This is a genomic window from Pseudomonas halotolerans (genome assembly GCF_039581215.1).
In the GTDB taxonomy this organism is placed as follows: domain Bacteria; phylum Pseudomonadota; class Gammaproteobacteria; order Pseudomonadales; family Pseudomonadaceae; genus Aquipseudomonas; species Aquipseudomonas tehranensis.
In genome coordinates, this window is record NZ_JBCNTJ010000021.1 from 57,465 (window position 1) to 112,850 (window position 55,386).

Annotated in this window: 55 protein-coding genes, 2 tRNA genes and 1 pseudogene (2 of these 58 running past the window's edge); 23 read left to right on the forward strand and 35 right to left on the reverse strand. The window is 60.2% G+C overall.

What is annotated here, in order from left to right:
* The 3 genes from AAIS01_RS23315 to AAIS01_RS23325 form a co-directional block, all read right to left on the reverse strand.
* Positions 1-1,478 carry the 5' portion of an FdhF/YdeP family oxidoreductase gene (locus AAIS01_RS23315; RefSeq protein WP_343470898.1) on the reverse strand. The gene continues 871 nt to the left of window position 1, outside the view, so the window shows 1,478 of its 2,349 coding nt (coding positions 1-1,478); its start codon is at positions 1,476-1,478; its stop codon lies beyond the left edge, outside the window.
* Positions 1,475-2,314, reverse strand: a complete 840-nt coding sequence (fdhD, locus tag AAIS01_RS23320; protein WP_343470899.1) for a formate dehydrogenase accessory sulfurtransferase FdhD — start codon at positions 2,312-2,314, stop codon at positions 1,475-1,477. The genes AAIS01_RS23315 and fdhD overlap by 4 nt, the downstream gene beginning before the upstream one ends.
* 93 nt (positions 2,315-2,407) lie before the next feature.
* The gene (locus tag AAIS01_RS23325; protein WP_343470900.1) at positions 2,408-3,295 is read right to left on the reverse strand and encodes a LysR family transcriptional regulator; all 888 of its coding nucleotides are present in this window, start codon (positions 3,293-3,295) and stop codon (positions 2,408-2,410) included.
* A gap of 136 nt (positions 3,296-3,431) precedes the next feature.
* Between AAIS01_RS23325 and lysM the strand changes: the two genes are divergently transcribed.
* On the forward strand, positions 3,432-3,881 hold the full coding sequence (lysM, locus tag AAIS01_RS23330; protein ID WP_343470901.1) for a peptidoglycan-binding protein LysM: 450 nt from the start codon (positions 3,432-3,434) through the stop codon (positions 3,879-3,881).
* Between the two features lie 105 nt (positions 3,882-3,986).
* Here the strand turns inward: lysM and yrfG are convergent, their stop codons facing one another.
* Positions 3,987-4,649, reverse strand: coding sequence for a GMP/IMP nucleotidase (gene yrfG, locus AAIS01_RS23335; protein ID WP_343470902.1), 663 nt, complete (start codon positions 4,647-4,649; stop codon positions 3,987-3,989).
* 88 nt (positions 4,650-4,737) lie between these two features.
* On the opposite strand from yrfG, the gene nudE reads away from it, so the two are divergent.
* Together nudE and cysQ are read left to right on the forward strand one after the other, a co-directional pair.
* The gene (nudE, locus tag AAIS01_RS23340; RefSeq protein WP_160894030.1) at positions 4,738-5,304 is read left to right on the forward strand and encodes an ADP compounds hydrolase NudE; all 567 of its coding nucleotides are present in this window, start codon (positions 4,738-4,740) and stop codon (positions 5,302-5,304) included.
* Positions 5,301-6,128, forward strand: coding sequence for a 3'(2'),5'-bisphosphate nucleotidase CysQ (gene cysQ, locus AAIS01_RS23345; RefSeq protein ID WP_343470903.1), 828 nt, complete (start codon positions 5,301-5,303; stop codon positions 6,126-6,128). Before nudE ends, cysQ begins: the two co-directional genes overlap by 4 nt.
* A gap of 124 nt (positions 6,129-6,252) precedes the next feature.
* On the opposite strand, the gene AAIS01_RS23350 is transcribed toward cysQ, so the two are convergent.
* Genes AAIS01_RS23350 through rfbB form a run of 7 tightly spaced genes read right to left on the reverse strand, consistent with a single transcriptional unit; the run spans position 6,253 to position 13,358 of the window.
* Positions 6,253-6,708, reverse strand: coding sequence for a YiiD C-terminal domain-containing protein (locus AAIS01_RS23350; RefSeq protein WP_343470904.1), 456 nt, complete (start codon positions 6,706-6,708; stop codon positions 6,253-6,255).
* A 45-nt stretch (positions 6,709-6,753) separates the two neighbouring features.
* Entirely contained in the window at positions 6,754-8,142 is a 1,389-nt protein-coding gene (locus AAIS01_RS23355) for a sigma-54-dependent transcriptional regulator (protein WP_343470905.1), read from the reverse strand.
* Positions 8,139-9,947, reverse strand: coding sequence for a sensor histidine kinase (locus tag AAIS01_RS23360; RefSeq protein ID WP_343470906.1), 1,809 nt, complete (start codon positions 9,945-9,947; stop codon positions 8,139-8,141). The genes AAIS01_RS23355 and AAIS01_RS23360 overlap by 4 nt, the downstream gene beginning before the upstream one ends.
* A gap of 36 nt (positions 9,948-9,983) precedes the next feature.
* Positions 9,984-10,865, reverse strand: a complete 882-nt coding sequence (gene rfbD, locus AAIS01_RS23365; RefSeq protein ID WP_343470907.1) for a dTDP-4-dehydrorhamnose reductase — start codon at positions 10,863-10,865, stop codon at positions 9,984-9,986.
* Positions 10,862-11,407, reverse strand: coding sequence for a dTDP-4-dehydrorhamnose 3,5-epimerase (gene rfbC / locus AAIS01_RS23370; RefSeq protein ID WP_343470908.1), 546 nt, complete (start codon positions 11,405-11,407; stop codon positions 10,862-10,864). The genes rfbD and rfbC overlap by 4 nt, the downstream gene beginning before the upstream one ends.
* Entirely contained in the window at positions 11,404-12,279 is an 876-nt protein-coding gene (gene rfbA / locus AAIS01_RS23375) for a glucose-1-phosphate thymidylyltransferase RfbA (protein ID WP_343470909.1), read from the reverse strand. Before rfbA ends, rfbC begins: the two co-directional genes overlap by 4 nt.
* The gene (gene rfbB, locus AAIS01_RS23380; RefSeq protein ID WP_343470910.1) at positions 12,276-13,358 is read right to left on the reverse strand and encodes a dTDP-glucose 4,6-dehydratase; all 1,083 of its coding nucleotides are present in this window, start codon (positions 13,356-13,358) and stop codon (positions 12,276-12,278) included. The genes rfbA and rfbB overlap by 4 nt, the downstream gene beginning before the upstream one ends.
* A gap of 189 nt (positions 13,359-13,547) precedes the next feature.
* Between rfbB and AAIS01_RS23385 the strand changes: the two genes are divergently transcribed.
* The 9 genes from AAIS01_RS23385 to AAIS01_RS23425 all read left to right on the forward strand — a co-directional run bounded on the left by AAIS01_RS23385 (position 13,548) and on the right by AAIS01_RS23425 (position 23,219).
* The gene (locus AAIS01_RS23385; RefSeq protein ID WP_343470911.1) at positions 13,548-16,460 is read left to right on the forward strand and encodes an aminotransferase; all 2,913 of its coding nucleotides are present in this window, start codon (positions 13,548-13,550) and stop codon (positions 16,458-16,460) included.
* A gap of 248 nt (positions 16,461-16,708) precedes the next feature.
* Entirely contained in the window at positions 16,709-17,587 is an 879-nt protein-coding gene (gene aguB / locus AAIS01_RS23390; RefSeq protein WP_343470912.1) for an N-carbamoylputrescine amidase, read from the forward strand.
* Between the two features lie 3 nt (positions 17,588-17,590).
* Complete coding sequence (aguA, locus tag AAIS01_RS23395; RefSeq protein ID WP_343470913.1) at positions 17,591-18,697, forward strand: agmatine deiminase; 1,107 nt, start codon at positions 17,591-17,593, stop codon at positions 18,695-18,697.
* Between the two features lie 245 nt (positions 18,698-18,942).
* A complete protein-coding gene (locus tag AAIS01_RS23400) occupies positions 18,943-19,146 on the forward strand; it encodes a hypothetical protein (protein ID WP_343470914.1) in 204 nt (67 codons plus the stop codon).
* A gap of 349 nt (positions 19,147-19,495) precedes the next feature.
* Positions 19,496-20,782: an OprD family porin gene (locus tag AAIS01_RS23405; RefSeq protein ID WP_343470915.1), complete on the forward strand. Its 1,287-nt coding sequence runs from the start codon at positions 19,496-19,498 to the stop codon at positions 20,780-20,782.
* 233 nt (positions 20,783-21,015) lie between these two features.
* The gene (locus AAIS01_RS23410) at positions 21,016-21,762 is read left to right on the forward strand and encodes a 2OG-Fe dioxygenase family protein (protein WP_092402139.1); all 747 of its coding nucleotides are present in this window, start codon (positions 21,016-21,018) and stop codon (positions 21,760-21,762) included.
* A 13-nt stretch (positions 21,763-21,775) separates the two neighbouring features.
* Positions 21,776-22,213, forward strand: a complete 438-nt coding sequence (locus tag AAIS01_RS23415) for a GNAT family N-acetyltransferase (RefSeq protein ID WP_171061302.1) — start codon at positions 21,776-21,778, stop codon at positions 22,211-22,213.
* Positions 22,210-22,923 (forward strand): AzlC family ABC transporter permease, encoded by a 714-nt coding sequence (locus tag AAIS01_RS23420; protein WP_343470916.1) that lies wholly within the window; start codon positions 22,210-22,212, stop codon positions 22,921-22,923. Before AAIS01_RS23415 ends, AAIS01_RS23420 begins: the two co-directional genes overlap by 4 nt.
* Positions 22,902-23,219 carry an AzlD domain-containing protein gene (locus AAIS01_RS23425; RefSeq protein ID WP_047226873.1) on the forward strand — a complete coding sequence of 106 codons (318 nt, stop codon included), beginning with the start codon at positions 22,902-22,904 and terminating at the stop codon, positions 23,217-23,219. Before AAIS01_RS23420 ends, AAIS01_RS23425 begins: the two co-directional genes overlap by 22 nt.
* On the opposite strand, the gene AAIS01_RS23430 is transcribed toward AAIS01_RS23425, so the two are convergent.
* Positions 23,136-24,062 (reverse strand): LysR family transcriptional regulator, encoded by a 927-nt coding sequence (locus AAIS01_RS23430; protein WP_343470917.1) that lies wholly within the window; start codon positions 24,060-24,062, stop codon positions 23,136-23,138. The genes AAIS01_RS23425 and AAIS01_RS23430 overlap by 84 nt on opposite strands.
* A gap of 354 nt (positions 24,063-24,416) precedes the next feature.
* Here AAIS01_RS23430 and AAIS01_RS23435 point away from each other — a divergent pair, with 354 nt between their 5' ends.
* Together AAIS01_RS23435 and AAIS01_RS23440 are read left to right on the forward strand one after the other, a co-directional pair.
* Positions 24,417-24,827, forward strand: a complete 411-nt coding sequence (locus tag AAIS01_RS23435) for an MbcA/ParS/Xre antitoxin family protein (protein WP_092455900.1) — start codon at positions 24,417-24,419, stop codon at positions 24,825-24,827.
* The gene (locus AAIS01_RS23440) at positions 24,827-25,504 is read left to right on the forward strand and encodes an RES family NAD+ phosphorylase (protein ID WP_343470918.1); all 678 of its coding nucleotides are present in this window, start codon (positions 24,827-24,829) and stop codon (positions 25,502-25,504) included. Before AAIS01_RS23435 ends, AAIS01_RS23440 begins: the two co-directional genes overlap by 1 nt.
* Before the next feature lie 145 nt (positions 25,505-25,649).
* On the opposite strand, the gene AAIS01_RS23445 is transcribed toward AAIS01_RS23440, so the two are convergent.
* Entirely contained in the window at positions 25,650-27,257 is a 1,608-nt protein-coding gene (locus AAIS01_RS23445) for a methyl-accepting chemotaxis protein (RefSeq protein WP_186656279.1), read from the reverse strand.
* 338 nt (positions 27,258-27,595) lie between these two features.
* Between AAIS01_RS23445 and AAIS01_RS23450 the strand changes: the two genes are divergently transcribed.
* Together AAIS01_RS23450 and AAIS01_RS23455 are read left to right on the forward strand one after the other, a co-directional pair.
* Entirely contained in the window at positions 27,596-27,838 is a 243-nt protein-coding gene (locus AAIS01_RS23450; RefSeq protein WP_343470919.1) for a CopG family ribbon-helix-helix protein, read from the forward strand.
* Positions 27,828-28,110, forward strand: a pseudogene (locus AAIS01_RS23455) (type II toxin-antitoxin system RelE/ParE family toxin). Before AAIS01_RS23450 ends, AAIS01_RS23455 begins: the two are co-directional and overlap by 11 nt.
* A gap of 185 nt (positions 28,111-28,295) precedes the next feature.
* Here the strand turns inward: AAIS01_RS23455 and AAIS01_RS23460 are convergent.
* From AAIS01_RS23460 to panM, 18 genes are all read right to left on the reverse strand, one after another.
* Positions 28,296-28,574, reverse strand: coding sequence for a DUF3077 domain-containing protein (locus AAIS01_RS23460; protein WP_092402157.1), 279 nt, complete (start codon positions 28,572-28,574; stop codon positions 28,296-28,298).
* A gap of 489 nt (positions 28,575-29,063) precedes the next feature.
* Positions 29,064-29,139, reverse strand: a tRNA-Thr gene (locus AAIS01_RS23465).
* Between the two features lie 75 nt (positions 29,140-29,214).
* On the reverse strand, positions 29,215-30,039 hold the full coding sequence (locus tag AAIS01_RS23470) for an FkbM family methyltransferase (protein WP_343470920.1): 825 nt from the start codon (positions 30,037-30,039) through the stop codon (positions 29,215-29,217).
* 329 nt (positions 30,040-30,368) lie between these two features.
* Positions 30,369-31,601 carry a methyltransferase gene (locus AAIS01_RS23475; RefSeq protein WP_343470921.1) on the reverse strand — a complete coding sequence of 411 codons (1,233 nt, stop codon included), beginning with the start codon at positions 31,599-31,601 and terminating at the stop codon, positions 30,369-30,371.
* Positions 31,582-32,271, reverse strand: coding sequence for an ABC transporter permease (locus AAIS01_RS23480; RefSeq protein WP_343470922.1), 690 nt, complete (start codon positions 32,269-32,271; stop codon positions 31,582-31,584). Before AAIS01_RS23480 ends, AAIS01_RS23475 begins: the two co-directional genes overlap by 20 nt.
* A complete protein-coding gene (locus AAIS01_RS23485; protein ID WP_343470923.1) occupies positions 32,268-32,963 on the reverse strand; it encodes an ABC transporter permease in 696 nt (231 codons plus the stop codon). Before AAIS01_RS23485 ends, AAIS01_RS23480 begins: the two co-directional genes overlap by 4 nt.
* Positions 32,964-33,041: 78 nt before the next feature.
* Entirely contained in the window at positions 33,042-33,809 is a 768-nt protein-coding gene (locus AAIS01_RS23490; protein WP_343470924.1) for an ABC transporter substrate-binding protein, read from the reverse strand.
* A gap of 13 nt (positions 33,810-33,822) precedes the next feature.
* Entirely contained in the window at positions 33,823-34,596 is a 774-nt protein-coding gene (locus tag AAIS01_RS23495) for an ABC transporter ATP-binding protein (protein ID WP_092401369.1), read from the reverse strand.
* 349 nt (positions 34,597-34,945) lie between these two features.
* Positions 34,946-35,392, reverse strand: a complete 447-nt coding sequence (locus AAIS01_RS23500; protein WP_343470925.1) for a hypothetical protein — start codon at positions 35,390-35,392, stop codon at positions 34,946-34,948.
* Positions 35,393-35,432: 40 nt separating this feature from the next.
* Positions 35,433-37,667 (reverse strand): ATP-binding protein, encoded by a 2,235-nt coding sequence (locus tag AAIS01_RS23505; protein ID WP_343470926.1) that lies wholly within the window; start codon positions 37,665-37,667, stop codon positions 35,433-35,435.
* Positions 37,664-38,269: a biliverdin-producing heme oxygenase gene (locus tag AAIS01_RS23510; RefSeq protein WP_343470927.1), complete on the reverse strand. Its 606-nt coding sequence runs from the start codon at positions 38,267-38,269 to the stop codon at positions 37,664-37,666. Before AAIS01_RS23510 ends, AAIS01_RS23505 begins: the two co-directional genes overlap by 4 nt.
* 81 nt (positions 38,270-38,350) lie before the next feature.
* Positions 38,351-39,421 carry a PDDEXK nuclease domain-containing protein gene (locus tag AAIS01_RS23515; protein ID WP_343470928.1) on the reverse strand — a complete coding sequence of 357 codons (1,071 nt, stop codon included), beginning with the start codon at positions 39,419-39,421 and terminating at the stop codon, positions 38,351-38,353.
* Positions 39,422-39,630: 209 nt separating this feature from the next.
* A complete protein-coding gene (locus AAIS01_RS23520; protein WP_343470929.1) occupies positions 39,631-40,038 on the reverse strand; it encodes a hypothetical protein in 408 nt (135 codons plus the stop codon).
* A gap of 154 nt (positions 40,039-40,192) precedes the next feature.
* Positions 40,193-40,268: transfer RNA gene (locus AAIS01_RS23525), tRNA-Phe, on the reverse strand.
* A 102-nt stretch (positions 40,269-40,370) separates the two neighbouring features.
* A complete protein-coding gene (locus AAIS01_RS23530) occupies positions 40,371-40,643 on the reverse strand; it encodes an oxidative damage protection protein (protein ID WP_092401386.1) in 273 nt (90 codons plus the stop codon).
* Positions 40,640-41,707, reverse strand: a complete 1,068-nt coding sequence (mutY, locus tag AAIS01_RS23535; RefSeq protein WP_343470930.1) for an A/G-specific adenine glycosylase — start codon at positions 41,705-41,707, stop codon at positions 40,640-40,642. The genes AAIS01_RS23530 and mutY overlap by 4 nt, the downstream gene beginning before the upstream one ends.
* Complete coding sequence (locus AAIS01_RS23540; protein WP_343470931.1) at positions 41,704-43,941, reverse strand: AsmA family protein; 2,238 nt, start codon at positions 43,939-43,941, stop codon at positions 41,704-41,706. Before AAIS01_RS23540 ends, mutY begins: the two co-directional genes overlap by 4 nt.
* 117 nt (positions 43,942-44,058) lie before the next feature.
* Positions 44,059-44,457, reverse strand: coding sequence for an aspartate 1-decarboxylase autocleavage activator PanM (panM, locus tag AAIS01_RS23545; RefSeq protein ID WP_343470932.1), 399 nt, complete (start codon positions 44,455-44,457; stop codon positions 44,059-44,061).
* Between the two features lie 262 nt (positions 44,458-44,719).
* Here panM and AAIS01_RS23550 point away from each other — a divergent pair, with 262 nt between their 5' ends.
* The 6 genes from AAIS01_RS23550 to hisF all read left to right on the forward strand — a co-directional run bounded on the left by AAIS01_RS23550 (position 44,720) and on the right by hisF (position 49,702).
* Positions 44,720-46,381: an OFA family MFS transporter gene (locus AAIS01_RS23550; RefSeq protein ID WP_343470933.1), complete on the forward strand. Its 1,662-nt coding sequence runs from the start codon at positions 44,720-44,722 to the stop codon at positions 46,379-46,381.
* A gap of 275 nt (positions 46,382-46,656) precedes the next feature.
* On the forward strand, positions 46,657-47,250 hold the full coding sequence (hisB, locus tag AAIS01_RS23555; RefSeq protein ID WP_003186751.1) for an imidazoleglycerol-phosphate dehydratase HisB: 594 nt from the start codon (positions 46,657-46,659) through the stop codon (positions 47,248-47,250).
* Positions 47,250-47,888, forward strand: coding sequence for an imidazole glycerol phosphate synthase subunit HisH (gene hisH / locus AAIS01_RS23560; RefSeq protein ID WP_047226898.1), 639 nt, complete (start codon positions 47,250-47,252; stop codon positions 47,886-47,888). The genes hisB and hisH overlap by 1 nt, the downstream gene beginning before the upstream one ends.
* Positions 47,888-48,142 (forward strand): DUF2164 domain-containing protein, encoded by a 255-nt coding sequence (locus AAIS01_RS23565; RefSeq protein ID WP_076383347.1) that lies wholly within the window; start codon positions 47,888-47,890, stop codon positions 48,140-48,142. Before hisH ends, AAIS01_RS23565 begins: the two co-directional genes overlap by 1 nt.
* Positions 48,143-48,184: 42 nt before the next feature.
* Entirely contained in the window at positions 48,185-48,922 is a 738-nt protein-coding gene (gene hisA / locus AAIS01_RS23570; protein WP_092455869.1) for a 1-(5-phosphoribosyl)-5-[(5-phosphoribosylamino)methylideneamino]imidazole-4-carboxamide isomerase, read from the forward strand.
* Positions 48,923-48,931: 9 nt separating this feature from the next.
* A complete protein-coding gene (hisF, locus tag AAIS01_RS23575) occupies positions 48,932-49,702 on the forward strand; it encodes an imidazole glycerol phosphate synthase subunit HisF (protein ID WP_343470934.1) in 771 nt (256 codons plus the stop codon).
* 29 nt (positions 49,703-49,731) lie between these two features.
* Here the strand turns inward: hisF and AAIS01_RS23580 are convergent, their stop codons facing one another.
* Positions 49,732-51,243 (reverse strand): trypsin-like serine peptidase, encoded by a 1,512-nt coding sequence (locus tag AAIS01_RS23580; protein ID WP_343470935.1) that lies wholly within the window; start codon positions 51,241-51,243, stop codon positions 49,732-49,734.
* Positions 51,244-51,459: 216 nt separating this feature from the next.
* On the opposite strand from AAIS01_RS23580, the gene AAIS01_RS23585 reads away from it, so the two are divergent.
* Positions 51,460-52,206 (forward strand): substrate-binding periplasmic protein, encoded by a 747-nt coding sequence (locus tag AAIS01_RS23585; RefSeq protein ID WP_343470936.1) that lies wholly within the window; start codon positions 51,460-51,462, stop codon positions 52,204-52,206.
* A gap of 240 nt (positions 52,207-52,446) precedes the next feature.
* Here the strand turns inward: AAIS01_RS23585 and AAIS01_RS23590 are convergent, their stop codons facing one another.
* The 3 genes in view from AAIS01_RS23590 to AAIS01_RS23600 are tightly spaced (at most 32 nt apart) and all read right to left on the reverse strand, a layout consistent with a single transcriptional unit that may run on beyond the window.
* Positions 52,447-53,223 (reverse strand): divergent polysaccharide deacetylase family protein, encoded by a 777-nt coding sequence (locus AAIS01_RS23590; RefSeq protein ID WP_343470937.1) that lies wholly within the window; start codon positions 53,221-53,223, stop codon positions 52,447-52,449.
* Between the two features lies 1 nt (position 53,224).
* The gene (locus AAIS01_RS23595; RefSeq protein ID WP_343470938.1) at positions 53,225-54,532 is read right to left on the reverse strand and encodes a S41 family peptidase; all 1,308 of its coding nucleotides are present in this window, start codon (positions 54,530-54,532) and stop codon (positions 53,225-53,227) included.
* A 32-nt stretch (positions 54,533-54,564) separates the two neighbouring features.
* Positions 54,565-55,386, reverse strand: partial view of a murein hydrolase activator EnvC family protein gene (locus tag AAIS01_RS23600; RefSeq protein ID WP_343470939.1) — the 3' portion only. Its footprint extends 465 nt past the window's final position; the window shows 822 of its 1,287 coding nt (coding positions 466-1,287); its start codon lies beyond the right edge, outside the window; its stop codon occupies positions 54,565-54,567.

The window sequence follows — 55,386 nt, forward strand, 5'->3', positions numbered from 1 at the left end:
CAATTGCCCAAGGCCTGGAACGTGCGATCACTGTCCGGAGTGGCCTGGGCGAAGTTGCCGCCCAGAGCGATGAAGACCTTCGCCCGGCCGTCAGCCATGGCGTGGATCGCTTCGACCACGTTGTGGCCGTTCTCGCGCGGCACCTTGAACTGGAAGCGACGCTCCAGCGAGTCAAGGAACGCCGCCGGCGGACGCTCGTTGATGCCCATGGTCCGGTCGCCCTGCACGTTGCTGTGGCCGCGAACCGGGCACAGGCCGGCGCCCGGTCGGCCGATGTTGCCACGCAGCAGCATCAGGTTGGCGATTTCCTGAATGGTCGCCACCGAATGGCGATGCTGGGTGATGCCCATTGCCCAGCACATGATCACGTTCTTGCTGATGGCGTACATGCGCGCCGCTTGTTCGATCTCGACCAGGGTCAAACCCGACTGCTCAACGATCTGTTCCCACGGCGTGTCATCGACCACGGCCAGGTAATCCAGTACGTCGATGCTGTGTTCGTTCAGGAACGCGTGGTCGAATACCGCCGCAGCGCCGGTGTTTTGCGCCTCACGTTCCCATTGCAGCAGGAACTTCGCCATGCCCCGCAAGACCGCCATGTCGCCACCCAAGGCCGGACGGAAATAGGCAGAGTTGGTCGGTCTGTCCCCGTTGGTGAGCATCTCGATCGGGTTTTGTGGATGCTGGAAACGCTCCAGGCCACGCTCCTTGAGCGGGTTGATACACACCACCTGGGCACCACGTTTCACCGCTTCGCGTAGCGGTTCGAGCATGCGTGGATGGTTGGTGCCCGGGTTCTGGCCCCAGACGAAAATCGCGTCGGCATGTTCGAAATCGTCGAAAGTCACGGTGCCTTTGCCCACGCCGACACTCTGGGACAGCGCCACGCCACTGGCTTCATGGCACATGTTCGAGCAGTCGGGGAAGTTATTGGTGCCGTAGGCGCGCACGAACAACTGATAGAGGTAGGCCGCTTCGTTGCTGGCCCGGCCCGAAGTATAGAACTCAGCCTGGTTCGGGCTGGAGAGCCCTTGCAAGTGTTTGCCGATCAGGGCAAATGCCGCTTCCCAACTGATGGGTTTGTAGCGGTCGGTTTCGGCGTCGTAGCTCAGTGGCTCGGTCAGGCGCCCCTGGTATTCCAGCCAATAGTCGCTCTGCTCCAGCAGCGATGTCACACTGTGTTTTGCGAAGAATGCGCCATCGACACGGCGCTTGGTCGCTTCCCAGTTCACGGCTTTGGCGCCGTTCTCGCAGAACTTGACCATGCCGCTTTCCGGCGAATCGCCCCAGGCGCAGCCTGGGCAGTCAAAGCCGCCGTTCTGGTTGGTCTTGAGCATCATGCGCAGGTTCTTCAGCGCATTGTCGCTGGTCAGCCAGGCCTGAGCGACGCTGATCAGCGCGCCCCAACCACCGGCCGGGCCCTTGTAGGGCTTGTAGCGTGGTACGGGTTTCTGGTCGGCTTGTTGATGATTGCTCACGCTTGATTCTCCATCGCAGGGCTATAGACCCGCGGCGCACTTTTCTGCGGCAGGTGGATGAGATTGAGGTTGTGTTGTCGGGCCCATTGCACGGCAAGGCCGGTGGGTGACGACAGGCTGACCAGGGTCTGGATACCGGCGCGCAACACTTTCTGGATCAGTTCGAGGCTGCACCGACTGGTGACGATCGCCACGCCTCCGCTCACCGGGATCTGCTGTCGGATCAGCGCGCCGATCAGTTTGTCGAGCGCGTTGTGCCGGCCGATGTCTTCGCGCCCCAGCAGCAATTGACCTTGGGCGTTCAAGAACAGGGCCGCGTGTACCGCGCCGCAATGCTGGCCCAGGGGCTGGAACTGGCCGATGCGTTGACGCAGGCCTTCGAGCCACTGGGCCGGTGGCAGGGGCGTGCCGGGCAGTGCCTTGAGGTTCGGTAATGCCTGCTCCACCGCTTCCACCCCGCAAAGCCCGCAACCGCTGGTGCCGGCCAGTTGTCGGCGTTGTTGCTTGAGGCTCCAGAAGGCACGATTGGCGATGGTTACCTGGGCGTATTGCGCAGAACCGTCGCCGCTCAGTTGCACGTCATAGATGTCCGCAGGGTCTTCGATGATGCCGCTGCCCAGGCTGAAGCCGACGATGAAGTCTTCAAGGTCAGAGGGCGTGACCAGCATGACAGCCTGACTGATGCCGTTATAGGCGATCGCCAGCGCCACTTCCTCGGCCAGCGCGGTGCTGTCCGATTGGGAATGGTCCAGGTTGCAATAGCGATAGCTCTGGCTGGCGGCTGGCGCGGGTATTTTCTCCGCAGGCGCAGAACAGACCGGAGGCTTGTCGTTCATAGGCATCACTGACAGTGGGAATAGTGATAAGACTAAATGCGGCAATCTGCCACGTCTAATCGCTATTACTGATCTATCAATAGATGACGTCGATCAAGATGTCGTTGACGATTTCTGGTAGAGGGCGAAGCAAGCCTCCGCCAAAGCCGAGCGCGGAGCGCCGCGGCGCATGATCAGACCCAACGGGACCAGGGTTTGTGCGTCTTCGATGGGTTGGATGCGCAAATCCTGGGTCAGCATACCCAGGCCACTTTCCAGCGGCATCACCGCGCAACACAGGCCGCCGTGTACGGCTTGTAACAATTGATGCACCGCGTCGGTTTGCAGCAAAGGGCGGGGGGTGAGGCCCCGACTGTGGAAGTTGTGGTCGATGGACTGACGAAAATGCATGCCGCTGGTGAGCATGCCCAGGGGTAACTCGATCAGCGCTTCCCAGCTCAGTGGCTGCTCACCGAAGTAGAAGTAGCGCTGGTCATAGAGCAGGCCCATGCGCGTATGGCTGAAGGGCAAGGCGTCAAAGCGCTCGGTGTCCAGGCGCTCCAGATAGGAAATGCCCAGGTCGATGCGGTTGTTCGCCAGTTGTTCGAGGATGCGTTCGGAGCTCAGGGAGGACAACTCGAAATGCAGGTTAGGGTGCTCGCTGTGCAAGCGCTGCATCATCGACAACGGATCGAAGTCCGACAAGGGCACCACACCCAGGCGCAGGGTACCCACCAGGTTGCCACGGCAGGCCGCCGCTTCGGCCTGAAGACCGTCATAGGCCGCCATGACCGTGCGCGCCCAGGCCAACACCCGTTCCCCTGGAGCGGTGAAACCTTCGAAGCGCTGGCCTCGATTGACCAGCGGCAGACCCAGCTCCTCTTCAAGGCTGCGCAGGCGCATCGACAGAGTCGGTTGGGTGATGTGGCAGCGCGCGGCCGCCTGGCCGAAGTGGCGGGTTTCGTCGAGCGCGATGAGAAATTTCAGCTGCTTGATGTCCATCTTCGTTCCAGGGCGCGGGAAGGTTCGGATTCTAGCGCTTTGCGCGCGGCAGGGTCATTGGTCGGCTGGGAACCGGGTTCGTTTGGCTTGGTCTAGGCTTTTGCGTCTGGACACTTAAACCTATGGAGAGAACACGATGAGCCTTTTCAGCTTTTTGAAAGATGCCGGTGAGAAAATTCTTGATGCACTGACGCCCGACAAGGCACAGGCCAACAGCGAAGCGCTGACCAATCATGTAAAGGATGCGTTGACAGGCATTGATACTTCAAAAATCCAGGTGAAAGTCGAGGGCGAAAAAGTCATTGCCTCGGGTGAAGCTGCGACCCAGGAAGAGAAAGAAAAGATTTTGTTGGCGCTGGGCAACGTGCACGGTATCAGTGAAGTCGATGACCAAATCACGGTGACGGGTCCTGTGGCTACTGAGGCCAAGTTCGTTACCGTCGCAAAAGGTGACACCCTGAGCGCCATTTCCAAGCGTGTTTATGGTGATGCGAACCAGTACCACAAGATTTTCGAAGCCAACAAACCGATGTTGTCGCATCCGGACAAGATCTATCCGGGGCAGGTGCTGCGCATTCCTGAGTAGCCGGTCCCCTGTGGCGAGGGAGCTTGCTCCCGCTGGGCTGCGCAGCGGCCCCCATGCGACTGCTGCGCAGCCGAACGGGAGCAAGCTCCCTCGCCACATAGGCTTTCAGAGCCCTTCGATCAGATCCCGATAATCCCCCAACGCTTCAAACTCCCCGGTGTCTTTCGGCCCTTTGCGGCTGTCCGGTACGCTCACCGCGAGCAGATGCGCCACGCCGAAATCCCGGGCGCTGCGCAGCACCGGCAAGGTGTCATCGATAAACAGGCTGCGGGCCGGGTCGAAGTTCAGGTCGGCTTGCAGGGCATCCCAGAACTGCGGGCTTTCCTTGGGAAAACCATAATCGTGAGAGCTGATCAAACGTTCGAAGTAGGGGGCCAGTTCGATGCGTTCCAGCTTCAGGGACAACGAATCGCGATGGGCGTTGGTGATCATGACCACCCGTTTGCCAGCCTGCTGGATCGCCGCCAGGAAGGTGTCGGCGTCCGGGCGTAGGGCAATCAGGTGCGCAGTTTCCAGTTTCAGTTCGCGCACCGGCAGTTTCAGCTCGGTGCTCCAGAAGTCCAGGCAATACCACTGCAACTGACCGGCGTTGCGCTCGAACAGCGGTTGCAGCTCCAGCTCGGCCATGGCCCGGCTCACGCCATGCAGTTCGGCGTAGCGCTGGGGCAAGTGTTCCATCCAGAAATGGTTGTCGTAATGCAGGTCCAGCAAGGTGCCGTCCATGTCCAGCAGCACCGTGTCGATCTCGTGCCAGGGCAGCAAGGCCATAAAACTTCTCCAGCGGTAATCGGATATCCGACACAAACAATCAGAATAGGCCGGGTATAGTAGCTCGCTATCGCCCAGGGAGCCGTTTATGCGCCAGAAACCCACCATACTCGATCGACGGATCGTCGCCACCAGCCGCCTGTTTTGCGTGGAAGAACTGAAACTGCGGTTTTCCAACGGCGTGGAGCGCACCTATGAACGTTTAGCGGGTAAGGGCGCAGGTTACGGCGCGGTGATGATCGTGGCGATGCTCGACGCCGATCACGCCGTGCTGGTGGAAGAATACTGTGGCGGCACCGATGCCTACGAGCTGTCCCTGCCCAAGGGCTTGATCGAGCCGGGTGAAGACGTGCTGGCGGCGGCTGAGCGGGAGCTTAAGGAAGAAGCCGGTTTTGGTGCGCGTCAACTGGAGCACCTGACGGAACTGTCCCTGTCTCCCGGCTACATGAGCCAGAAGATCCAGGTGGTGCTGGCGACCGATCTCTATGAAGAGCGGCTGGAAGGCGACGAGCCCGAGCCGATGCGCGTGGACAAGGTCAATCTGCGTGAGTTGTCGGCCTTGGCGCAAAACCCTCAATTCACGGAGGGTCGGGCCTTGGCGGCGCTGTACCTGGCCCGTGACCTGCTGACCCAGCGCGGAGCGTTCCTGTCATGAATTTTCCCGATCCCCTGATGGCTCCTGTGGTCGAGCTGGCGCTCAAGGCCGGTGAGGCGATCCTGCCGTTCTGGCGAGCCAATGTGCAGGTCAACCACAAGTCCGACGCATCGCCGGTGACCGCCGCAGACATGGCCGCTCACGATGTGATCGTGGCCGGGCTGACCGCGCTGGCGCCGGATATCCCGATCCTCTCCGAAGAGGACGCCAATATTGCGCAAAGCGTGCGCGCCGGCTGGCAACGCTGGTGGTTGGTGGACCCGCTGGACGGCACCAAGGAGTTTATTTCTGGCAGTGAGGAATTCACCGTCAATATCGCACTGGTCGAGCAGGGGCGGGTGGTGTTTGGCGTAGTGTCGATGCCCACCAATGGTCGCTTTTACGTCGGTGGCGCGGGGCTCGGCGCCTGGCGTGGCGACAAGGGTGGCGAGCCTTTGCCGATCGAAGTGCGTAACGTGCCGGCACCGGGTGATGCTTTTACGGTGGTCGCCAGCCGTCGCCATACCAGCCCGGAGCAAGAGCGTCTCTTGGGCGGCTTGAGCGAGTGCCTGGGGCAGTTGCAGCTGACGAGCATCGGCAGTTCGTTGAAGTTCTGCCTGCTGGCCGAGGGCGCGGCGGATTGCTATCCGCGACTGGCGCCGACGTCCCAGTGGGACACCGCCGCCGCCCAGGGCGTGTTGGAGGGGGCGGGCGGCGAGGTGCTGGATCTACGTGGCGAGCCGTTCTGTTATCCACCGCGGGAGTCGCTGTTGAATGAATTCTTCCTGGCGTTGCCGGCAAAGGCGCCGTGGAGGGCAAAGCTATTGGAACTCGCCTGCTCTTAAGCCGCCTCCGATCCTCTGTGGCGAGGGGATTTATCCCCGCTGGGGCGCGAAGCGGCCCTGTTGTTAGGGGGCTGCTGCGCAGCCCAACGGGGATAAATCCCCTCGCCACAGAGGCTGCGTTGCTTCAGCGGTGCAACACGTACTGCCCCACAAATTGCACCGCTGGTGCTTCGCTCCCGGCATTTGTCACCTGGGTCTGCAAGGTCAGCCGCGCGCGTCCGTAACGCCGATAGGTGGCCAGGAAGCGGTTCCAGACCTTTTCTTCGGGGGCCTGGCAAATGACTGTGGCGTCCCTCGTGACCGGCAGTGGATAACTGATTTGCCCTTCCTGAATGACGATATGCCCGTCCTCAATGCCTTCTTCGCGCAAGGCCAGGTGTAGCCAGCCCCAGCCGCCCAGCACCGCGCCGCAGTACAGGCTGCCGCCGAACATGGTGCTCTTGTGGTTGACGTTGGCCTCCAGCGGTAAAAACAGACGCAGCTGCCGGGCCTGCCAGTCGAGCACTTTGAGGCCCATGTCCCGCGTCAACGGGATGTCGTGGTGCAGGATCGATTCCAGGTAACGACTGTCGCGGTTCATGCAGGGCCTCTTTTGAAAGGGAAGATGGCAATCACTCAAGCAGACTCAATCAGACTCATCGGCAGGACCATGGCTGTCGCCGAAGTTCAGCCCATGCTTGCGTAACTTGTCGTGCAAGGTCTTGCGCGGAATGCCCAGCGCTTCTGCGAGGCTGCGCACCGAGCCGTGGGGGCGGGCCAGTTCGGCGGCAATCAGAGTCTTCTCGAAATTTTCCACCTGTTCGCTCAAGCCGCCGCTGACCAGCTCGATCGGTGCACCGGGGCTGCCGTCCGGCGCGCTGTTGTCCAGGGCCAGTTCCAGGCCCAGGGCAAAACGTTCGGCGGCGTTCTGCAGTTCCCGCACGTTGCCCGGCCAGCTATGGCGTAGCAGCAATGCCCGTTGGGCCGGTTGCAACTCGTGGGGCGGCAGACCGTGACGGGCGCTGGCTTCGTCGGCGAAATGCTGGAACAGCATCAGGGCATCCTCCCCGCGTTCACGCAGCGGCGGTATGCGCAGCGGCGCGACGTTCAGGCGGTAGTACAGGTCGGCGCGAAAACGACCCTGATCAGCGGCCTGGCGCAGGTCCTCCTTGGTGGCGGCGATGACGCGGATATCCAGCGGGATCTGTTGATTGCCCCCCAGTCGTTCCACCACCCGCTCTTGCAGCAGCCGCAGCAGTTTGACCTGAACGTCCAGGCTCATGCTTTCGATTTCATCGAGAAACAGCGTGCCGCCGTTGGCGAACTCGAACTTGCCGATGCGGCGCTTCTGCGCGCCGGTGAAAGCGCCGGGCTCATGACCGAACAGCTCGCTCTCCACCACCGACTCGGCCAGGGCCCCCGCATTGATCGCGACGAAGGGGCCGTTGCGCCGGCCCGAAAGGTCGTGCAGGGCTCGGGCGACGACCTCCTTGCCGGCCCCGGTTTCACCGAGGATCAGCACATCGGCGCGGGTTGCCGCCAGTGCACCGATCTGCTCGCGCAGGCGCAGCATCGAGGGCGATTGGCCGACGAGCCGGGCGCTGAGCTCATGACGGTCGCTCAGGGCCAGGCGCAGGCTGCGGTTGTCCAGCACCAGCCGGCGCAAGGCCAGGGCCCGGCGCACGCTGTCGAGCAGGTGATCGCTGGGGAAAGGTTTTTCCAGGAAGTCATAGGCCCCGGAACGCATGGCCTGCACCGCCAGGGGCACGTCACCGTGGCCGGTGATCAGTAACACCGGCAGCTCCGGATCCTGGGCATGAAGTTCGCTCAGCAGTTCAAGGCCGTCGATGCCCGGCATGCGAATGTCACTGACCACCACACCCGGCCAGTCGCGGGACAGTTGCCCGGCCACGCCCTTGGCCTCGGCCAATGGCAGGACTTTCAGGCCGGCCAGGTCGAGGGTCTGGCTCAAGGCCTGACGCAAGTGGGGATCGTCGTCGATCAGCACCACCTCAATCCGGTTGTCGATGGTCATACACTACGGTCCTCGGACGGTTGCAGGCTCACGCCGGGCGCGCCGGCGCGCAACTTCAGGGTGATCAGGGCGCCGCCTTCCTTGTGGTTGGCGAACGACAGTTCACCGCCGAAGGCGCGCATCAGGGTGTCGCAAATCGCCAGCCCCAGGCCAAGGCCCTGGGTGCGGGTCTTGGTGGTGTAGAAAGGCTCGCCCGCGCGACCAAGGGCTTCCATGCAAAACCCTGGGCCGTTATCGCGGATGTACAGGTTGACGCCGGTTTCGGTGGCTTCGGCACTGAGCCAGAGTTTGCGCGGGGGGCCTTTTTCAGTCAGGGCGTCGAGTGCGTTGGCCAGCAGGTTGCCGAGCACTTGGCGCAAGCGCGTCTCCCCGGCCTCGACCCACAATGTGGCGGCCGGCAGGTCGCGGATCAGCTCCACTTCCATGCTGCGCCGACGTTTGGCGAGCAATGCCAGGGCATCATCCAGCGCCGGTTGCAGGGCGACGCTTTCCGGGGCGTGACGGTCGCGGCGGGCGAAGGCGCGCAAATGGGCGATGATCGAGGCCATGCGCCCGGTCAGCTCACTGATCAGCTTGAGGTTGCCTCGGGCGTCCTCGGTGCGCTGGTGATCGAGCAATATTTCGGCGTTTTCGGCATAGCTGCGAATCGCCGCCAACGGCTGGTTGAGTTCGTGGCTGATGCTGGCCGACATGGTGCCAAGCGCCGACAGCTTGCCGGCCTGCACCAGGTCATCCTGGGCGCGGACCAGTTCCTGCTGGGCCTGCTCGCGTTCCAGCACCTCTTGCTTGAGTCGCCGGTTCAGGCCTTCCAGGTCACTGGTGCGCTCGGCCACCCGACCTTCCAGCTCCTGACGGGCCTTGCCTTCGAAAGCGATACGATCCAGGTAATGCCGCCGGCGCTGCATCATCAACCCGAGCAACAGCATCAAAACCAGCAACGCCGCGCCGCCGATGACCACCACCGTGCGCACCGGACGGTCGATCAGGGTGCGCGGGGCGAGGATGCTCACGCTCCAGCCGGTCTCTTCGATGGACTCGGTCTGGGTCAGCCAGGCGTTCGGATCCAGGTTCAGCGGTTTGGGATCGCGGGTTGGGTAGGGTTGTACGGCACTGATGGATTTACTTTCTTCGTCACTTAAAGAGCGGGTTGCGCGGAATCGCCATTCCTGGCGCGAAGTGAGGATCACCACGCCGTTGTGATCGGTCACCAGCAGTTGCTCGGGGGTTTTGCCCCAGAGACTTTCGGTGTGGTCCAGGTCGACCTTGACCACCAGCACACCGATGACTTTTTCACGGTCGCGCACCGCAGCGGCGAAGAAATAACCGCGTTTGGCCGAGGTGGTGCCCAAGCCGAAGAAGCGTCCCAGCCGCCCGGCCATGGCTTCGATGTAGTACGGCCGAAAGGCGAAATTGCGGCCGACGAAACTGTCGTGTTTGTCCCAGTTCGATGCCGCCAGGGTCTTGCCGGTGGGGTCCATCAGGTACATGACTTCTGCACCGGTCTGGGCGCTGATGTTTTTCAGCAGTCGATTGGCATTGCCCTGGATGATGCCGTCGTCCGGTGTCAGTAAGGTGGCGCGCAGGGCCGGCAGTTCACCGAGAATCTGCGGCAGCACTTCATAGCGGTGCAGGGTGCCCAACAGGTTGGCGACATAGAGATCGAGGGTCTGGCGGTTCTGCCCGGCCAGTTCACTGCGGTAGTAACGCTCGGCCAGATGTTCCAGCGGCCACAGCAACGGCGCCAGGCACAGCGCAAGCAAGGCCAGGCTGCGCCAGCGGGGTCTGCGGGGAAGAGTGGAGTTCATGAGCATCAGGCGCCTGTGGGGACAGGCGCATTATGCCTAGTGTCCAGCGGCAAGGCACTGGTGTAACGCGCTTCGCCAGTCGGGCTGGCTGACCCCCCATTGCTCAAGCAGGCGCGTGCAATCCAGACGCGAGTTCAGCGGGCGTGGGGCCGGAGTCGGGTAAGCACTGGAGGGGATGGGCTCAAGCACCGCGCACGGTTTGTGCTGCTCGATCAGGTGCTCGCCGATGGCCTGGGCGAAGCCGAACCAGGACGTTTCACCCTGCGCCGTCAGGTGGTAAGTCCCCCAGGCGCCGCACTGGCCGGCCTGCCAGCGCTCGATCAAGTGGGCGGTGCTGTCGGCGATCGTCCCGGCCCAGGTCGGTGCGCCGATCTGATCGTTGACCACCCGCAAGTGCGGTTTTTCCTGCAGCAGACGTTGCATGGTCAACAGGAAGTTGCGTCCTTCCCTGGAGTACACCCAACTGGTGCGCAATATCAGGTGCTGCCCGGCGGCGTGGCGTATGGCCTCCTCACCGGCCAGCTTGCTGCGCCCGTAGACACTCAGCGGGTTGGGCGAGTCGGCCTCGGTGTAGGGCTCAGGCTTGTGGCCATCGAAGACGTAATCGGTGGAGTAGTGGATCAGCGGCACACCCAACTCGACCGCCACTTGAGCCAGGACGCCCGGCGCCGTGGCATTGATGGCGAAGGCCCGCTCCGGTTCGCTCTCGGCCTGGTCGACGGCGGTGTGGGCGGCGGCGTTGATGATCAGGTCAGGGCGCAGGGCTGTGATGGGTGAACGAAGGTGATCGGGGCGAGCCAGGTCGAGCTGATCGCTGCCGCGCACGATCAATTCACCCAGGCCCGTCAGGCGCGACTGGAGTGCTCGGGAGACCTGGCCGTTCTGGCCGATGATCAGGATGCGCAAGGAGGTATTCATGGGAACAAGTCGGCCTCGTGCAGAGCCTTGCCGGCCTGGTCCTTGGGCGACAGGATCGGCACGCTTTCCAGTTCCCAGTCGATGGCCAGGTCCGGGTCGTTCCAACGAATGCATCGCTCGGCCGAGGGCGCATAGTAGTCGGTGGTTTTGTAGAGAAAATCAGCGCTATCGCTCAACACGACGAAGCCATGGGCGAAGCCTGGTGGGACCCACAGTTGCCGATGGTTCTGCGCCGACAGGCGTACGCTCACCCATTGCCCGAAAGTGGCCGAGCTGCGACGAATGTCCACCGCCACGTCGAGCACTTCCCCGGCCGTGACCCGCACCAGTTTTCCCTGGGCTTGTTCAATTTGATAATGCAGGCCGCGCAGCACGCCCCTGGCCGAGCGCGAGTGATTATCCTGGACGAACTGCAAGGCGCAGCCGGTGGCCTCGGCAAACGCCCGGGCGTTGAAACTCTCATAGAAAAAGCCGCGATCATCACCGAAAACCTTCGGTTCGATGATCAGGACTTCAGGCAGTCGGGTGGCGATGACGTTCAACGTGTCTCTCCGGCGATCTGGAACAGGTATTGGCCGTAACCGGTCTTGCCAAAGTACTGGGCGCGCTCAAGGATGTGCTCGCGGCTGACCCAGCCCTGTTGGTAGGCAATTTCTTCCAGGCAGGCGACTTTCAAGCCCTGGCGGTGCTCGATGGTTTGCACATATTGCGAAGCCTCCAGCAGGCTGTCGTGGGTGCCGGTGTCCAGCCAGGCGAACCCGCGGCCGAAACGCTCGACGTGCAGGTCGCCGCGCTGCAGGTAGACGTTGTTAACGTCGGTGATTTCCAGTTCGCCTCGTTTGGAGGGTTTGATGGTTTTGGCGATCTGGATCACGTCATTATCGTAGAAATACAGGCCGGTTACCGCGTAGCTGGATTTGGGCGCGGTAGGTTTTTCTTCAATGGAAATGGCTCGTCCTTCGGGATCGAAATCGATCACGCCAAATCGCTCAGGGTCCTTGACCCAGTAACCGAATACCGTTGCGCCGGTCTGCCGGGTGGCGGCCGTCTGCAGTTGCTCGCCGAAATGCTGACCGTGAAAAATGTTGTCGCCCAGGATCAGGCACACCGGATCGGTACCGATAAATTGTTCGCCGATCAGGAACGCCTGGGCCAGGCCATCGGGGGATGGCTGCTCGGCGTAGCTAAATTTCACACCAAACTGACTGCCGTCGCCCAACAGATTGCGGTATTGCGGCAAGTCCTGAGGGGTGGAAATCACCAGGATGTCCTTGATGCCGGCGAGCATCAGCACCGAAATCGGGTAATAGATCATCGGTTTGTCGTAAACCGGTAGCAACTGCTTGGAAACCCCAAGGGTAATCGGGTGCAGTCGGGTGCCGGAGCCGCCGGCCAGAACGATGCCTTTCATCATGCAATTGCATCCTTGTTGTCGAGCGAGCCCAGGCGCTCGCCCTGATAGCTACCGTCCTGGACACGTCGGCACCAGAGCAGGTTTTCGAGGTACCACTGCACGGTTTTGCGCAGGCCGGTCTCGAAGGTTTCCCGGGGCGTCCAGCCCAGATCGCGCTCGATCTTGCCGGCGTCGATGGCGTAGCGCAGGTCGTGGCCGGGGCGGTCTTTGACGAAGGTGATCAGGTCGGCATAGTGCTCCACGCCGTTGGGTTTGTGGGGCGCCAGTTCTTCGAGCAGGGCACAGATGCTGCGCACCACGTCGATGTTCTTCTGTTCATTATGGCCGCCGATGTTGTAGGTCTCGCCCACGGCACCTTCGGTCACCACCTTGAGCAGCGCCCGGGCGTGGTCTTCGACGTACAGCCAGTCGCGCACTTGTTGGCCGTCGCCGTATACCGGCAACGGCTTACCGGCCAGGGCATTGAGGATCACCAGCGGAATCAGCTTCTCGGGAAAGTGAAACGGCCCATAGTTGTTGGAGCAGTTGGTCAGCAGCACGGGCAAGCCGTAGGTGCGCTGCCAGGCCCGTACCAGGTGGTCGGAAGCTGCCTTGCTCGCTGAGTACGGCGAGCTGGGGGCGTAGGCGGTGGTTTCGGTGAACAAATCATCCGCGCCATGCAAGTCGCCATACACTTCGTCGGTGGAAATGTGATGGAAGCGAAACGCGCGCTTCTGCGGCTCGGCCAGGGTCTGCCAATAGGCGCGGGTGGCTTCCAGCAGGCTGTAGGTGCCCACGATATTGGTCTGGATGAAGTCCGCCGGGCCGTCGATGGAGCGGTCCACGTGGGACTCGGCCGCCAGATGCATGATGGCCTCAGGCTGGAACCTTGCCAGTATCGCACTGACCGTCGGTTGATCGACGATATCGGCCTGGACAAACTCGTAGCGGCTGTCGTGATCGATGCTGCTCAGCGATTCGAGATTGCCGGCATAGGTCAGCTTGTCGAGGTTCAGGACCTGATGTCCAGTATCTAGGATCAAGTGCCGTATAAGCGCCGAGCCGATAAAACCGGCACCGCCAGTGATGAGAATGCGCATCCGATCAAGCCTTTTTCCGTGGAACAACAAAGCATTGGAGCATAGCTTGTCGGCATGGCGAGGGCGGTGCAAGCAGGATATTTCGGGGCACGCTCACGCGCTTGGCAATTCACCTGCGGCAAAGGGGTTGCTTATCCCCCGACTCAATGGCGAGATAGGCATCCGATAAAACCACCTCAGGGGTGTTGTATGCCGCTCGCCACGTTGGTTCACCGTGCCAGTTTGCCAAGCCCACAGATCAGTGCCGAACAGGCGCTGGTGCTGCTGCGCTCGAATTACGGACTCAGCGGTGACCTGCGACCCTTGGGTAGCCAGCAGGACCTCAACTATCGCGTCGACAGCGAGCGCGGGCGGTTTGTGCTGAAGATTTGCCATGGTGACTACGCCGCCCAGGAACTTCAGGCCCAACATGCCGCCCTCAAGCACCTGGCCGAGGACGGCGCGGTGAAAGTACCGCGGGTGATCGCGGCCAACAATGGCCAGGATCTGCTGACCCTGGAGATCGCAGGGCAAGCGGTTCATGTACGACTGCTGGAATACATCGACGGCCAGCCACTCACCCAGTTCAACCATTTGGGGCCTGAACTGATCACGGGCCTTGGGCGCTTGTGCGCGCACATCGACCTGGCGCTGGCCACGTTCGATCACCCTGGCCTGGAGCGTACCTTGCAATGGGATGCCCGCCACGCCAATGCGCTGATCGGTCATCTGCTGCCTGTTATCGAGGATGATCAAGCGCGTAACCTGATCGCCGAGGCGGCGCAACAGGCCGAACGGCGTTTGCAGCCGCTCAAGGCCAGCCTGCCGGTGCAGGCGATCCACATGGACATCACCGATGACAACGTGGTCTGGCAGCGCGATGCCCAGCGCCAATGGCAATTGCAGGGCGTCATCGATTTCGGCGACCTGATCCGTACCTGGCGCGTGACCGATCTGTCGGTGACCTGTGCAGCCTTGTTGCACCACGCCGACGGCGATCCGTTTTTCATCCTGCCGGCGATCAAGGCTTACAACGCGCTCAACCCGCTGCAACATGAGGAGTTGCTGGCGCTTTGGCCACTCATCGTCGCCCGCGCTGCCGTGCTGGTGCTCAGCGGCGAACAGCAGGTGGCTATCGATCCGGAAAATCAATACAGCCGCGACAACCTGGACCATGAGTGGGAGATTTTCCGGGTGGCTCAGTCGGTGCCGTTCGAACTGATGGAAGCGGCGATCCTCACGTGCGTGGGCCACGATCTGTCACCGGTTGCCAGCGAAGGCTTTGTGCCGCTGTTGCCGACCTTGGTGGGTCGCGAGTTCGCCCTGATCGATCTGGGTGTGCTGAGCCCGCATTTCGAAGCCGGCAACTGGGAGCAGGAGGGGATCGACCAGCGTCTGCTGAGCGAAGCCGCCGCGGTCCATGGATTGGCCGCCAGCCGCTACGGGCAGTACCGATTGTCTCGGACTCGGCCGGACAGCGCCGTTGAACCGGATACTTATCCATTACACGTAGAATTGCAGGTGCCGCGGGGCACGCCGCTGGAATCGCCGTTTGCCGGGGTGGTGCACAAGGCTGCCGACGGCATGTTGCAACTGGACAGCGTGCAACTGAGCGTTCGGCTGTGGGGCGTGACATCGCCGTTGCATTCCGGAGCCGCGCTGGTCAAGGGCCAGGTCTTGGGCGAAGTCGATGGACCGCTGCGGGTGCAGTTGTGTCGCGGCGCTCACCTGAATCCACCGTTGTTCTGCACGCCATCCAGGGCGTCGGCCTGGCAGGCGCTCTGCCCCTCGCCGGCGGTGCTGCTGGGACTGGCCTGTGATGCCGAGCCAGAGATCGACCCCCAGCAGCTGCTGGCCCGGCGCGATGCGAGCTTTGCCCGCTCGCAGAAGCACTATTACGTTGATCCGCCGCGCATTGAGCGCGGCTGGCGCAATCACCTGATCGACATGCAGGGCCGTTCTTACCTGGACATGCTCAACAACGTCGCGGTGCTGGGCCACGGGCATCCGCGCATGGCGGCGGTGGCGGCCCGGCAGTGGTCGCTGCTCAACACCAACTCACGCTTTCACTACGCCGCAATTGCCGAGTTTTCCGAGCGCTTGCTGGCGCTGGCGCCGCCCGGCATGGATCGGGTATTTCTGGTCAACAGTGGCACCGAGGCCAACGACCTGGCGATCCGCCTGGCCTGGGCCTACAGCGGCGGCCGGGACATGCTCAGTGTGCTGGAGGCCTATCATGGCTGGTCGGTAGCGGCCGATGCGGTCTCGACGTCCATTGCCGACAACCCAAAGGCCCTGAGCAGTCGCCCGGATTGGGTACATCCGGTGACCGCACCAAACACTTATCGCGGTGAATTTCGCGGCCCCAACAGCGCGCCGGACTACCTGCGCAGCGTCGAGCACAACCTGGCAAAAATCGCCGAACACAAGCGCCAGCTCGCCGGCTTCATTTGCGAACCGGTGTATGGCAATGCCGGTGGGATCGCATTGCCGCCGGGCTATCTGAAGCAGGTCTACGCGATGGTGCGTGAGCGCGGCGGTGTCTGCATCGCCGACGAGGTACAAGTCGGCTACGGGCGCATGGGCGAATTTTTCTGGGGGTTCGAAGAGCAGGATGTCGTGCCGGACATCATCACCATGGCCAAGGGCATGGGCAACGGCCAGCCGCTGGGGGCGGTCATCACCCGCCGGGAAATCGCCGAGGCGCTGGAAGCTGAAGGGTATTTCTTCTCGTCAGCCGGCGGCAGTCCGGTCAGTTGCCAGATCGGCATGGCCGTGCTGGACGTCATGGAAGAAGAACAACTGTGGGAAAACGCCCAGGTGGTGGGTGGGCATTTCAAGGCCCGCCTGCAAGCCTTGATCGACCGATATCCGTTGGTCGGTGCGGTGCATGGCTCCGGTTTTTACCTGGGTGTGGAGCTGATCCGCAACCGCGAAACCCTCGAGCCGGCCACCGAAGAAACCACGGTGCTGTGCAATCGCCTGCGGGAACTGGGCATTTTCATGCAGCCGACCGGCGACTACCTGAACATCCTCAAGATCAAACCGCCGATGGTCACCAGCCGCCAGAGCGTGGATTTCTTTGTCGATATGCTGGCGAAGGTATTGGACGAGGGGGTTTGACTAGCTGAGGCAAACGCTTTTCCTGTGGGGGCGGGGCTTGCTCGCGATAGCGGTGGGGCAGTTGTAGGCGATGTTGAATGTGCCGCCGTCTTCGCGAGCAAGCCCGCTCCCACAGGATTTAGCATGCTTGAAATCGATTTTTGTCGGCTTTAACGGCGGGGTTTACGTGGTGTCGAGAGTTTTATACTTCTAAAGCCGATTTTTATCGGTTATAAAGTCGACACCACACATGCTCTGGAGCGCCATTCATGAGTCGTATCGTCACCGTCGCCGCCACTCAGATGGCCTGTTCCTGGGATCTGGAGGCCAACATCGAGACCGCTGAAAAGCAGGTTCGCGAGGCCGCCGCCAAAGGAGCGCAGATCATCCTGCTCCAGGAGTTGTTCGAGACGCCGTACTTTTGCCAGAAGCCCAACCCGGACTACCTGCAATTGGCGACTCCGGTCGAAAATAACGTCGCAATCAGGCATTTTCAGAAAGTCGCCAGGGAGCTGCAGGTCGTTTTGCCCATCAGCTTTTTTGAACGGGCCGGTCGTGCGCGTTTCAACAGTATTGCGATCATTGATGCCGACGGCCGTAACCTGGGGGTATACCGCAAGAGTCACATCCCGGACGGTCCTGGTTACCATGAGAAGTACTACTTCAACCCTGGCGATACCGGTTTCAAGGTCTGGAATACTCGCTACGCCAGGATCGGCGTGGGCATCTGCTGGGACCAGTGGTTCCCCGAGTGCGCCCGCAGCATGGCGCTGCAAGGCGCGGAAATTCTGTTTTACCCGACTGCTATTGGCAGCGAGCCGCACGACAAGCGCATTTCGTCCCGCGATCACTGGCAGCGCGTGCAACAAGGCCATGCCGGCGCGAACGTGATGCCGCTGGTGGCCAGCAACCGCATCGGCAACGAAGAGCAGGATGGCTACGACATCACGTTCTACGGCTCCTCGTTCATCGCCAATCAGTTCGGTGAAAAGGTCCAGGCGTTGAACGAAACCGAAGAAGGCGTGTTGGTGCACAGCTTTGACCTGGACGAGCTGGAACACATTCGCAGTGCCTGGGGCACTTTTCGTGATCGTCGTGCCGACCTGTACGGCTCGATCAAAACCCTCGATGGCTCACTGGAGTCCTGATTTATGACAACGTTGCACAGCACTCCCCGCGCGGATGGTTTCCACATGCCCGCCGAGTGGGCACCCCAGACCCAGGTCTGGATGGTCTGGCCCGAGCGCCCGGATAACTGGCGCCTCGGCGGCAAGCCCGCGCAGGCTGCTCATGTGGCGGTCGCCAAAGCCATCGCCCGCTTCGAACCGGTGACCGTGGCGGTGTCGGCGAACCAATACGAAAATGCCCGGGCGCATCTCGACGTGCCGAATATCCGTGTGGTGGAAATGTCCAGCGACGATGCCTGGGTCCGGGACACCGGCCCGACGTTCGTCATCAATGACAGGGGCGAAGTGCGCGGTGTCGATTGGGATTTCAATGCCTGGGGTGGTTTTGAGGGTGGCCTGTATGCGCCGTGGAACCGGGATTCGCAAGTGGCCAGCAAGATTCTCGAGATTGAACGCAGCCCGCGTTACCGCACCGAAGGTTTCGTGCTTGAGGGCGGCTCGATCCACGTCGATGGCGAGGGTACCCTGATCACCACCGAGGAATGCCTGCTCAACCGCAATCGCAACCCGCACCTGAGTCGCGAGGACATTGAGGCGGTGCTCAGTGCGCAGTTGGCGGTGGACAAGGTCATCTGGCTGCCGGACGGCCTGTTCAACGACGAAACCGACGGCCATGTGGATAACTTCTGCTGCTACGTGCGCCCTGGCGAAGTATTGCTGGCCTGGACCGACGACCCGCAGGACCCGAACTACGCTCGCTGCCACGCCGCGATGGACGTACTGCAAAACAGCACTGACGCCAAGGGACGCCCGTTCACAGTGCACAAGATGCCGATTCCGGGGCCGTTGTATGCCACCGAAGAGGAATGCGCCGGCGTGGACGCGGTGCAAGGCTCCCAGGAGCGCAATCCGACCGTGCGGTTGGCCGGTTCCTACGTGAACTTCCTAATCGTCAACGGCGGCATCATCGCGCCGAGCTTCGACGATCCACTGGATGGCCCGGCGAAAGCGCTTCTGCAAAGGCTCTTTCCAGAGCACGAAGTGGTCATGGTGCCGGGGCGCGAACTGTTACTGGGGGGCGGAAACATCCACTGCCTTACCCAACAACAGCCTGCGCCGCAAACAAAATGAGTGGTGATGTAACAGCCAGGCAATAGCGCTGGCGGCAGCTCTGTGCGGGGCTTTTTGGATCCATTTTGCTTTGGCCCGCGGCCTGATTGGGGATGCGGGCTTTTTTATGTCCGCAGATCGGCGGTGCAGGCACATTGGCATAGCTCTTGTATCTGTATCGCGGCAGTTCTGGGGAGCGGAGCTGAGTTGTTTTGTCATAAACCTTGGATAAATTGGCCGCTCATCAACCAGGAGAGGGCGCTGGAATGAATATGATAAGCGAGCGCACATACCATCCCTTGGCCGTTGTGAATGGTGAGTCGCTTAAAGCCTTGGCGCAGTGGTTGAAGTCCAACGGATCGCGTCAGATCAGAGAACCTGACCCGCGTCGGATGATCAAGGAGCGCTATCCGGATGGCCTGTTCAGCGAGGCTGAACTGGAAGCTTTATGGGATGTGATGCAAGGCTAGAATTCAACGGATTGATAAAAGGCGCTGGCCGCAATGGCAGCGCCTTTTTTATGGGCGATGGACACGGAACCTTCACACTTGGCGCTCCACACGAAACCGTTCCGGTTCTTTAAATTTTTCCACCTGATTACAGACGATTCACGAAATTGACACATCGTTGAGGGCAGGACTAGGATTCGTCCACGCCTGTGGCTAACAGCCATGACTCTTAAATAATAAAAAGGCCCGTCACGATCGTTCGTGGGCGGGCCTTTTCATTATTTTCAGGAGCAAGAGTCCGAAAAAGAGCGCAAAAGCGCCGTTTCGGCTGCCGTCGCAGTGCGTATCAACCCGTACAAGGAAAATAATCATGTTGAACAAGCGCATTGCTCTGATCGCACTGGGGATTTTAAACACGACATACGCCATGGCCAGCGACCAGGCTGAGTCCAAGGGGTTCGTTGAGGACAGCAGCCTGAACGTGCTGTTACGCAACGCCTATATGAATCGCGACTACAAAAACGGTAACGAAGACAAAGCCGAATGGGGCCAGGCCGCCATTGGAACGTTCTCGTCCGGTTTTACCCAAGGCACTGTGGGCGTGGGTGTAGACGCCTTCGGTCTGTACGCGCTGCGTCTGGATGGCGGCAAAGGTCGCAGCGGTGCGGGCGGCATCGACTTCTTCAAGCAAGGCGACAGCGGCAACGCGGCCGATGACCTGTCCAAGTTTGGCGCAGCGGTCAAGTTCCGTGTTTCCAATACCGTGTTGGCCTACGGTGACCAGATGCCGGCCCTGCCGGTGCTGAGCTACGACAACTCGCGCCTGCTGCCGGAAAGCTACACCGGCACGCTGATCACTTCCAAAGAGATCAAGGGCCTGGAGCTGAACGCTGGACGTTTCACCGCCGAGTCGCGCAAGAGCGCCGAGGGCCGTGACAGCGGTGGCCTGAAGTCGATCAACGTATTGGGCGGCAGCTATCAGTTCACCGAGCAGTTCAAGGCTTCGCTTTACGCCTCGGATGTCGAGGACGTGTTGAAGAAGCAGTACGTGAACGCCAACTACGTATTCCCGCTGGCCAAGGATCAGTCCCTGACCCTGGACTTCAACGGCTATCGCACCAAGCTGGACAACGGCTATGTTCGCGAAAACAACGTTACCGGCGACGACAACAAAATCTGGAGCCTGGCCGCCACCTTCGCCACCGGACCGCACAGCTTCACACTGGCTCACCAGCGCAGCACTGGCGACAGCAACCTGGGCTATGCCTACGGCGGTTATCAGCGTGAGCAGAATCGTGTCGGTGACGGCGGTAACACGATCTACCTGGCCAACTCCTTCTGGTCCGACTTCAACGCTGAAGACGAACGCAGCTGGCAATTGGGTTATGGCCTGGACTTCACCACGTTCGGGATTCCCGGCCTGACGTATAACGTGGCTTATGTGCGTGGCGATAACATCACCACGTCCACCAGCGAAGGCGGGACCGAGCGCGAGATCTTCAATCAGTTCAAGTACGTGGTCCAGAACGGCCCCGCCAAAGACCTGAGCGTGCGGTTGCGCAGTTCGTTCCTGCGTGTTTCGCAGAAGTCCAGCGAGTACAACGTGAGCGGCAATGAGCTGCGGGTGTTCGTGGATTATCCGATCAGCGTCTTCTGATGCCTGATCACGTTCAAAACGCCTGATGAAAAACCCCGAGCGCAAACTCGGGGTTTTTTCTTTGGACGGCAAAAAAACCGTTGGAACAGTCTGTTTTCCCGAGAAAAAGTCGTACTAATGAAACATTGCCCACCGTTTCAAGCATGGCTTGAAATGCCTCAAATACTTTCTCATGGACGTAAATACTGTACCCACTAGATTAGGCTGCTCAATGCAGTGGAGACCTATGAAAAATGATCGTTCTGAACAGGGAAGTCGGCGAAGCGCTCAGACGTGACAAATACGTCAACGTCCGCGGTGGAGACTTTAATCTCTACGGTCATTTCGGTGACTTTGTCCGACTGACCAAGAGCTGGGAAAACATGGAGCCCGACAGCTACTACGGCCAGGCCGAGTCAGGCATGCGTTTTCGCCGCTACAGCGACTTCGAATACAACCCCAGGACCCGCGAACTCTCGCAGCTCGAGCACCGAGCCTACATTCAGTCCAAGGCCAACAACAGCTATGTCGGTGGACTGGAGCGGCACTTCCAGGATTTTTCCAACGAAGTGATCAACTCACCGGTGATGCGCAGTCTGATCGACACGGACTTTGAGGTGTACAAGAACGTCCTTCCTCAGGAACTGCACGAGGAAATCTGGCAGTGCCAGATCCATCAGATCCGTATCGAGATCAAGCCGGGCAAGCAGTTGGAAATTACCCCTGAGGGCATCCATTGCGACGGGTATCCGTTCAGCGGCGTGCACTTCTGGGGCCGTCATAATGTGGCCGGCGCAGAGAGTCGTCTGTACACCGCCCAGGAAGAACAACTGGCGGCGATTACCTACGAGGACATTCTCGACACCACGTTCTTCCTCGACCGCGACATGCGCCATTACGTCACCCCGGCCCGGAACGTCCACAGCCATGAAATGGCTTTCAGGCAGATCCTGGCGATCTCCTTCTCGCGGCCCGGGACCGCTTTTGACATTGTTCGCTGAACAGCTCGAACCCATGGACGATCTGGAGCAACAGGTTCTGTTGCGCCGGGCAATGGTCAGGGACGCCGAACGACTGGAGCAGTTTTTTCGCGGTTTCGACGAAGTGTCGTTCTGCGAGTGGCAGGATGCCCGATTCTTGCGCGGGGTATTGTTGCAGGACACCACCACCGCGTACCTGGCCGTCGATGTCAGCGGTGAAGTGGTGGGCGCGGTGATTGGCGGCATGCTTGGCACCCGTGGCACCATCAATCACCTGGCCGTCAGCCCGGGGCATCGCACCCGAGGCTTGGGCCAGCGGCTGGTGGAGGCGGCATCGGCTGACATGAAACGGGTCGGCGTACTGCGCATGTTCCTGTTCGTCGACGATGCTAATCTGGCCGGCAAACGGTTTTGGGCAGCCCAGGGCTTTTGTGAGCCTCGGGGTGAAATCACTTTCGAGAGGGATCTATGAGCAAGACTTCCAGCCAGCCGCTGGTGGTCGAACCACAAGCCTCGCGTACCTTTGCTGAAGCCAGTCCGGTGGTGGCGGGTTATTTTACGGTTTCGTTTGTGTTCGGTCTGATGGCGGTCAACGCCGGGTTGCCCTTGTGGCTGCCGGTGGCGATGTGCCTGTTCGTTTACGCGGGTGCTTCACAATTTGCGGCGCTGGCGTTGATTTCCAGCGGAGCGTCGCTGACCACCATCGTGCTCACCACGTTCCTGATCAACGCGCGACACATGCTGATGTCGGTGTACATGGCCAAGGCATTGCGGGCGTTGGGGCTCAATCGTTTCGAGCGTTGGTGCTACGCGGCAGGGCTCACGGATGAGTCGTTCGCCTTCCACAGCGTCAAACTCGGCACTGGGGCACCGGTCAGCGTGCGATATCTGATCGGCTTCAATCTCTTTTGCCACACATCCTGGGTGCTCGGCGGTCTGCTGGGAGCGGTTTGTGCGCAATACGCGGCGCACCTGATCAAATACCAGCTCGACTACGCCTTGACCGCGATGATGCTCTACGTGCTGGTTTCGCTGTGCAACACCCGTAACAAACTGATCGCTGCCCTGGCGGCGGTCGTCTGCATGGGCGGGCTGAGCCTGCTGGGCAGCTCGCCGTTCAATGTCTTCATTGCCACGTTCGTTGGCTGCGGGGTGGGCGTATGCCTGACCAAACGTTCCTGATCCTGGTCGTGGCCCTGATGATGGCGGTGACCTTTCTGCCACGGGCCCTGCCGCTGCAGGTCAATACTGAAAACTGGCCACCGTTCGTCGCCCGCGCCTTGGAATACCTGCCGGTGGCGATCGTCGCTGCCATCAGCCTCACCCCGTTGTTGATCAAGGATCAGCAGATACAACTCGACCGCCCGGAATTCTATGCCGCGATTCCGACGCTGTTATGTGCGTATTTCAGCCGTAACCTGTTTCTCAGTGTGGCGGTGGGCACGGCGGCGTATATCGCGCTCGGTTCGTTCCTTTAGCGTCAGGTCCACAACATCGTGCAGTGCCTGGCCGGACAACTCTGGATTATTCACCGCCAGGCGGACCTCGAGGAAATCCTCGAAGTCCGGGAAAATCGTCAAGTCGTTACGCAGCGCAGCTTCCCGGGACACCAGCCCCAGTCCGTCGAGCTGGGTAATCAACGACAAGGTCAGCGTTTCACTGCAGGAATACACCATCCGCTGGCTCGAGCCGTACTCGCCCAGGCCGGCATCCAGGAAGCGAAGGAAGCTGTGGGAATACGGACATTCCTCGGCCGGACGCACCTGAAACTTATCGCCGAGCAAACCGAGGGAGTCGTCCTCTTCGCCACAATGGGCGCCGACCACCTGCACCTGAACGTCCGGCATGGTGATGCTGGAAAAGCCGCTCTGCTGCGGACCGATCAGGATCGCCAGGTCGAAATCTTCATTCTTGAGCTTGCTCAGGTTTTCCATCGACTCGGCGTAACTGAACTCCAACTGATACTGAGGAAACACGGCGATCAACCGATCAATCATCCGCCGGTTGAACTCCGCCGGCAGCGTGGTATTGAGCGCCACTCTCAGCGTGCGCTGTCGGGGCGTCTTCAGCGCCGCGACCTTCTCCTCCAACTGCCGCGTGGCAACCAGCACCTGATCCATGAACGGCGTCAGTTCCGAGCCTTGGCTCGTCAACGTCAGGCCCTTGTTCGACCGCCGGAACAGCCGGAAACCGAACTGCTCCTCAACTTTGTTCAACTGTGCCGCCAATGCCTGCACCGTGAGGCACGAATGTTCCGCCGCCGCCGACAAGGAGCCGGTCTGCACGATGCGCATGAGGTTGCGTAAGGTTCTGCTATCCATGAGGTAATGCCCTCTGCTTAAGTGGGCTCGCTATTGTTGTGCACCTGGCGCCGGCCAGGCAGTGCATGCCGGCTATCATCATGCACCTTGCCACGGTTGTCGCGGTTTTGTGGCGAAAAGCTCCGGCAGACGATGGTTGGAGCTTATGCGGGATTTGGGTTTTTTGCCTGATCAACGGTAATCGAGGCGGTCAGCGAGTCCGTAAGCGGCTGGCGCAAAGAAAATTCCTGCACACGGCTGGCTGAATTGTTCAGGTAGAGGGTGGTAAAAATACGTTTACGAACAAAAAATAATATTTTATCCGTATTTGTACTACTCTCTAGGTGTCAGCCCTAGCAATGGAGCCCAAATCTCATGGCAACCTCCTCCATCAGCCTCAACGCGCAGCAACAATTGGACTCCCCGGACGCGGGTCGGGTCGCGTTGAAGTTTTTCTTCAACCTCATGGCGTTGTGGGGCTGCAGCGTCGAGCAGCAGCGCACGTTGCTGGGCAAGGTAGGCAACACGACTTTCTATAAGTACAAGCAATTACCAGAAAACGTCAGGCTGCCTCACGACACACTGGAGCGCATTTCCTATCTCATGGGTATTCACAAGGCGCTGAGCATCATCTTCAGCAACAGCCGGGACCGCGCTTACCAGTGGGTGAACAGCCCCAATACCGCTGCGCCCTTCAACGGCCAGTCGGCATTGGCCTATATGCTCGCCGGGCGGGTGGTGGACATCGCCGATGTGCGGCGTTACCTCGACGGAGTGCGCGGTTGATGACGCCACCCCTGGCGGACCCGCAATGGAAGCGTGCCTACCGGATCGTCAACAGCAGCTTCCCGCCGATTGCGCTGTTCGAAGATGTGCTTGATCCCGAGGACCTGCCCACCGCATATGCCCTGGAAGCACTGACCAACGACCGGCTCATGGAAGAAGCCGGCGTGCTGTCCCGGGTACGTCCCGAGGACCGCATTTCCGGGCCCGGCTCTTCGCCGGTGATGGCCGCGTTTACCCACATCGGCAAAAGCAGCCGCTTCAGTGACGGCACCTTCGGCGTCTACTACGTCGCCAGCAGCCAGGAAGCCGCCATTGCCGAGACCTGCTACCACCAGGCGCGATTCCTCGGGGCGACCAACGAGCCGGATCTGGAATTGACCATGCGCACCTACGTCAACAAGGTCATCAAGCCGCTGCACGATATCCGCCAAGACTACCCGCATCTGCATGATCCGGACCCCACTGCCTACGGTCCCTCCCAGGTGTTCGCCCGGCAACTGCGCGAAACCTTGTCCTGGGGCTTGCTGTACAACAGCGTCCGTCTGCCTGGGCACGAATGCGTGGCGGCGTTTCGCCCTCCGGCGGTTTCGGTTCCGGTGCAGGGCAAGCATATCCGCTACGTCTGGAGCGCCCAGAAGCGGGAGATTTCGTTTGTGTTTGAGGTGAGCCAGGTGTGAGTCAGGCTTTTGGCGTTTTTATGGCTGGGCAATAATTATTGCCCAGCCATAATTTTCAATCATTCGCGAGTATTGAAAGCAGAGGCTGCTACGCACCCCAGCGAGAGCACGCGCCCTCGCCACAAACGTGAATGCAGCTTATTGATCAAATCTTGAACTGCTGCACCGAAGCCTGCATCGACCCCGCCGCATCGTTCAATTGATCCGCTGTTTGCGTCAGGTTGTGAATCGAGCGTGTGTTCTCGCGGGACTGCTCGGCAATCGACTCCACCCTCTGAGCCATTTCATCGCTGGCCTTCGATTGTTCGGCAATGGTCTGGGAAATTTCCTCGACCACTTCTGCTGCATGCCGGGCGCCGGTGCGGATTTCGCTGATAGACACCCCGGCCTGCTGGGCCAGTGAGACGCCTTCGTCCACGCGGCTGACGCAAGCCTGCATGTTCGCCACCGCATCCCGGGCGCTGGTCTGGATGCGCTCGATCATCGCGGTGATTTCCTGGGTGGACTGAGTAGTGCGCGCCGCCAGGTTACGCACCTCATCGGCCACCACCGCAAAGCCGCGCCCCGCCTCCCCGGCACGGGCAGCTTCGATGGCGGCGTTGAGGGCCAGTAGGTTGGTCTGTTCGGCGATGCTCTTGATCACTTGGATGATCGAATGAATGTCTTCAGACGAGGCGTCCAGCGCCGTGATCTTGCTGGACGACTGATTGACCACCTCGGCGATCCGGCTCATGCCTTCCACCACCCCAAGAATCACTTGCCCGCCGCTGCTGGCCAGTTGTTCGGACTGTGCCGAGATCGTCCGGGCGCTGTCGGCGTGCTGATGGATCTGGCTGATGTTCGCCATCATCTGCTCCATGCTCGCCGCCATGCTGGTGGCGCTCTGCGCCTGCTGATCGGCGCTGGACACAATCTGCCGCGCCGTATCGCCCAATACGCGCGAGGTGCCATGCAACTCGTCACTCTGGCTGCGGATCGTGGCGATCATTTGCCGCAAATTGACCTGCATCTGCTCGATCACGCGTTGCAACTGGCCCAGCTCATCCTTGCTGTGCGCGCCCATTGAGCGTTGCAAATCCCCTTGGGAAATCGCCTGAGTGTTGAGGATGATGTTATTCAGCGGTGTAAGCACCGCCTTGAGCAGGCTCCAGGACAACAGCGCCAACGCCACACAGGTGGCCAGCAACGTGAAAACCAGCCAGCGCTCCGACGTTTGAATGCTGTGGTCCTGATGCTCGCGGGTGGCATGGGCCTGGCTCTCGATCAACTCACTCACCGCCTCGTTACGCTCCTCCAGCGCCGAAAACGCCCCGTCGAACTCCGTCCGCAACGCCCGGCCATCCTGGGCGCCACCCAACGCCTTAGCGATCACCTGCTGAGCCGATGCAATATAGGTTTCCACTTGCGGCTTCAGCTCGGTAATGGCCTGAGCGATCGCTTGCGGCAACTGGGCCTCGGCATTCTCGGCAATGACCTTGCGCATCCGTTGCGCATGCTCATCGAACGCCTCTCTCACCTCCTTGGCTCCCGCGGCATCCCCCGGCGCCACCAGCAAAGCGGCCAACACATCGCCACGAATAGCGTCGTGCATCATGTCCGCCTCCATGTGCTTGCGCATGGCCGAAATACTGGTCTCGCTACGCGCCAGGGCGCTGGTCATGCTGATATAGCCCCACAACCCGATACCGCCGAGCACAAGGGCAAAGAAAAGGCTGATCAACCCCGAGCCTATGATCTTGGTCCTGATCTTCATCGCCTGATACTCCAGAGGGGGCGGGATTTGAGGGCAAGTGTAGTAGAGCGCAAGCGCAGCGCCTGGTGCGGGCGACGCCGCTATAAAGGTATTGGCGGAAAAAAGATTAAGTGAATGTTGCACACGGCCCGTGGCGAGGGAGCTTGCTCCCGCTGGGGTGCGAAGCAACCCCCTTTGCGCCTGCGCCCGGTTTTCAGTGCCGGATCCAATGAAAAAATCGGGGACAGACCACGATATTGAGCTAACTGAGTAGTCGGCCCGTCTCGTAGTCGTGGTCTGTCCCCGAATGACCCTTGCCGGTATAAGGTGTTCATCAACCGCTCACCATCGAGGCCGCCATGACCGGAATATCCCTGAACCTGCCGGAAGACCTTTCGAACTCGCTCTCCGATCTGGCTAAGACGAATGGCCAAACCGTGAGTTATCTGGCGATGGATGTTCTTCGCGACTACATCGAGCACGAGAAGGCTTTGACTGCGCAGAGTGAACTGGCGGTTGAAGAGGCTGATCAAGGTAAATTCGCCACCGACGACCAGGTTGCGGCAATGCGCGCCCGCCGCTGGAGCAGGAATGCGGGTTGAGTGGCTTGAAAAAGTCCTCAAAAACCTGGAAGACGAAGCGAGCTATATAGCCCTTGAAAACCCCAAGGCTGCTGATGATTTCTCAGATGCGATTTTCGCCAGCGTAGACAAACTGGCCCCATTTCCCGCCATGGGCCGTGAGGGTCGAGTCAAAAACACGCGTATGGGCAGTGCCCAACTGGTCCTATCTCATCCCCTACCGGGTACGCGGTGACCGCCTTCAAATCCTTGGGGTATTTCATACGCGGCAACGCCCTCGCGCCAAGTGGTGAAGGGGCGCAAAGCGAGGGATGAAGTACATCCTCCAGACTCATCTAAGAAAAAACGGGCACAGACTACGATTAATTTGGCGTCACTGCATATTCATTTACGGAATCGTGGTCTGTCCCCGAATCGCTCAGCTCCTGATCCAATGCCGCCCCCGCTTAAGTGAGCAGCATCGGATGTCCCCGGTGACCTAAGCGGACATATTCCCCGGCGCCTCCAGCACCTTCACCACATCATCAATCACCGCCTTGCTCATATCCTGTAAATAACACGACGCCCAAGCATACCGATCCGTGCTGCGAATCATCGCCGCATCCTCGGCCAGAAGCTTGGCGACGTGGAGCAGATCGGAGGCATGGGAGAGGGCTTCGCCGATGGGGACGCCGCTGGTGACGCGGAACAATGGGCGATCGGAGTGGAAGGAGAAGGGGGTCAGGCCTGGGGTTTTGAGGTCTTGCGGGTTTGGCATTGTCTGGCTCCTTGACTGAGAGAGCCGCAACCGTCCTTTCCTACGGGATTGGGTGGCGGCCATGCACGGGGTAGGAAAACCGGGAATCAAGGCACCCGGCACACCCGAAGGTGTCCCGCGCACAGCCGCCATAACGCATATCGCAGATACAAAAAAAGCGCCTGCAATAGTAAGCGAGGCGCAGCTGATACGCCTTGATTTACTTCGGGTTTCCTACGCCCGGTCGCTGAATTGGCAACGACAGTTGGAGGGTAGCGGTCGATTGGATAGGGGACAATCGTGGCGCGATGCTGGCGGGGCTGGAATTGTGTGTCCGGAATTAACGCATCTGGGGCGGACGGAGCGAGCTTGCGTCTGTATGGCAGAGTGTCGGTGGGTGATGGCCTCATCGCGAGCAGGCTCGCTCCCACAGAGTTCAGTGTGTGGATAGGAAAGTGGATGTGCAGAAACAACAAAGCCCTCGCATTTCTGCGAGGGCTTCGTTTTGTATGGTGCCGGCACCAGGAGTCGAACCCGGGACCTACTGATTACAAGTCAGTTGCTCTACCAACTGAGCTATACCGGCGTGTGGGCGACGATTATAGCGATTGGGTGCGTTCTGTAAACCCCTGAATTCTGACTATTTTTGCAGGGCCCTGGCTCAGGCGCGGCGTACGAGGTTGCGTACTTTCTGCAAGGTTCGCCATGTGCGGCTGTTTTGCAGGGCATGGAGTTGGGCTTCGGCCCGTTCGGCGCGTTGCAGGGCGGTGGTGAGTTGTTGGTCGGGTTCGCTGAGGGGGTGGCTGAATTTGTGGCCCTTGCAGAACTGGAACCCGTCGAGGTTGCACGGGGGGATGTCGAAAGCGGGTTTGAGCGCCAGGTGTTCTTCGGCGAGGTAAAAAGTGTTGAGGCCGTCGAACAGGATGGGCTGGTAGCCGGCGTCGGTGACGAGGGTTTCCCAGGTCTGGTCGCGGGCCCATGGGGTTTCGATGAGGATGATCCAGGGGCGCCAGCGGCTGAAGTCCATGCCGCGCAGCACGGTTTCTTCGTGACCTTCGACGTCTATTTTCAGGAAGTGGATGGGACGGTCCTGGGCGTATTGTTCGCAGATCGACGTCAGGGTGCGGGACTGGACGGTCTGGACACTGACGTTCATGCCGGCGTCGCGGTGTTGTTGGGCGACGCTGGCTTCGACGGTGGACAGGCCTGTGTCGGCAATGGTGTAGAAGGTCAGGCTGTCGGCGTTTTCGCCGGCCACGCATTGCAGGTTGATGTCGTCGGGACGTTGTTGGCAAAGGGCATCGTAGTACGCCGGCACCGGTTCGATGTTGATCCCGCGCCAACCGTGGTCGTAGAAAGCCCGGGTCACGGAATCTTCTGTCGGATGGTTGGCGCCTACGTCCAGATAAAAGCCGTTTTCCACCGATTGAAGGGCGCGCCACAGGCGTATGTCTTCGAAGTTCTGTGCGTAGGAAATGAACGTCACGGCCAGTCCTTGTGTGTCGGCATTGTGTCAATCACGATACGTAAGGCTGTTGTACTGCACGGGCGCGGTGGGCGCAATTGCTGGCGTGAGGGAGCACTGAGTTCGGCGGTTATGTCGTTTTGTTTGAGCGCTTATGCACAACGGGTGGGACGGGGCCACTGTCATCTTGCGATTTTGTGACAGTTTTCTCGTTTGCTCGCAAATGCCTGTTTTAATGGTTTTTTATCCATATGAACAAAAAATGACCAGCCTCGGTTGTAGCAGAAAATCGCGGATTTATTGGATCCAAGACTTTTTCATCAACAGAGTTATCCACAGGCTGTCTCGTGTCAGCAACGCTCGGCCAGCAGCATCAGATTGCGTGGCGTCAACGGCGTTTCGCAGAAGGTGCCGAGGCGGACGTGGTAGTTTTTCTGGCTGAGAAAAAGTGCCCGATCCAGCACCAACCACAGCTCCAAAGGCCGCCGGAAAAGGCCTCGGACCAATTCCAGGTTGCGCACTTCGGCCAGACGCTGATGGCCGGCTGCTTCCAGTGCTGTCCAGTCAGGTGAGCCGACTGTGGATAAGTCTTTCATGGCGGCCAGATCGATGCAGTAGTCGGCGAAGGACTTTTCCAGCCAGGCGCTGGGAAGTGACGGGGTGGGCAGGTACTCGTCGCATCCCCGGATCTGCCGCTGCAGGAGGTCAAAGCTCAGGCGCCGAGCCATGGACTGGTCTCGTTGCCGTCGAATGCGAGCGCCGGCCGTGACGGTTTCTGTCAGCGGTAGACCGAGATCGTCCAGCGATAGCTGTAGGACCGAACCCTTGGCAGCATCGGACAGCGGTTGGTAGCGCTCGGTGCTGATGCGGTTGTAGCAGCACGGGGCGATTGCCAGTTGCGTGCAGCCAGCGGCGCTCGCCAATTGCATCAGACGCACATGCAGGTCGCCGCAGGCGTGCAGGGCTACCGGCGTGTGTTCAGGACGGATCGCCTGGGCTGCCTCTGCCGCCAGCACGTCTTGCTGCAAGTGCGTGGCGGGTAAACGGTGGCGTTGGCTCAGTTGCTGGCCGCTGGCGACCAGGGCCGGGTCGTATTCCAGGCAGGTCAATTGTTGACTGTCGCCTAACAAGCGCCGGCCAAGGTGACCTTTGCCGGCGCACCAATCGAGCCAGTGGGTTGGTTTGGTAGCGAAGTGCAGGCGGCTGGCGAACGCTTCGATCTGCTGCCATTTGCGGCCTGGCACGTCGACGCTGAGGCGATGGGCAGCGGCCTCGAGCCCTTTGTCCGGCAGTTCCGCGACTGCGCTCAACGCTTGGGAAATGGTCGCCAGCTCTGGAAATGGCGCGGGTGCATGTTGAATCAGCCAGGGTTGGTGATGGTCGTTTTCCGCGTCCTCCAGCGAACGCTGGCGTAGCCATTGGGCCAGCTCAGGGTAGGACCCTTCCCATGGCAGTTGCAGGTGGGTGAACGGACGCGGTTTCCACAATGCCTGGTGCGTTGTGAGAAAAGCATCCAGCGCGGTGAAACGGGCGAGTAACGCCTCGCCCCTCAGCACGCTGCGGTCAGCGCCCTTGGCAGGCATCGACGCGCAACCAGCGCTCCAGCAGCTTGAAGCCTTGCACCAGCACGAACGCCATCAGCAGGTAGAACATACCGGCCGCGAAGAAGATCTCCACCGGCAAGTAGGTCCGGGCAATGATGGTGCGGGCCATGCCGGTGAGCTCCAGCAGGGTCACGGTGCTCGCCAGGGCGCTGGCCTTGAGCATCAGGATCACTTCGTTGCTGTAGGCCGGCAGGCCGATGCGCGCTGCACGGGGCAGGATGATGTAGAACAAGGCCTTGGGTCGTGACATGCCCAGGGCCCGCGCGGCCTCGATTTCACCACGAGGGATGGCCTGGATCGCGCCGCGCAGGATTTCAGCGATGTAGGCGGCGGTGTGCAGGGTCATGGTGGCCGTGGCGCACCAGAACGGATCGCGCAGATACGGCCACAATGCGCTGCTGCGCACGGCGTCGAACTGCGCCAGACCGTAGTAGACCAGGAACAGCTGAACCAATAACGGCGTGCCACGGAAAAAGAAAATGTAGGCGTAGGGCAAAGCCCGCACGTACCACAGGCGTGAGGAGCGGGCGATGCCCAGCGGAATCGCCAGCAGCAGACCGGCGATCACGGCGATGGCCACCAGTTCCAGGGTCAGTGTCGCGCCCTGGACCAGTTTCGGCAGCCACTTGATGATGACTTCCCAGTTCATTGGGTGCTCCTGGCAAAGCCGCGAGCGGCACGTCGTTCCAGAAAATGCATGCCGATCATGGCGAGCACGGTCAGGCCCAGGTACATGAACGCGGCCACCATATAGAAGGTGAACGGCTGCTTGGACACGGTCACGCCGATTTGCGCATGGCGCATGATTTCTTCCAGGCCGATCACCGACACCAGCGCCGTGTCTTTCATCAGGATCATGAACAGGTTGCCCAGGCCGGGCAGGGCGATGCGCCACATCTGCGGCATGATCAGCCGGGTAAAGATCCGCCATTTGGACAACCCCAGGGCCACGCCAGCTTCGCGATGGCCCTTGGGAATTGCCAGGATCGCGCCGCGAAATACTTCCGTGGCGTAGGCGCCAAAGCACAGGCCCAGGGCGATGACGCCGGCGGCGAAGGCGTTGAGGGAAAGCTCAGGGTTACCGAAGTATTCGCCCAGGGCACGCATGAGGTTGACGGTGCCGAAGTAGATCAGCAGCACCCAGAGCAATTCCGGGACGCCGCGAACCAGTGTCGAATAAGTGCCGCCCAGCCATTGCAGCGGCTTGTACGGGGAGGTCTTGGCCAAGGCGCCGAGCAAGCCAAGCACCAGCCCCAGGCAGAGGGCTGAGAGCGCCAGTTTGACGGTCATCAGCGCGCCAGCGGCGAGCGCCGGGCCGAATCCGTAGAGATCGATCATCATGGGTGTGTGTTCATATCGCGGCAGGCTTTGCTAAGGACCGGCACCGCAATGAAGCGGCGCCGGCCAGGCACGTCAGTATCAATAGATGCTGAACGGGAAGTACTTGTCGTTGATCTTTTTATAGGTGCCGTCGGCCACGATTTCCTTGAGCGCGGCGTTCAGCTTGGTGCGCAGTTCGTCGTCACCCTTGCGTACGGCGATACCGATCTTGTCGCTTTCCACCACTGGGTCGCCTTTGAATTCGTAGGCGGCGCCGTCTTTGCTCTTGAGCCATTCGTATTGCACGTATTTGTCCGCCAGGATGGCGTCAACGCGGCCGGAGAGCAGGTCGAGGTAGGCGTTTTCCTGAGTATCGTAGAGCGTGACCTTGATGTTGTAGTCATCTTCCATGTTGCGGTCTTCCAGCCAGGTCCCGGCCAGTGTCGCGCGTTGGGCGCCAATGGTCTTGCCGCTCAGGTACGCCTTGTCGGTGCTGAAATCGGTGGTGGCTTTCGGCGCGATGAATTGCAGTTTGTTGGAATAGTACGGCTCGGTGAAGTCCACGGCCTGCTTGCGTTCCTCGGTAATCGACAGCGAGGAGATCAGGAAGTCGAACTTCTTGGCGTTCAGGGCTGGAATGATGCCGTCCCAGTCGGAGGTCACCACGCTGCATTCGACTTTCATCTTGGCGCACAGGGCGTCGCCAATGTCCTTGTCGAAGCCGACCACGTTGCCGCTGGCATCTTTGTTGTTGAACGGCGGGTAGGCCGCTTCGATGCCCATTTTCAGTTTGTCCGCGGCCATGGCGCTGGCCGAGAAGACCAGGCTGGCGGCAGCGGCCAGGAGGATTTTCTTGTAGGTCTGCATAGGTACTGCTCCGTTAGCGGTTGCTGGACATGAATTGTTTGCAGCGCGCCGAAAGCGGGTTTTCGAAGACCTGCTGTGGCGATCCTTGCTCCTCGACCAGGCCTTGATGAAGGAACACCACCTCGCTGGAAACCTGACGGGCGAAGCCCATTTCGTGAGTCACCAGCAGCATGGTGCGGCCTTCTTCGGCCAGGGCGCGGATCACACTAAGTACTTCCTGGACCATTTCCGGGTCAAGGGCGGAGGTGGGCTCGTCGAACAGAATCACTTTAGGCTGCATCGCCAACGTGCGGGCGATGGCGGCGCGCTGCTGCTGACCACCGGAAAGTTCGGCAGGGTAGGCATGACGCTTGTCGGCGATGCCAACCTTGGCCAGCAGGGCCTCGGCCACTTCCACCGCCTCGGCCTTGCTCTGGCCGAGCACCCGGCGCGGGGCTTCGATGATGTTGTCGAGCACGCTCATGTGCGGCCAGAGGTTAAAGTTTTGAAACACAAAACCGATTTCGCTGCGCAGGCGGTTGATCTGTTTGCCATCGGCGGCCACCAGTTCACCGTTTTTCGCTGCCTTGAGCTTGAGTTCTTCGCCGGCCACCAGGATCTGGCCCTGGTTCGGGTTTTCCAGCAGGTTGATGCAGCGCAGAAATGTGGATTTGCCGGAACCGGAGGAACCCAGGATCGAGATCACATCGCCGTCGCGGGCGGTCAGCGAGACGCCTTTGAGCACCTCCAGCTTTCCGTAGCGTTTGTGCAAGTTGCGGATTTCAAGCGCGGGCGTGGCCTGGGCCATGTGCGGTCCTCATGGTGTGTGCTCCCTTGCTGTTGGCGGCCTTCCTGGCGAGGCGGCCAAGCTAGCATAGCGTCCGAATGGCAGCCAACAGCGCTACGGGTGGTAAACCGTGAATGTGCGGCAGGTTGTCGCATCGGCGCAGCAGACTGTCGCGCCATCAACAACCAAACGGCCGTTCGAACTCTGTTTACCGGTAAAAATCCCGGGGAGTTGCGTAAAAAAAGGCGCGATGGTGCCAGCTTTGGGCGGGGGTTGGAAGGGTTAACCGGATGAGTGTTGCCGTTGTGCGTTTTTATCGTCCATAGGAGATTTTAGCTGGCTGTTCTCATCTGCGTGAGCTGGTCGCGTTCTATTCGCTGGCGGGCTCTTCCATCAACTGACGATAACGATCCAGCGCCTCGCTGAAGTCCTTGATGAACTCCGGAGTGCTGAGCCAGCGCTGGGCCGTCTCGCGGTCCATGTCGTCGGCCCACATGCGGTAGTCCACCAGCATGTCGGCGGCCAGGTTGGTGGCGGCCATGCTTTCGTTTTCGGCGTTTTTCAGGTCCAGCAGGCCGGGGCGTTCGCTGATCATCACGCTCAGGGACGCGAGCAGCGTGTCGAGCATTTCGCTACGGCTGCTGGCCTCGGCTTCGCGCAGCTTGGCGAACAGTTCGAGCACGTAGACCGGTGGCTGGGCGGTGGCGTGGGCCGGGTCGCCATACATGGGGATGGATTTACGCCCGCTCATGCGGATTTGCTTGGCTTTGTCTTTGGCGCGCTTGGCGCGTTTTTGCTGTTTGTTCAGTGAGGCCATTGGGCTTCGGTTTCCAGTGGGTTAGGGGGCGATGCCCGGCTCAGTTGATCTTCGGCACGGTAAAGCTGAATTCGCTGCCCTTGCCGGGTTGGCTTTCGGCGCGCAGTTTACCGCCATGAGCCTGGACAATCCCCTTGGAAATATACAAACCCAGCCCGGTGCCGTTCGGGTTGCCTTCCTTGACTGTCCAGTAGCGATCAAACACATGCGGTAACTGCTCAGGTTTGATTCCTTCGCCGGTATCACGAACGCTGAACACGATCTCGTCACCCACCGACATCGCGCTGATGCCTACGCTGCCTTGCTGGGGGGTGAACTTGATGGCGTTTCCGATCAGGTTGGAGAGCACCTGGAACAGCCGCTCGGGGTCGGCATTGATCTTCAGGTCGGGTTCGGCGTGGAACGAAATATCGATGGCCTTGGCGGTTGCCAGTGGCGTCAGCAGTGAGCAGGCGTCTTCGAATATCTGGCTGACGTCCATCGGTTGGGGATGGATGGTGTAGCGTCCGGCGTCGATGCGCGAAGTGTCCAGCAGGTCTTCGAGCAGTACGTTCATGCGGCTGGCGGCCTGTTGCATGGTGTCGATGGCCGAGGCAATTCGCTTGGAGCTATGGGAGCCGTCGGAGCTGAAGGATTTTTGCATCATGCCGCAGAGCATGGATATGACCGTCATCGGGTTGCGCAGGTCATGGGACACCACCGCCACCAGTTCATCACGCGCCTGAACAGCTTGACGCTCCTTGTGGACTTGCCGGGCCAGATCGTTTTCCAGGGCCGAGCGGCGCAGGTCGTTGGCGGCAAACAGATCTCCGTGGGTCCATTTGGTACTGATGCCGGCCATTTCGACTTTCCAGATTTCGAAAGACGTCCGCGGTCGCAGGCGCACGCCTGTCTCGCTGCTTTCCAGGTCCAGGGGTTTTTGCGGGTCGCCGCTCCACTGGATGGTTTGCTTCACCTCCGGGCGGAACCACAGCACGCCATTGTCCACAGGCTTGGGCAGGTGAATCGCCAGCACACCGCTCGCCACGTCCTGATAAGCCTGGGCCGGAGCGAAAACGCTGCTCAGGTTGTGGTGGGAGAAAACGGCCTCGCCAGTCTCCAGTATCCATTTATGCAGCTCGCGGATCTGCTCCGCTTCCGGACACTGGCCGTGGCGGTGCAGCTTGTTGTCCTCAAGGATCGCGACGCCGGTGGCGCCGGCCAGGTCCATCAGCCGTTGAGGTTCGTGGGACAAACCGTCAAAGACATTGTCGCTGGACGCGGCCATGGCGGTGGCGAGCACCTTGAGGTCCTCAAGCTTGGCGTCCCGTTGGCGGGTCAGCTCCAGTGCTTGCATGGCGCTGATCTGCAGCGACAGCACTTGGCCGATGGTCTGGCAGGCCATGCGCATCTCGTGGGGTACGAGCAATGGTTGACGGTTACCGCAACTGATCAGGCCCCATAGCCGTTCGCCTTCCATCAGGGAAATGCTCATGGACGACAGAACACCCATGTTTTTCATGTACTGGCGGTGGATCGGCGAGACACTGCGCAGGGTAGAAAAGCTCAGGTCCAGGGGTGTTTGCGTGTCGGGGCGCAACGCCGGGACCAATGGTACCGGTGTGTAGTCAGCGTTGGGGATGATCCGCAGCCAGTTGGTGCGATACAGCTCCCGGGCCTGCTCAGGGATATCGGATGCCGGGAAGAACAGGCCCTTATAGAGTTCCATCGACGGCGCGCTGGCCTCGGCGATCACCTGGCCGTGGCCTTCTTCTTCGAAACGATAGATCAGCACCCGGTCGTAGCCGGTCATGGCCTGAATTTCTCGAACGCTGATTTCGTACAGGGCCTGAAGGCTTTTCGCGCTTTGCAGGCGCTGCAACATGCGCCCCAGGTTGGCTTCACCGCTGACGCCTTCGGGGCGGTAGTCGCTCAAGTGCTGTTCCAGTTCGACGATCAAGGCGCCTTGATGGCGGTGGACCAGGGTGTCAAACCGCAGCTGGTTCACGACAATCTCCACGGGCGCGTTGTCGCCATCCGCATCGGTGCGACAGGCCTTGAGGATGGCCTGGGCTTGCTGCTGCCCGAACAGTACATCCAATGTCTGGCCCGGGAGACCTTGAGGGTCGTGTCCCATCAATAGCAATACGTTGGCGCTGACCTGCCGGATGACGAAGTCGGGCTCGGACAGCATCAGCAGTACACCATGAGGCTGGATGGCCCCCGGGAAGCGAATCGGTTCATCTGCACAATTGGCCAGCAGTTCTTCGAAGGCTTCCTGGTTTTCCGGGGTCATAACAATACCTTTTGGCTGTCCAGCCAGTGTTCAAAATGGGTAAACGTCGCTTTGGCGGCACGTGTGACTTCGAGCGTTTGAGCGTCGCCAAGGTTCCTGTCGCCCAGGTATTGAAGGAAATCCTTCCAGCGCCGGCCGGTGAGTTCGCCATACACATTGAGAAACGCCGCGCCGCTGGAGGCATCAAGACCCAGCTGTTCGGCCACTCTGCGGCGCAGGATCTGCCCCCCGAGCGTCGCACCTTCCAGCACATAGGAAACCCCTAGGGCAGCGGCACGGGAGTCGATCTGCGGCAGGTCCGCGCAGGTGGGCAGTGTTTCGATAGCGTGGTCACTCAGACCCAGTGCCGTGAGGTCCGCCCGCAGTACGGGGAGTTTGATCCGCAGGGATTGGTCCAGCCCCGTCGGTGTCAGCGTCAGGACATGAAGTCGTTGTTCCAGCGGTTTATAAAAGCCGTAGTAGGCCGCCATCAGGCGCCGGTACAGGTCGAGGTCCAGCTGTTCGGAGAAAAACGGCAAGCGTTTTTCCAGGGCGACGTGCAGCTCAGCGGTTTCGGTCCGCAATGCCTGAATCAGAGAAGGGGGAGGTGCGGCCGGTGACATGCGCGATAGAGCTCGTTGACTGGAGCGTTGCTGGAAAAAAAGCGCATCAATCTTACACAGATTTTTTGCCGAGAAAGGTCATCAGCTGTCGGCTGTCATTTCGCCCGTCGCCAGGCCCGGTTGCCAACTCTCCAGCCTTTCCCGTTCACGATCCAGCTCATTGCGCAGCTCTTCTTCCGTAGGGAGTACCAGTTTGTACTGGCTGGCGAACAATTGTTCGTTGCCTCGCAGGACAGAGTAACGCACCACCGATTCATCTTTTTGGGCACAGAGAATAATGCCAACAGTGGGTTTGTCATCGGGACTGCGCTTGAGGTCGTCGTAGAGACGCACATACATGTCCATCTGCCCAATGTCCTGATGGCTCAGCTCACCGCGTTTGAGGTCGACGATCACAAAACACTTGAGCAGGTAATTGTAAAAGACCAGATCGAGGTAGAAGTCTTTGCTTTCGGTGCTGATGCGTTGTTGGCGAGCGACGAAGGCGAAACCCTTGCCCAGTTCAAGGAGAAAGCCCTGTAGCTGGTCGATCAAGGCTTGCTCCAGGTCGGTTTCCAGCACAGCGCCAGCATTGGGCATTCCGAGGAACTCCAGGACTACCGGATCCCTGACGATGTCTCTTGGGCTGAGATTGAGCTTTTCAGTATGGGAAGTCGCCTCCTGTTTCACTGCCGGGCGGTCTTGGCTGGCCAGCAGGCGTTCGTAGTAGAGGGTGCCGATCTGGCGTTCCAAGGCGCGGGTGGACCAGTTTTGGATGGCGACTTCGTTCATGTACCAATGACGGGCGTTTGGGTCTTCTACTCGCAGAAGTGTGCGGTAATGGGTCCAGCTCAATTCGGAACGCACTGCGTTCCAAATTGGAAACGATTGATAAAAGTCCCGCATGTGGCGCAGGTTGCGTTCATCAAACCCTTTCCCAAACCTCGCTGTCAGTACTTTCGCCAGCGACGGCAGCAGTCGTGCGCCATAAGTCGCCCGCTCGGCTCCTCCCTGTTCGAACTCGACGATGTGCCGCCCAATCTGCCAGCAGGTTTGAACCTGGAGTGTATCGACGGCACGCAGCACCTTCTGGCGTGCCTGGCGGATCAGTTCACCTAGTTCATTAATCAGAGGGGCAAGCTTTGGGTCGTCTTGAGGGAGAAGTGCGGTCATCGAAATGTCAGCCGAGAGAATGGGCGGACCAAAAGGATGCTCTGGACGACGTTTCGATGATGCCGGGCGAGTCTGATTAGGTGGGAGGAAAGCCGTCCAATTCTTGCAGGACGGGTTTGACGCCGGCTGATCTTGGCTGACCTCGGCTTGTAGGAGCTATCCCGGAAGGGCGTCATCCACTGCCGACGTCCTCGTAACGCGGACGATGATCAGATCGAACCTTGGGCCAGCGCATTGGACGCGGCGACATAATCGGCCTGGAACTGCTCACTTTCGACCCAGTCCAGCGCGGCTTGCTCATCGACGCCCGTGGTCAGGCGACGGTATTCGATCAGGGCGGTAATGATGAAGTCAGTGGCCTCTTCCTCGCCTTCCTGCTCCAGCACTAGCGCCAGCAGCGGATGCCCCAAGAAGACCGCGCACATGGCCTGCTGGCTGATCTTTTCAGCCGCGCGCATGACTTGGAACAGCTCCGTCAAGTCTACGGTTTCCAGATCGATGCGCTCATCGTTCGGGTCCAGGAAATCGTTCGGCGCAGCAGCACGCTGAATGCGATTCTTCTTGGCTTTCGCCTTGGCGCGCTGGTTTCGTTTCTGCTGTTTGTTTGCCGATGACATGGTCAGATTCCTGACGTGAAAATAAGGCCGCCTATGCTACAGCTTCAGGGCAAACCCTTCGAATTTCTATCCGCCACAGACAGGGTGGTAGCGGAAATAAATTTTCACGCAATAAAAAACCCCGATCAATTTCTTGATCGGGGTTTTCGGTATTTGGTGCCCAGAGACGGAATCGAACCGCCGACACGGGGATTTTCAATCCCCTGCTCTACCGACTGAGCTATCTGGGCAACGGGGCGCATTAAACGGGTTTTTCAGGGGGTCGTCAAGCACGTTATCAAAAAATATTTAATTATTACCGTCGCTTACGATCCGCCCCGGTTCTGGGTGGCCTATTCGGACGGCGGCACGTAGCCTTCGGCCTTGGCGTATTCTTCGCCGGAAAAGAACTTTTCCATTTCGCCTTGAAGGTATTTGCGGTCTTCGGCGTTCATCATGTTCAGGCGTTTTTCGTTGATCAGCAGGGTCTGGTGTTTTTGCCAGTCCGCCCAGGCCTTGGCCGAGACGTTGTCGTAGATGTCCTGGCCTTTGACGCCCGGAAAGGGCGCGCGCTCCAGGCCTTCCAGTTGTTCTTTGTACTTGCGGCACATCACGGTGCGGGTCATTGCAACTCTCCTGCGTTCAATACGGCGGCCGCGCGTTCGAGCAAGGTCTTGACCGGGGCGGCGAGGCCCAGGCGCGGCGGGGTGGCGAGGTTATACCAGAGCCAGTCGGCCTCGGCCACGTGATGGCCGGTTTCCCGGACCCGGACCAGCCAGGGTTCGATCGCCAACTGAAAGTGGCTGAAGGTGTGTACCAGAGCTGGCATTTCCTGTTGTTTGCCCAGTTCCAGCGAGTGTTGCAGGGCCAGGTGTTGCAGGTCGTCGAGGTCGTCGAGTTCCGGCAGGCTCCATAAGCCGCCCCACAGGCCCGTGGAGGGGCGACGATAAAGCAGAATCGCGCCTTCGCGGTTGGCCAGCATTGGCATCAGCGTGCGTTTTTTGGGCACGTCCTTGCGGGGCTTGGGGATCGGGTAGCGGGTCTCCAGCCCCAGCATGTGGGCTTGGCAGCCTTTTTTCAGCGGGCAAAGCAGGCAACTGGGTTTGCTGCGGGTACACAGTGTGGCGCCCAGGTCCATCATCGCCTGGGTGTAGGCGTTGACCCGGTCTTGAGGTGTAAAGCGCTCGGCGGTCGCCCACAATTGCTTCGCGACCTTCGGCTCGCCCGGGTAACCCTCCTGGGCGGTGAAGCGCGCCAGCACCCGCTTGACGTTGCCATCGAGGATCGGTGCCCGCAGGCCCATGCTGATGCTGACGATGGCGCCGGCTGTGGACAGGCCGATCCCCGGCAACTCGGTGAGTTTTTCCACGTCGCGGGGGAATTCACCGCCATATTGGTCGACAACGATCTTCGCGGTTTTCTGCAGGTTACGGGCGCGGGTGTAGTAGCCCAGGCCAGTCCACAGGTGCAGCACTTCGTCTTCCGGCGCGGCGGCCAGGGCTTGCACGGTGGGCAGCGAGGCCATGAACCGGTCGAAATAATTGAGCACGGTGCTGACCTGGGTCTGCTGCAGCATGATTTCCGATACCCACACCCGATACGGAGTGATGTCTTGCTGCCAAGGCAAGTCGTGGCGCCCGTGGCGGTCGAACCAATCCAGTACGGCGCTGGAAAACTGCTCGGCGGTCATCGCTTGAACAACCCCTTGAGCGCGTCCTTGAGCTCGGGGCTGACCTTGTCGCCGAGCTTCTCGTCGATCTTCTCATTGAGCTTGTCGCCAAGGCGGTCGCCGGCCAGCTTCGCGGCGACTTTGCCCAGGCCTTCGTTGTCCAGGCGGCATGCCTTCGCGCCCAGCTCCAGCGGTCCGCGGCAGCGCAACGGCCATTCGACATCGACGTAACGTTCGTTGACCTGGCAAGCCGGGTCGGGCATGTCGCTCTTGTCGCCTTCGATGATGATGCCGACGCGGTAGTCCATGCCCAGCACACGCAGGTCGATGTCGCCGTTGCCGTTGACGGTCATGCCGGGGATACGGACCTTCAGGTCCGGGTTGCTGGCCACGCCGCTGCGGAAGGTGAGGTTGCCGTTGAGTTGCTGGAACGGCGTGTCCTTGCCCCGGGGCTCGCCACTGAGGGTTTTACGATTGAGGGTGGCGATACCTCTGCACAATTGCTGCTCGAGGTTGGCATTGAGCAGAACGCCGTCATTGATGACGAACCCGGCAGTACCGTTGAGGCTGTCGATCAGGGCCTTTTGGCTGTTGCCGCTGGCGGTCACGGCGCTGTTGAGTGTCACCAGGCCTTTGACCGGCGGATTCTTGCCCTGGCTTTCGATGATTTTCTCGGCCGGTACCCGGTTGATGCGGGTTTGCAGGCTCAACTGCGGCATGGGCTGACGAACGTCCAGCGTGCCTTTGACTTCGAAGTTGCCGTTGTACAAATCGCCCCGCAGGTTTTCCAGGGTCAGCAGGCCGCCCTGGCCGGTGGCCTTGAGGGCAGCATTCTGGATCGGCAGCTTATCGAGGGTCAGTTGGCCGAAGGTCAGGTCGGCATTCAGGTCCAGTTTGCCCAGGCGTTCGACTGGAAACAGCCGGTCGTTGCTCCAGGCGCCCTGGGTGGGTGCGCTCGGCAACGGTGTGCTGCCGGCGCCGGCCATGGCGCTGGCTTCGGTGTTGCTGACCTCCGCCTCACGGGCCGCCTTGGAGCTGTCGGCCTCGGCGGACTTTGGCGGCAGGTAGCGGTCAACGTTGAAGGTATCGGCCTTGAGCTGCGCACGCAGTGACTGCTTGGCAATGTCTTCCACGGCGAGACGACCGCTGAAGGTGCTGTCGTCGATTTTCAGATTGATGCTATTGAATTCGGCGCTGGTCGGCGTGGCCGCAATGCGCGTGACCAGTTCGACTTTGCTCAGGCTGCCTTCTCCCATGACCGGCAGTTTCTGGCCGACGCTGTCGACAAATTTCGCCAGGTCGAATTGGGCGATCGACATGCCGCCGCTCAATTGCGGGGTCTTGTCCAAGTCATTGACCTTCAGTTCGCCCAACGCGCGCAGTTGATTGATGGACAGCTTGATGCCGGTCCATTCGGCGACATTCGCTGCCTTATCCAGGAGTAGCTGCCCGTGTGCCGCGAATGTCACGGTCTTACCTTGCAAAGGGTCGCCGGTGGCTTCGCCGGACAGCTTCAGGTCTTCGAACTTGTAGCGCTGCAAGGCGCGCTCAAAGCGCAGTTCGCCCGTGACTTCGGTGCGCACGCGCACGGCTGGCTGGTTGCTGGCCAGGAATGCGGTGAGGGTGACCGGAATGTTGGTGGAGTCATGGACCGGGCCGGTACTCAGTTGGATGCTTTCGGCGGTGAACTGCCTGCCGGTCTGCTCGTCGGTGTATTCGACCCGGGCGTTGTTCACGGTCAGGCTGTCGATGTCCAGGCGGGTCGGCTGGGCCGGTTTCTGCGTCGGGGTGCTGTCCTCAGGGGCAGGCTGTTCGGCCGGTGCCGGGGCGTTTGCCGTGGTTTTAGACGCGGGGGCCTTGCCGATGTCTTCCCAATTGCCGTGGCCGTTCTTGTCACGGTTGAGTCGCAGGTTCAGGCCTTCGACCCGTACGTCGCTCATCTGCACTTCCCGGCGCAGCAGCGGAATCACCCGTACCGACAGGCCAAGCATCTGCAGATCGGCGAACGGTTGTGTCGGGTTTGCCAGGGTGGCGACGCTGGCTTCGTGCAATTCCAGACCCAGCCACGGAAAAAGGCTCCAGCCGATATCGCCATTGAGGGTCAGCTCAATATGGGCCTTGTCGCGGGCTATCTGGCGGATCTCTTCTTTATAGTCGTTGGGATCGAAGAGGTGGGTCAGGGCAAAGCCCAAGGCCACAATGACCAGCAACAGCCCGAGAAGTACCAGACCCAGGATTTTGCCGAACGCTTTCATGGGCGAGTCCTTGTAGGTTGAGTTCAAAAATTAGCCTGGGAGTATAACGCCCTGAATTGCTTGAGCGTTGGCTGATCGTTTTTCGCTTCTTTGCCACGGGATGTGTGTCGGGTCATATCAGTGCTCATCCAGCGGTATCCTCAATTTGGCGGCGAGCGCCTTGGCTTCCAGATGCCCGGCAGGCGCCAGGAGTCGAAGCTCGGCACCGTTTTGCGCGGCCATCCTTCGCGCTTCGCTCACCAATCGTTCCGCCACCCCACGACGACGGGTGACATTTCGCACGCACATTTGGGACAACTGCCAGACGTCCGTGTGCCTTTGCAAACGCGCGGCACCGAGCAACCGGTCATTGAAGCGGGCGGCGATCAACGAGCCGTCTTTCAGATATTCCTCTATCAATTGCGTGCCGTCACTGCACGGCTCGAACAGCCAGGCCGGGGCATCCTGGTAGATTTTGCGCAGGTCCTGCCGGTCCCGACAGGTGGCTTGATTCAACTGCTCGACGACGATGGGCATATAAAATCCTGAAAAATAAACGGTTCACGCCCTACAGAAAACGTGCATCGGCGCGATAAGACAGAAGATGTAAAAAAGGTGATAGCACTTTGGCTTTCTGTCATAAGCAAAATGGTAACCTTTACCCGCTCGCCCGTCCTTCTGCGACTTGATGACGCACCAAAATGAAGCTTCACCAGAAAATACAGTCATGCTTTGCGTGCAATAAGGCTGAGGGTGATGCATGGCTGGCGAGCCATACCAATAACTGGGGGATACAACAATGAGCACGAGCATCACGGCGGACGGCATTGCCGACCAGCCTGCGTTCCTCTCCAAGGAACGCATCATCGCCAAGCCCGGATTCAACCGGTGGCTGGTTCCACCGGCCGCACTGGCCATTCACCTGTGCATCGGCATGGCCTACGGCTTTTCGGTGTTCTGGTTGCCGCTGTCCAAGGCACTGGGCGTCACCAAGCCTGTAGCCTGTGCACCGGACATGAGTTTCATCGCACAAGTCTTTTCATCTCAATGTGACTGGCCGATCTCGATGCTCGGCTGGATCTACACCCTGTTCTTCATCTTCCTGGGTTGCTCGGCAGCCATCTGGGGCGGCTGGCTGGAACACGCTGGGCCGCGTAAGGCTGGTGTTGTATCGGCCTTGTGCTGGTGCGGCGGTCTGCTGATTTCCGCGTTGGGTATCTACACTCACCAGATCTGGCTGATGTGGGTCGGCTCTGGGGTCATTGGTGGTATCGGCCTGGGGCTGGGCTACATCTCCCCGGTTTCGACGCTGATCAAGTGGTTCCCGGACAAGCGTGGCATGGCCACCGGTATGGCGATCATGGGCTTCGGCGGCGGCGCGATGGTAGGTGCTCCACTGGCTGCAGCACTGATGAGCCATTTCTCTTCGCCGACTGAAGTCGGTGTATGGCAAAGCTTCCTGGTCATGGCCGCGATCTACTTCGTATTCATGATCGGTGGCGCCCTGTCGTATCGCGTTCCGCCGACCGGCTGGAAGCCTGAAGGCTGGACTCCGGCGCCGAAAAAAGCGGCGAACGCGATGATCACCCATCGCCACGTTCACGTGAACGTCGCCTGGAAAACCCCGCAGTTCCGTCTGGTATGGCTGGTGCTGTGCCTGAACGTATCCGCCGGTATCGGCATCCTGGGCATGGCTTCGCCGCTGTTGCAGGAAGTGTTTGGCGGTAAGTTGCTCGGTACCGACCTGCCTTTCGGTCAACTGGACGCGGTGCAGTTGGGTCAAATTGCTGCCATCGCGGCCGGTTTCACTGGCCTGCTGAGCCTGTTCAACATCGGTGGTCGGTTCTTCTGGGCATCCTGCTCGGATTACCTGGGCCGTAAAAACACCTATTTCGTGTTCTTCGCCCTGGGCTTTGCCCTGTACGCGCTGATCCCGAACCTGGGCCATCTGGGCAGCGTCGCGCTGTTCGTGGCGGCGTTCTGCATCATCCTGTCGATGTACGGCGGCGGTTTCGCCACCGTGCCGGCCTACCTGGCGGACCTGTTCGGTACGCAAATGGTTGGCGCGATCCACGGTCGTCTGTTGACCGCTTGGGCCGCGGCGGGCGTGCTGGGTCCGGTATTGGTGAACTACCTGCGTGAATATCAGTTGAGCATTGGCGTTGAACGCGCCGCGGCCTATGACATCACCTTGTACATCCTCGCCGGCCTGTTGGTGCTGGGCTTCCTGTGCAACATGATGGTTCGCCCGGTTGCCGACAAGTACTTCATGACCGATGCCGAACTGGCCGCTGAACAGGCGCTGGGCCATGACAAGGGTGCTGACAGCACCACTTCGCTGGAGTGGAAAGCCGCGCCGGGCACCAAATCCCTGGCGATCGCCGCCTGGCTGGTGGTGGGCATTCCGTTGGCGTGGGGTGTGTGGATAACCCTGCAGAAGACGGCGGTGTTGTTCCAGTAAGACTGTTGCCCGAACCTTCAAGGTGAGGGCAAACCTAATGTGGGAGCGGGCTTGCTCGCGAAAGCGGTGTGTCAGTTAACGATGATGTCGACTGATACGCACCTTTCGCGAGCAAGCCCGCTCCCACATTTGATTTTGGGTGATGGCAAAAAATGCTTGTACGGACATGTCTATCGCCGACAACCCGTCAGGGATATCACCTCCCGTGTTTCTGTTTGCCGCTCGCGCCCCTATAATGGCTGCCTTTTTCGCCCAATGATTTTGCGGAGCTGGTGATGGCCGAACGTAAGGCGTCTGTCGAGCGCGACACTCTGGAAACCCAGATCAAAGCCTCGATCAACCTGGATGGCACCGGAAAGGCCCGGTTTGATATCGGCGTGCCTTTTCTTGAGCACATGCTGGACCAGATCGCCCGTCATGGGCTGATCGACCTGGATATCGTCAGCAAGGGCGACCTGCACATCGACGACCACCACACGGTGGAAGACGTCGGCATCACCCTGGGGCAGGCTTTCACCAAAGCCATCGGCGACAAAAAAGGCATCCGTCGCTACGGCCACGCCTACGTGCCGCTCGATGAGGCGCTGTCGCGCGTGGTGATCGACTTCTCCGGCCGCCCGGGCCTGCAAATGCATGTGCCGTACACCCGTGCCACCGTCGGCGGCTTCGACGTTGACCTGTTCCAGGAATTCTTCCAGGGCTTCGTCAACCACGCCAACGTGACCCTGCACATCGACAACCTGCGCGGGCACAACACCCACCACCAGATCGAAACCGTGTTCAAGGCCTTCGGCCGCGCGCTGCGCATGGCCGTGGAGCTCGATGACCGCATGGCCGGGCAAATGCCTTCCACCAAGGGCGTTCTGTAATGCAGACGGTCGCGGTTATCGATTACGGCATGGGCAACCTGCACTCGGTGGCCAAGGCCCTCGAGCACGTGGGCGCCGGCAAGGTACTGATCACCAGCGATGCCGACGTGATTCGCGAAGCCGACCGGGTGGTCTTCCCCGGCGTCGGTGCGATTCGTGACTGCATGGCCGAGATCCGGCGCCTGGGCTTCGACTCACTGGTGCATGAGGTCAGCCAGGACCGTCCGTTCCTCGGCATCTGCGTGGGCATGCAGGCCTTGCTTGAAAGCAGCGAGGAGAACGACGGCGTCGATTGCATCGCGATGTTTCCAGGCCAGGTGAAGTTTTTCGGCAAGGATCTGCACGAAGACGGCGAGCACCTCAAAGTTCCGCACATGGGCTGGAACGAGGTGAAGCAGACAGTGGATCACCCGCTGTGGCACAACATTCCGGACCTGGCGCGCTTCTACTTCGTGCACAGCTACTACATCGCGGCCGGCAATGCCCGGCAGGTAGTGGGCGGCGGTCACTATGGCGTCGACTTCGCCGCGGCCCTGGCCGACGGTTCGCGCTTCGCCGTGCAGTTCCACCCGGAGAAGAGCCATACCCATGGCCTGCAACTGTTGCAGAACTTCGCCGCGTGGGACGGACGCTGGTAATGGCTCGCAAAAAACCGCCGATCCTCACCCTCACGCCCGAGCAGGAGAGTGAGGCGAACCTCAAGATCCAGCGGTTCATGGAGGATCGTTTCGAGCTGGACCTGGGGTCGTTCGAAGCGGCGGAAATTCTTGAGCTGTTTACCCGCGAAATTGCTCCGCACTATTACAACAGGGCGATTTTCGATGTGCAGGCGCACCTTAAAGAAAGGTTCGAGAGCATCGAAAGCGACTTGTGGGCGCTCGAGAAAAACTGATTTCCGAGCCAAGCTGAACATTCGAATTTGAAGGTTTGCCAGATGCTGATTATCCCCGCTATCGATCTCAAGGACGGCGCTTGTGTACGTCTTCGCCAAGGCCGGATGGAAGACTCCACGGTATTCTCCGATGACCCGGTGAGCATGGCCGCCAAGTGGGTGGAGGGCGGTTGCCGTCGCCTGCATCTGGTTGACCTGAACGGTGCTTTCGAAGGGCAGCCGGTGAACGGTGAAGTGGTCACGGCCATTGCCAAGCGCTACCCGAACCTGCCGATCCAGATCGGCGGCGGCATCCGATCGCTGGAAACCATCGAACACTACGTCAAGGCCGGTGTGAGCTACGTGATCATCGGCACCAAGGCGGTGAAAGACCCGGCGTTTGTCGCCGAGGCTTGCCGCGCCTTTCCGGGCAAGGTCATCGTTGGCCTGGACGCCAAGGACGGTTTCGTCGCCACCGACGGTTGGGCGCAAGTCAGCACCGTGCAGGTGATCGACCTGGCCAAGCGCTTCGAAGCCGATGGTGTGTCTGCCATCGTCTACACCGACATCGCCAAAGACGGCATGATGCAGGGCTGCAACGTTCCGTTCACCGCCGCCCTGGCCGCCGCCACGAAGATCCCGGTGATCGCTTCCGGCGGTATTCACAACCTGGGTGACATCAAGGCGCTGCTCGACGCCAAGGCGCCAGGCATCATCGGTGCGATCACCGGTCGCGCGATCTACGAAGGCACACTGGATGTTGCTGAGGCCCAGGCCTTCTGCGATTCCTACAAAGGCTGAGGACTCACCATGGCGCTGGCAAAACGCATCATTCCCTGTCTCGACGTGGACAACGGCCGGGTGGTCAAGGGCGTCAAGTTCGAGAACATCCGTGACGCCGGCGACCCGGTGGAAATCGCTCGTCGCTATGACGAGCAGGGCGCGGACGAGATTACCTTCCTCGACATCACGGCCAGCGTCGACGGCCGAGATACCACGTTGCATACCGTCGAGCGCATGGCCAGCCAGGTGTTCATTCCGCTGACCGTGGGCGGTGGCGTGCGCACCGTGCAGGATATTCGCAACCTGCTCAATGCCGGGGCGGACAAAGTGTCGATCAACACCGCGGCGGTGTTCAACCCGGAATTCGTCGGCGAAGCGGCCCAGCGTTTTGGTTCGCAGTGCATTGTCGTGGCCATCGACGCGAAGAAGGTGTCCAGCCCGGGCGAAACCCCGCGCTGGGAAATCTTCACCCACGGCGGGCGCAAACCCACCGGCCTGGACGCCGTTGAATGGGCGAAGAAGATGGAAGGCCTGGGGGCCGGTGAGATCCTGCTGACCAGCATGGACCAGGACGGCATGAAAAACGGTTTCGACCTGGGCGTTACCCGCGCCATCAGCGATGCCCTGGGCATCCCGGTCATCGCCTCTGGCGGCGTCGGCAACCTGCAGCACCTGGCCGATGGCATCCTTGAAGGTCATGCCAGTGCGGTACTGGCGGCGAGCATTTTCCACTTCGGCGAATACACCGTGCCGGAGGCCAAGGCCTACATGGCCCAGCGCGGGATTGTCATTCGCTGAGCCGATGCCGACAACGCTGGTGCCTTGAATCAGGAAGCCGCCGGACCGGCATCTCGCAGGCCTGTCGTGGGCTTCAAGATGTCGATCCTCGGCTCGGATGCCTGTCCTGATTTGTCGTAGGCGATCGTGCAGAGTTTCACTGGCAGTTTTGCATCGTCAAACCAAAGCTCCAGGTAGGTGTGGGTTGCGTATTCGGCATCCTTCGAGCAATCCGTGCTCTCTACCGGACCGAACTTGACGGCGTAGCTCTCATGTTTTTCGGTACGAGCCAACTCAACGGTGACGCCGGTGGTGATCGATAAATCGGGTTGTTCCGTGGGGATGTCATCCAGGATTTCCACTGGAAGAGACAGGCTGTTCTTGATGAGTCCGAATTCGGCGCCTTGAGCGGCGGAATCGACACCGAGGAGGCATAGGAAGTAGAAACCGGGCCGGCTACCGATCTCGGAGTTTATGAAACTGTCGTCGGCACTGATCGCATCACTGTAGTGGTGGCCGCTTTCGCAATCCTTTGCGGTGCGGACGGTTTTATAGCGATAAAACGCCGTGCTGATGGAAAAGCGGTAATTCCACGTTGGAATGTGCACCGTGCCGTCGTCTCTTTTCTTCAGCTTCCTGTACCTTGCCGGAGCGTTCGAACCAGCACTCACGGTAAAGGTCGGATAGAGCGAGCAAGATGAAGACGCGTCGCTGGCCAGATGGCCTCGTATGAAGCAGCCATTGAGAAAAACCGTGGGGTTCCCGTATATATTTTCCGCAATCGCCTTGTAGCTATCGCCTATTCGCGTGCAGGGCGCATCTTCGTCGCATGGAACCAGGCCGGCAGTCAGGTTGCCGGTGCCTATCACGCCGATGATCTCGTTCGAATAGCGATCGAGAATGGGCCCTCCTGAACTGCCTCCCGCTATGTCCTGGCAGCGAGTCATCAAGTTACTTCGCCATACCCATGGGCCTTCAATGATTTCCTGGGCGGGCTGCAAGGTGCAGGCGGCCATGCGCAACGTGGCATTCTCAAAACCGAGCGGGGCGCTCACAGCCAAGACATCAGTGTCGTAGGCTGGTTTTTGCCGGGCCAGTTCCAATGGCTGTATCCCTTCGCTGATGAGTTCCTGAAGGCTGGTAGCTAACTCGACGATGGCCAGATCAACACCTTGCATGCTGCGCCACGCGACTTTTTTCAGCGAATAGGTTTTGAATTGGGCCGTGTCGGCAAAGTAATCGAACTGCATGATTCCGCTCACCGGCTTATCCGTCACGATGTTGCCATTGCCTGTTTCGATACAGTGCCCTGAGGTGAGTACATAGGCAGGGGTTGGCCCGGTCAATGAAGGTTCACGGGTGTCGAGAAGTGTAGCGGTACAAGAACCGTTGATGTACAGACGCCCGATACCTCGCCAGTGGTCGTGTGATCCATCGGCATTTTCAAGGACCTTCGAGGCCGTGAAGTTCTGCATGTTTTCGCCGTAATCCAAGGGTTGCGCGATAGCGTTTGGAACCAGGGAGTAAAGCGCGCCAACCAGCAGGAAAGAGAGTGTTCTCATCGGATAATGTCTCTGATTAATTGAACGGAACCGGCAACGGCCGGTGTTTTCAATTAATCAGTCCGAGGCGTACGGATGGCGGTAATTAGTTACCTCAGTTGCGAGCTCACGAAGTTCTATTCTGAGGAGTTGACGCGTCACGAAAGTAACGGGCGGTGGACATGTTTGCAGGCCCAAGGCACTCTTGGGTACACCAATGGATTGCGGTAGCCCGACATGCTCAAACGTCTCGTTCTTGCCTTTGCCGGTGCCACCTTAATACTTGCAGGCACTGTCCGCGCCGCTGATACATCGCTGGTGTTGCTGACGGAAAACTTCCCCCCGTACAACATGGCCAAGAACGGCAAGAACTTCGCCCAGGACGAGAACATCCATGGCATCGCCGTGGACATCGTCCGCGAGATATTCAAGCGGGCCGATATCAGCTACAGCCTGACGCTGCGCTTCCCATGGGAGCGAATTTATAAGCTGGCCCTGGATAATCCGGGGTACGGCGTGTTTGTCACGGCACGATTGCCTGAGCGTGAAAAACTCTTCAAATGGGTCGGTCCGATTGGTCCGGACGACTGGATCATGCTCGCCAAAGCCGACAGCAAGATTTCCCTGGATTCGCTGGAGCAGGCGCGTCAATACCGGATCGGGGCCTATAAGGGCGACGCGATTGCCGAGACCCTGGCCAGGCAAGGACTGAACCCGATTGTTGTGTTGCGCGATCAGGACAATGCTAAAAAACTGGTCAACGGCCAGATCGACCTGTGGGCCACCGGTGACCCGGCCGGGCGTTACCTGGCGCGTCAGGAAGGGGTGAGCGATCTCAAGACCGTGCTGCGGTTCAACAGCGCAGAGTTATATCTGGCGTTGAACAAAGACGTGCCTGACGAGGTGGTCGCCCGCCTTCAAGCAGCCCTGGATGAACTGCGCAAGGAAGGTATGGTGGACGCGATCATGGCGCGGTATCTCTAAGGGCCGCCGCGCCGCCGCCATCGCGAGCAAACTCGCACACAGGTATCGGGGCGATCACAAATACTGCCTTCACCACGGATCATTGTGGGAGCGGGCTTGCTCGCGAAAGCGGTGGGTCAGCTTGCATCCATGTTGAATGGGATGGCCCCTTCGCGAGCAGGCCCGCTCCCACAAGGTTGCTTGGGTGTTCATAGACCCCTTGTGAGAGATTGCTCGCGATGGCGGGCAACACGGTCGCCGCTACCGATAAACCCCATCTTTGCCATGCCCGGCCATCGCCCGATTGCTGCGCAAGCTGATCATCGACTTGATGTCGATCCATTCGATGCCCTGGGCCTTGAGCCTGGGTAGTTCGCGTTCGAGCACTGCCAGGGTCTGCGGATAGGGATGGCCAATCATCACCGCCGAGCCCTGCTGGCGGGCCAGCTCTATGGCGACCTGAAGCTGATGGGCGATGGCTGCTTCGGTGCGCTCATCGTCCAGGAACACATCGCGCGACACACTGGCGAGGCCGATCTTCTGCGCCTCGGCGGCGGCGACCGTCTGGGCGCTGGTGCGGCTGTCGACAAAGAACTTGTGTCGCTGCTGCAAGTTCGCCATCAGCCAGGCCATGGCCCGTGGCTGCGAAGTCATGCGGCTGCCCATGTGGTTATTGATCCCACTGGTGAAGGGGACGGCGGCGAATGCGGCGTCGAGGCGTTTTCCCAGTTCCTCCAGGGGCAGTTCCGGATGCCAGGCGAACGGCCCCGTGGCCGGGTCCATGGGCATGTGCAGCATGACGACCTTGCCGGCGCGATGGGCTTCGCGAGCCAATTCCGCGGCGTGGGGCGTGTCGGGCATGATCGCTGCGGTGACTGGGCCGGGCAGGGCCAGCACGCGGCGATCCCGAGGCAGGTTTTGCCCCAGGTCGTCGATGATCAGGCTCAGGTAGGCCTTGTGCGGTGCCGGGGTAGCGGGCGTGGCAAAGGCAACGCCCGCCAGGCAGCACATCAGGCCCAGGATGAAGCGCAGGCCCATCTCAGCGGCCGGAAGTGATGTTCAGTCCTTTGAGCAAGCTCAGGGCCTGGGCCAGTTGGTAATCGTCATCCTGCGGCATTGGTTTGGCCTTGGCGCCGGAGCCGGTGGGCTTGTCGGCACCGCCGTTGCCATTGCCCAGGTGACCCTGCAAGTCAGCTTCCTTGAAGTACTCGCTGTCCTGCTCGCTGGTGATCTTGGCCTTGCGCACTTCGATGTCCGGAACGATGCCCTGGGCCTGGATGGAGCGGCCGTTAGGTGTGTAGTACAGCGCAGTGGTGATCTTCAGGGCGCGGTCATTATTGAGCGGCAAGACGGTCTGTACCGAGCCCTTGCCGAAACTGGTGGTGCCCATGACAACGCCGCGCTTCTGGTCCTGCAGGGCGCCGGCGACGATTTCCGATGCCGAGGCGCTGCCACCGTTGATCAGTACCACCAATGGCACGGCCTCGCTCAGGTCGTTGCCGGTGGCCGAAAAACGCAGCTCGGAATTGGCAATGCGGCCCTTGGTGTAGACGATCAGGCCTTTGGTGATGAAGTGGTCCACAACTTCCACCGCCGATTGCAGCACGCCGCCGGGGTTGTTACGCAGGTCCAAGACCATGCCGTTGAGCTTCTTGCCGTTGTCCTTGCGCAGCTTGGCCAGGGCCTTGGCGACTTCTTCGCCGGTCTTGACCTGGAACTGGGTGATCCGGATGTAGCCGTAGCCCGACTCCAGCAACTGGCTCTTCACGCTTTTGACCTGGATGATTGCGCGGGTCAGGGTTACGTCGAACGGTGTTCCGCCATTGCGCACCAAGGTCAGGGTAATCTTCTGGCCGATCTTGCCACGCATCTTGTCCACGGCTTCGGTCATGCTCTGGCCGCGAGTTGGCTGACCGTTGATCTTGACGATGAAATCGCCAGCCTGGATGCCGGCCTTGGAAGCGGGCGTATCGTCGATGGGCGAAACCACTTTGACGAAACCGTCCTCGCTGCCGACCTCGATGCCCAGGCCGCCGAATTCGCCGCTGGTGCTTTCCTGCAGCTCCGCGAAATCCTCCGGCCCCAGGTAGGCCGAGTGGGGGTCAAGGTTGCTGAGCATGCCCTTGATGGCGTTCTCCAGCAGCATCTTGTCGTCCACCGGTTCTACGTAGGCGGCCTTGATCCGGTCCATGACCTCGGCAAAAGTGCGCAGTTCGTCCAGCGGCAGCGGGGCCTTGGTGGTCGTGGCTGTCGACGAGGGGGCCGGTTCAGCGGCGAACGCCAGGGGCGCACCGATCACAAGGGCGATCGTCAGGGCCAGCGAGGTGAGGCGGGACAGATGCAGCATGTCGAACGAACTCCTGAGTTGGATGGGCGCGCTTATCCTTGCGCACGACACCATTGGGTCGGGTCGCTGGGGCGACCCTGCTGACGAATAGCGAAATACAGCGCTGGCGTATCCTGCCCGCCACTGTTACCAACCGTAGAGATGGACTCGCCGGCCTTGACCACATCGCCGGCAGCCTTGAGCAGCGACTGGTTATGGCCGTACAGACTCAAATAGCCGTTACCGTGATCCAGGATCACCAGCAGGCCGGCGCCGCGCAGCCAGTCGGCGAACACCACGCGACCGCCATGGACGGCGTGCACCTGGCTGCCGGCAGTGGCGCTGATCATCACCCCGTCCCATTTGGTGCGGGTATCATCGCCGCGGGTTTGGCCGAAGCGTGCAAGCAATCGACCATTGACCGGCCATGGAAGTTTGCCCCGTGCCGAAGCAAAAGCGCCGCCGAAGGTCTCCCCACCTGTCGAAACCAGTGGGCCGGGGCTTGATCGAGCAGGCTTGCGCGGTGCATCGCCGGCGTCGGCCTGGGCCTCACGCAAGCGCTTTTTTTCGGCTTCCTGCTGGGCGATCAGCGCCTTTTGGCGCGCTTCTTCCGCCTCTCGAGCCTGGCGTGCCAGGGTTTCTTCGATGGTCTTCAAGACTTTTGCCAGTTGAGCCTGGTCCTGCTCGCGGGCCTTGAGCTTGCTGTCGCGGGCCTTCACGTCTTCATTGAGCTTGGCCAAGGCGATCTGACGCTCCTTGCGAACCTTCTCGAGCTCTTCGCGCTGGGTGTCGAGGCTGCTTTTCTGCACCAGCAACTGAGCCTGCTGCAATTCAATCTCTTTTTCGACATTGGCCAACTGGCGCAGGGTTTCATT

Coding starts and splice junctions, on each gene's coding strand:
- AAIS01_RS23435 (WP_092455900.1), top strand. CDS start 24,417: ATGGCAACCTCCTCCATCAGCCTCAACGCGCAGCAACAATTGGACTCC.
- AAIS01_RS23385 (WP_343470911.1), top strand. CDS start 13,548: ATGCCGCTCGCCACGTTGGTTCACCGTGCCAGTTTGCCAAGCCCACAG.
- AAIS01_RS23480 (WP_343470922.1), bottom strand. CDS start 32,271: ATGAACTGGGAAGTCATCATCAAGTGGCTGCCGAAACTGGTCCAGGGC.
- lysM (WP_343470901.1), top strand. CDS start 3,432: ATGAGCCTTTTCAGCTTTTTGAAAGATGCCGGTGAGAAAATTCTTGAT.
- aguB (WP_343470912.1), top strand. CDS start 16,709: ATGAGTCGTATCGTCACCGTCGCCGCCACTCAGATGGCCTGTTCCTGG.
- AAIS01_RS23565 (WP_076383347.1), top strand. CDS start 47,888: ATGGCTCGCAAAAAACCGCCGATCCTCACCCTCACGCCCGAGCAGGAG.
- AAIS01_RS23355 (WP_343470905.1), bottom strand. CDS start 8,142: ATGACCATCGACAACCGGATTGAGGTGGTGCTGATCGACGACGATCCC.
- AAIS01_RS23400 (WP_343470914.1), top strand. CDS start 18,943: ATGAATATGATAAGCGAGCGCACATACCATCCCTTGGCCGTTGTGAAT.
- rfbA (WP_343470909.1), bottom strand. CDS start 12,279: ATGATGAAAGGCATCGTTCTGGCCGGCGGCTCCGGCACCCGACTGCAC.
- AAIS01_RS23415 (WP_171061302.1), top strand. CDS start 21,776: ATGGACGATCTGGAGCAACAGGTTCTGTTGCGCCGGGCAATGGTCAGG.
- cysQ (WP_343470903.1), top strand. CDS start 5,301: ATGAATTTTCCCGATCCCCTGATGGCTCCTGTGGTCGAGCTGGCGCTC.
- rfbD (WP_343470907.1), bottom strand. CDS start 10,865: ATGAATACCTCCTTGCGCATCCTGATCATCGGCCAGAACGGCCAGGTC.
- AAIS01_RS23580 (WP_343470935.1), bottom strand. CDS start 51,243: ATGAGAACACTCTCTTTCCTGCTGGTTGGCGCGCTTTACTCCCTGGTT.
- AAIS01_RS23590 (WP_343470937.1), bottom strand. CDS start 53,223: ATGGGCCTGCGCTTCATCCTGGGCCTGATGTGCTGCCTGGCGGGCGTT.
- AAIS01_RS23585 (WP_343470936.1), top strand. CDS start 51,460: ATGCTCAAACGTCTCGTTCTTGCCTTTGCCGGTGCCACCTTAATACTT.
- AAIS01_RS23510 (WP_343470927.1), bottom strand. CDS start 38,269: ATGTCACCGGCCGCACCTCCCCCTTCTCTGATTCAGGCATTGCGGACC.
- AAIS01_RS23475 (WP_343470921.1), bottom strand. CDS start 31,601: ATGCCTGCCAAGGGCGCTGACCGCAGCGTGCTGAGGGGCGAGGCGTTA.
- AAIS01_RS23550 (WP_343470933.1), top strand. CDS start 44,720: ATGAGCACGAGCATCACGGCGGACGGCATTGCCGACCAGCCTGCGTTC.
- AAIS01_RS23420 (WP_343470916.1), top strand. CDS start 22,210: ATGAGCAAGACTTCCAGCCAGCCGCTGGTGGTCGAACCACAAGCCTCG.
- hisH (WP_047226898.1), top strand. CDS start 47,250: ATGCAGACGGTCGCGGTTATCGATTACGGCATGGGCAACCTGCACTCG.
- AAIS01_RS23460 (WP_092402157.1), bottom strand. CDS start 28,574: ATGCCAAACCCGCAAGACCTCAAAACCCCAGGCCTGACCCCCTTCTCC.
- AAIS01_RS23485 (WP_343470923.1), bottom strand. CDS start 32,963: ATGATGATCGATCTCTACGGATTCGGCCCGGCGCTCGCCGCTGGCGCG.
- AAIS01_RS23410 (WP_092402139.1), top strand. CDS start 21,016: ATGATCGTTCTGAACAGGGAAGTCGGCGAAGCGCTCAGACGTGACAAA.
- nudE (WP_160894030.1), top strand. CDS start 4,738: ATGCGCCAGAAACCCACCATACTCGATCGACGGATCGTCGCCACCAGC.
- AAIS01_RS23530 (WP_092401386.1), bottom strand. CDS start 40,643: ATGACCCGCACCGTGATGTGCCGCAAGTACAAAGAACAACTGGAAGGC.
- fdhD (WP_343470899.1), bottom strand. CDS start 2,314: ATGAACGACAAGCCTCCGGTCTGTTCTGCGCCTGCGGAGAAAATACCC.
- AAIS01_RS23450 (WP_343470919.1), top strand. CDS start 27,596: ATGACCGGAATATCCCTGAACCTGCCGGAAGACCTTTCGAACTCGCTC.
- AAIS01_RS23505 (WP_343470926.1), bottom strand. CDS start 37,667: ATGACCCCGGAAAACCAGGAAGCCTTCGAAGAACTGCTGGCCAATTGT.
- AAIS01_RS23445 (WP_186656279.1), bottom strand. CDS start 27,257: ATGAAGATCAGGACCAAGATCATAGGCTCGGGGTTGATCAGCCTTTTC.
- AAIS01_RS23430 (WP_343470917.1), bottom strand. CDS start 24,062: ATGGATAGCAGAACCTTACGCAACCTCATGCGCATCGTGCAGACCGGC.
- AAIS01_RS23500 (WP_343470925.1), bottom strand. CDS start 35,392: ATGGCCTCACTGAACAAACAGCAAAAACGCGCCAAGCGCGCCAAAGAC.
- AAIS01_RS23325 (WP_343470900.1), bottom strand. CDS start 3,295: ATGGACATCAAGCAGCTGAAATTTCTCATCGCGCTCGACGAAACCCGC.
- AAIS01_RS23495 (WP_092401369.1), bottom strand. CDS start 34,596: ATGGCCCAGGCCACGCCCGCGCTTGAAATCCGCAACTTGCACAAACGC.
- AAIS01_RS23595 (WP_343470938.1), bottom strand. CDS start 54,532: ATGCTGCATCTGTCCCGCCTCACCTCGCTGGCCCTGACGATCGCCCTT.
- hisA (WP_092455869.1), top strand. CDS start 48,185: ATGCTGATTATCCCCGCTATCGATCTCAAGGACGGCGCTTGTGTACGT.
- AAIS01_RS23440 (WP_343470918.1), top strand. CDS start 24,827: ATGACGCCACCCCTGGCGGACCCGCAATGGAAGCGTGCCTACCGGATC.
- hisF (WP_343470934.1), top strand. CDS start 48,932: ATGGCGCTGGCAAAACGCATCATTCCCTGTCTCGACGTGGACAACGGC.
- hisB (WP_003186751.1), top strand. CDS start 46,657: ATGGCCGAACGTAAGGCGTCTGTCGAGCGCGACACTCTGGAAACCCAG.
- AAIS01_RS23350 (WP_343470904.1), bottom strand. CDS start 6,708: ATGAACCGCGACAGTCGTTACCTGGAATCGATCCTGCACCACGACATC.
- AAIS01_RS23425 (WP_047226873.1), top strand. CDS start 22,902: ATGCCTGACCAAACGTTCCTGATCCTGGTCGTGGCCCTGATGATGGCG.
- AAIS01_RS23540 (WP_343470931.1), bottom strand. CDS start 43,941: ATGAAAGCGTTCGGCAAAATCCTGGGTCTGGTACTTCTCGGGCTGTTG.
- mutY (WP_343470930.1), bottom strand. CDS start 41,707: ATGACCGCCGAGCAGTTTTCCAGCGCCGTACTGGATTGGTTCGACCGC.
- AAIS01_RS23490 (WP_343470924.1), bottom strand. CDS start 33,809: ATGCAGACCTACAAGAAAATCCTCCTGGCCGCTGCCGCCAGCCTGGTC.
- AAIS01_RS23515 (WP_343470928.1), bottom strand. CDS start 39,421: ATGACCGCACTTCTCCCTCAAGACGACCCAAAGCTTGCCCCTCTGATT.
- panM (WP_343470932.1), bottom strand. CDS start 44,457: ATGCCCATCGTCGTCGAGCAGTTGAATCAAGCCACCTGTCGGGACCGG.
- yrfG (WP_343470902.1), bottom strand. CDS start 4,649: ATGGCCTTGCTGCCCTGGCACGAGATCGACACGGTGCTGCTGGACATG.
- AAIS01_RS23360 (WP_343470906.1), bottom strand. CDS start 9,947: ATGAACTCCACTCTTCCCCGCAGACCCCGCTGGCGCAGCCTGGCCTTG.
- aguA (WP_343470913.1), top strand. CDS start 17,591: ATGACAACGTTGCACAGCACTCCCCGCGCGGATGGTTTCCACATGCCC.
- AAIS01_RS23520 (WP_343470929.1), bottom strand. CDS start 40,038: ATGTCATCGGCAAACAAACAGCAGAAACGAAACCAGCGCGCCAAGGCG.
- AAIS01_RS23405 (WP_343470915.1), top strand. CDS start 19,496: ATGTTGAACAAGCGCATTGCTCTGATCGCACTGGGGATTTTAAACACG.
- rfbB (WP_343470910.1), bottom strand. CDS start 13,358: ATGCGCATTCTCATCACTGGCGGTGCCGGTTTTATCGGCTCGGCGCTT.